This is a genomic window from Paenibacillus sp. PAMC21692, from assembly GCF_014303795.1.
In the GTDB taxonomy this organism is placed as follows: domain Bacteria; phylum Bacillota; class Bacilli; order Paenibacillales; family Paenibacillaceae; genus Pristimantibacillus; species Pristimantibacillus agaridevorans.
In genome coordinates, this window is record NZ_CP060293.1 from 456029 (window position 1) to 513699 (window position 57671).

The following is a 57671-nucleotide window of genomic DNA, read 5'->3' on the forward strand; positions in this document are numbered from 1 at the left end:
CGCTACAAAGCGAATGGCCATATTTCGAAAAATAAACTGATGGAAATACCTATATTCACCCATTTGGGAGATGCGAATCTGTTTCATGGAGAGGATTATTTCGAAGGAACGCTGGGACTAACCGACTTCCAGCTATGCGAGATCCACGCCCAAGAGGAAGAGAGGGATCACGACAGCGGGAACAAGGTCAGATCGACCCTGTTCGAAGGGCTGGTGTTTATCGGGGATTTTCACAAGAGCTTCGAGGGTACGACCGTCATCGTATCGCGTAAGGGCAAGATCAGCCGGTATATGCCTCATGTCGGGGACTCCATGAAAACGATCAGCCACGAATTCGACAAGATGTTCCGCGTCTGGACGACCGACGAGACGACTGCTCGTTATCTGCTGCCTGTGGATATGTTGGAAAGGCTCGCGGCGCTCCGCAAGCGGTATCCCAAAAACGCGATGTCCATCTGCCTGCACGACGGAAAGCTGACGATTGCCATCCACTGTATCGACTACTTTGAGGCCAAGGGAATCAAGAAGCTTGAGGACGACGGCATTCTTCATACCTACAATGAAATTCGATCCATTCTGGACGTTGTGGATCTTCTCAATCTGAACACGCGGATCTGGAACAAGCCGGCCATGACGCAACAACAAAAGTCTGCGGGCTCCGAAAAACGGAAGCATGGTCGTTAATGCCGACTGACGCGCGTCTTCGCCGAACGCTCGCGGCAATAAGCGCCATTGGCTATCGCAGTTCATATGCAACGCTTCTCCGTGCCGCATTTCGGCTTGAATCCATTTTGTATTATACTTGGAGCAAGAACGGTAACAGGAGCTGATTAACGAATGAGCATGAAGCAAGAGCTAATCTCAAGGCTGACTACATACGTGCAAGTAGATACGCAATCCGACGAGAACAGCGAGAGCTGTCCTTCCACGCCGGGACAAATGACGCTGTTGCGCATGCTGGTGGAAGAACTAAAGAGCATCGGCATGGCAGACGTCACGATCGACGATAATGGCTACGTGATGGCGACGCTTCCTGCCAATACCGACAAGGAAGTGCCGACAATCGGCTTTCTCGCGCACGTCGACACGGCTACCGATATGACGGGAGCGAATGTAAATCCGCAGGTCGTCGATGCGTACGACGGCAGCGACATCGTCCTGAATGCGGAGCAAGACATTGTCCTATCATCTCGCGAGTTCCCGGCGCTCTCCGGCCATATTGGCAGCACGCTGATGACAACGGACGGCACTACGCTGCTGGGCGCGGACGATAAAGCGGGACTGGCCGAAATTATGACCGCAATGGCCTATCTGATCGCCCATCCCGAGATCAAGCACGGGAAGATCCGCGTCGCCTTTACGCCGGACGAAGAGATCGGCCGCGGCGCGCACAAGTTCGACGTAGCGGCATTCGGCGCGGAATACGCCTATACGATGGACGGAGGTCCGCTCGGCGAGCTACAGTACGAGAGCTTCAATGCCGCTTCCGCCATTGTGACGATCAACGGCAAGAACGTGCATCCCGGCACTGCCAAGGATAAGATGATCAACGCAACGAAGCTGGCGATGGAGTTCCATGCCATGCTGCCGCCGCAAGAGGTGCCTGAGCATACGGAAGGTTACGAAGGCTTCTATCACCTGAACAATATGGCGGGAGACGTCGAGCAGATGCGCCTGCATTATCTCATCCGTGATCACAACCGCGAAAAATTCGATGCCCGCAAGGCGGAGATGACGCGAGTGGCAGAAGCCATGGCGGCCAAATACGGCGAGCAACGCATTGTGCTGGAGCTCAAGGTTCGTTACTACAACATGGGAGAGAAGATTGAACCCGTATTCCATATCGTCGAGATTGCCCGGGAAGCGATGGAGAGCTTAGGCATTAAGCCGCTCGTCGAACCGATCCGCGGAGGCACCGACGGCTCTCAGCTCTCCTTTATGGGACTGCCGACGCCAAACCTGTTTACCGGCGGCGAGAATTACCACGGCCGTTACGAATACGTCTCCGTCGATACGATGGAGCTCGCCGTAAAGACGATCATTGAGATTGTGAAGCGTTACGAAGCTCGCGCTTAGCGCTCATCTTTCACACATGCAACAGACCTCGGGCGGTTCGCGCCAAGAGGTCTGTTGTTTGTTGCGGGAGAATCATGATGCTTGTTCGACAATCTCCTCAAGGGAAAGTCCTTCCGGAGATAAGTCGCTATAGCTTTGGCGGTAATCATCCTGTTGCCAACTACTAAGTACAGATGGATCGATAATCGTTTTATCCATCAGATTTAAGTACTGGGGATTGTGCTCCTGTATCCATTGCCTCGCTTCCTTGATATCTTTATTTCCAGGAACAACGATGGACTGCGGTATCAGATCAAATAAATTGTTGTAGGATTCGCGTTTTTCATACAATCGAGTAAAAACTGCGGTGCGATCGTCGTACACGTCAAGCGATTCATCCACCAGCCTGTAATAAAAGCTTTGCACTTTGGCATTTTGGTCGACCGGAAACGGTCTCTCGAATCGAAGTAGCTTAAGGCTGCGCCGATCGTTATTGAACCATTTATTTTGCTCGTAAACGACCGCATACGAAATATTGATGGCCGAATCGTCACTTACCTCGTTATATTGTTCCTGCGTGCTGGAGATCATATTTTCACCCGCCGGGCTAATGGAAAGGCTGTATTCGTTCATGTTTATTCCCGATCCGTAAACTCTGTCCACCTTGATTTCCTTAGGTTGTAAAAAAACAATGATACAGGCGCCAACCAAAAGGGTGGCGCAGCCAAGTCCGACAGACAACAACACAGACTTTTTCACCGATCCCCCTCCTCGTATAATCATGTTTGCAAGTCTCTTGTTATTAAACGAATATCAAAGCCATTGGTTGCGTTAAAGTGCGTCGTGCAAGGCAAAACGGTTACGCCTTCCTTTGGAGGCGGGGCGTGTCTCGTTCCGAGAATTATAGGGAAAGTACGGCGAAATCATATACTTTCCTATAATTGAGAAAGGACGCTCCCAAACCCTCGGTTTGGTTACGTCCTTCTCATTTTCTTGTGATACCTATCCGTTATGCGACGCGGCGGAAGCATCCTGCTGCAACATCCGCCTCTGCCCCCCACGTTCGATACTGGAAGCAATAAGCAGCTGCGCCGCGAAATACGTAGCCATGATCAGTACACCCGCGAACGGCAATTCGCCTACGAATTTATTCCAGGCCAACAAGGAATCCGATGCGATAAATAGCAGCGCCCCGCCCGCGGCCAACATGCTTCGGCTCATTATGGCCGACCAGCCCATGGCTCCGATGACGACGATATAAACCACAACGGGGATCCAGAGACCCTTCTGGCTGTCGTCGGTCATCATGCTGTCGTAAAATCGGCTTCCTAACACAAGGGAATAGCCAACAATCAGAATGCCGGACGTAAATCCGATTGCCATGCCATGCCGCTTCCCTTCCTTGTTCTGCAGCTCGCTGCGCCCCCTCCAGCGCGTCATCATCGCCGCTACGTAAAACAGGTGTCCCACCAGGAAAGAGCCCAGACCATACACGAACCACGGATCGTTCGGCAGCAGCAGGAACGTATCTCCGCCGATGCTAAACACCAGACCCGCCAGGACTAGCTTTCGATAGGCCGAACCGTTTCTCCCGTCTCCCGAAGATACCGCCGCAAGCACGATGATAAGCGCCATGGGCAGTAGCTTAAATAACCAATGCAGCCATTGCTGGTCCACCGATAACGTCGCCAGATGGACCATCGCCGTGAGGACGATGAGCGTGATCAAACGTTTTTTATCCATTTCGTTCTATCCCCCTTATGTTGCTAAAGTGTCTTCATCGCTGCAGGATCAGCCCGAATGCTCCCTGCCCTCCCAGTCCCTGACGAACGCGCTTGTCGGAGCCGGCCAGTGTTGGAGCAGCATGACGATCAGCCATGCGGCGGATGCGCCAGGCAGACCGGTTATAAAATAGAATACGCCCACGAATGCGATAACGTTCGGCAAGCATGCCAAAGCGGTAGAAACAGTAGATTCTAGTCATTCGGCCGCGAGTGATGCATGAATTGTAAGCGCTTAAAAAAGGGGATCAACTTAAGCCCCGCTCGCCCGCTATACAGTAATATTGACTATACTACGATTGCAACACAGCGGAACCGGGCTGTCAACGAAAAGATGCGCACCCTTGTCCAAGGACGTTCAAAAGCCAAGAAAAACAGCTTCTTATACAGGGTGGTCACCATTCCTCATGGATAAAGGGAAAAACGCCCTCTAATTGCTCCATTCTCGCCGTTCCCTGGGTTTTAGAGGGATATCCCTCAAATTCCGGACGTATCCCTATATTCATTCAAAACCTATACGATTATTGGGCACTTTTCCCTTTAATTCGTGCAAATAGCTCGATTCATTGCGATTTAAAGGAGCTTTTTCCGTTAATTTCTGGATTAAGCGTACGATCGCCCCCACCAATGCTCGAGGATGTGCCCTGCGTTTAATCGGAAGTTTTTATCGCCAATAGGAGCGGTCAAAAAAGAAGACTCCTTATCCGCCGTAACCGGATAAAAAGTCGTCAAATTGCATTCAGACCTGTCCTCGTGTTGGAAACGGACTCGCCGCTCACCCTTGCGCAACCAAATCCTGTTGGCCCAGCAAACGGCCGAACAAGCTGCGGCGGTCGCTCGCGAGCTCCGCATAACGGCCTCTCTGGACGATCGCTCCTTGGTCAACGACGATAACTTGATCCGCTTTCCGAATGGTCGATAGTCTATGCGCGATAACGATGACAGCTATTCGTTCTCGCAGTCGCTCCAGCGTCTCCTGCACCCTCCGCTCCGTTTCCGTGTCCAGCGCGCTTGTCGCCTCGTCGAGAATCAAAACAGACGGTTCCCGCAGCAGAGCCCGCGCCAGCACCAGACGCTGCTTCTCGCCACCGGAGAGCCGAACGCCTTTATCCCCGATCTCCGTATCCAGCCCCTGCGGCAGCCTGCGAACTACATCGGCGGCGCAAGCAAGCTCCAACACGTTCCAAAGCTTGTCGTCCGAAGCGTCCGGCTCCATCAACAACAAGTTGTCGCGAATACTTGCGCTAAAGAGAAAGGGCTCTTGCGACACATAGCTGACGGAACGCCGCAATGACAGCAAATTATCATCCGTCAGCGGCTTCCCGTCCAGCCGCACCGCTCCCCTCTCCGGACGGTTTAGCCCCATGAGCACGTCGACCATCGTCGTTTTGCCTGCGCCCGAAGGACCCACGATAGCTGTCATGCCCTGCGCCGGAATGACAATGTCCACGTTTCGCAGCGCATACGCTTCCTTGCGAAGGTCGTAACGAAACCAGACTCCGTTCAGCTCTATTGCCTCATTCAGCCTGATGGGACTTACATTGCTAAAGCTCTCGATTTGCAATTCCCGCGAACGCTCGCATTCGTTCTGAAGCTCCACCAGCGCTTCGAATGACGGAATCATGTTCGACAGGTTCTCCAATCGGGATTGCATGCGGACAACAACTGGCCACAACCGCGAAAACAACAACACGACAAGGAGCAGCTGGGCGGGTTGCGACTGGAACAAGTGGACAAGAAGATAAACCGCGCCGGCGAGCAGCACCGAGGACACGACGCTATAAAGCATCTGCGAGTTCGTCTTAAGCCGCGTAAATGCCACTGCGTTATCCTCAGCTTGACGGCATACGTCGCCCATCCAGTCCGCATGCGCCTGCTCCAGCGTATTGCTTTTGATATCTTTGATTCCGTTCAGGTGATCCGTAATGCCGGCGACGTACACCCTCGACAGCTGTAAATTTTGCTCCCCGAACTCCTCCGATCTTCGCGTAAAATAACGCGAGCAGACCAGCAAAGCCAGGCCCGCGGCCAGGATGCCCGCCGTTAGCCACGGAGAAAGCAGAAACGCAAGAACGATTTTAACCGCTGCAAAGATTAGCGAAGACGCGAATTGAAAATAAGCGCTTAAGCCGTTTTTTACCTGGGCGATCTCCGTCGTCATGATTTTGACGATGTCCGACTTCCGGTGCCGAATAAAGAAATCCCAGTTTGCACGAAGCAGCCCCTTGTAAGTATCTTCCCGGAGCTTGCGAACGAAGCCCTGCTGTATTTTTTTGTTCAGTATCGTCTGATGGCGGTTGAATAGACTTTGGCAGACGGTGATAAATACATAAATCGAAAGAATAAGCGTCAAGCTTTGCGTCCTGGGCACATCCTCGAACCATTGGAACAGCCAGCCAACATATGGCATGCTGCCCGAATCGAATTCGATAAGCCCTGTAATGGCGATCAGCGGAAGAATGAGCAGAAGTCCTACCGATTGCAGCAGGCCGATGAGCAGCAGCGCGACCGAATTGAGCCAAAGCACGGGCCCCGCATAACGATAGACTTGCCTTGCAAAACCGAAAATATGGCTCATAGGCGAAGACAATCGATAACGGGGGAGTGTACAACTCGCGTAACATCGCCTCTCATGACGCGTTCTCCCGCTTTATAAGGAGATTTTCGAGCACTAGCTGGACAAGTGCCGGAGCGGAGTATTGATCCCGCTGCCTGCCAAGCAGCATCATGTCCGTCCGGTTTGCCAATCCCGCGATTGTCCGGAAATGCCACTCCAGCAAGCCCATAGGTTCGATCAGAGAGCGATGGAAGGTGTGGAGAGCAAGCGTGCGCAGTCGCTCCGCTCCTTCTATAGGAACAAGCTCAGTGGCGTCTTCCCGCTTCGCGAGCTCGAATATGCCGGCAAGAGGCATCGGGGCATGGCTAAACCTCGCAACCGGAACAGCATATTTCGTACGAATCTCTTCCGCCAATTCGGCCGAATGCGCCTGCCGCTCGTAGACGACACGAAGTCCCTCCCGGCTGACCCCTAATTCGCTCAGGCTCTCCTGCCACAGCTTCTGTTCGGGGAGCGCGGGCCAGACGATCGCCAGCTCGTTATCCGTGTCCGGCAGGACGACGGGAATAATGTCATCACTGACGAAAGAGAACCCCTGATCGAGCAAAGCCTTCGTCAGCGTCGACTTGCCTGCGCCCGAACTGCCGACAATCGCATACGCCAGGCCGTTTTTGGCGATAGCGCTGCCGTGCAACGGGAGAATATTTCGCTGCAGCAGCAGAATCGCCATGCAATAACCGTCGAGAAACAGACGAATACGCTCCAATTGCGCGCCTTCTTCGGGGCTAACGATGACCCGGGTACCCGCTTCCACCGAATAGACGGCCGTCTGACCAATCCGAAACAGTACTTTGTCATCCAGTACGACGAACGCGTCGTCCGGAGTAGATACCTCCTCCCATAAAGCGTTCAAATCTCCCCATTCGACCCAAACGTCGGTGCTATGAGATCGGTCCTCCGCCGGCTTGGCGCCCGGAAACGGGATTTCGGTGGCAATATGTAATCCGAAAGCTTTATAGGTGTACCCCTTCCACTGCTCGATCATGGCAGGCCTCCGATTTTCCTCTGTTATTGTTCATTATTAAGAATTGCAAAATGCATCTATCTGTTCCTGTTCAAAAAGTCCGATTTTCAGTACATGGGCGTATGCTTCCGATGCTGCGTTTTTTCCAAAAACGCTGTAGAAGGTTGGATGAAGATTAGGGACTGAGGAGCGGAGCGTAGTGGAAGCTACGTGAGCACCGGAAGTCCCGTCTGAATGCAAGATTCGATGTCGAGATACTTCCAGAGTTACTTCGTAATCAAAATTGGACTTTTTGAACAACCTCTATCTGTTCGAATAAGCCCAAACCCCTTACAGATAGGGATAAGGACTTATCGAATCATATGGCCTTTACGTCTGTCCTAGCTGCCGAAGCCGATGCTCGACGATCCCGAGCCTGAGCCTGAACCGGAGCCCGATCCTGAGCCGCCTTTACCTTTGCCTTTTCCTTTTCCCGTCGCAGTCATCTTAATGTCGAGTGTTTCCAACTTTGGCGTTACCCACTGTTTTTTCCCCAAACACAACACCTCCACTCGGGTATGAGATGCTAAACCAGGTTGAACCGGCTGCGCCGACCTTTTACGGCGAAGCGCGTTTCGTTACGAGAAATATAGAGAAAGTATGGCAAAATGATATACTTTCCTATATTTCAAGAACACGACGTTAGCCTGTAAAAAGAATTCTATTCTGCGCGGTTGTTCTTAATTAAGAACACCTCTACCTCATCTTACTGCCATCTTTACAAATTGTCAATCATGGATTGAAGGCGCCTCTACTCCACTTTCTTTTTGCAAAACAACGGGCTGCAAGCGAACCGCAATAGCGCCGCTCGGCTAGTACTTCCGCCACCTTGCGGCAAGCGGGGGCTCCCACGCTTTGAACGAATACGCTGCCAAAAAACGCAAAAAAAAGCGAGACAAACGGTCAATACCGCTGCCTCGCCATAGCTATTTCCGTTCGTTACGTAAATAAGATATCATTCAGCATGCGATGAAGGAGCAACGCACACTGCTGTCTAGTCGCTTCTGCTTTAGCGGAGAAAACAAACGGGTCACCTGAACCTTTCAGCATTCCTACTCCTTGAGCACTCGAATAGGAGGGCTCAAACCAGTCCTCCAGTTGCTCCTGAATCGCCGCGTCCAGCGGAGCGGAAGCCGGAAGGGAATGGCCGGCATAGTTCAGAGCTCTGACAAGCATGGTAAGCATCTCTTGATGATTAATGGTATCAGCGGGCCTGAAGCTGCCGTCTTCATAACCCAGAATTAGACCAGCTTCAACCGCTGAGTTCACGTTCCCGGCGAACCAGTCTTGCATCTTGACATCATGGAAGCCGGTCTCAGCTGGGGCCGTCGACGGCAGAAGCCCCAAAGCGCGGTTCAGCATGGCTGCGAATTCAGCGCGCGTAACGGACTGGTCCGGCTTGAACGAGCCGTCAGGGAAGCCGTTTACCACCATTTTGTTGGCCAGAAACTGAATGCTTTTTTTGTACGCTGCAGAATTAGGCAAATCGTTGAAAGAGACGCTGTTCTTTGCAACGGCATAGATAGAGTTTCCTTTTCGGAATAGGCTAGCCTTTAACACACCATCAGCATACTCGAATTTGACTGGTACAGGTACGTAAGACTTGCCATTCTGAGCAAGCATGAGACCCGCCAGCGAGTCATAAGACGGTTTAGCCATTTTAAAAGTAAGCACATGCTCCACATAGGAAGCAAAGTCATTTAACTCTTGTTTTTTACCGCTCACTACAGCATAAGCCTCGAAGGCGACCGGCACTCCGAGGAGTTCGGTTCCTAGCGTTAACGCCTCCTCCAATTCATTCTTGGATTCCACACGCTCCAGCCTAATCTCGAAGCGCTCCGCTTGGCCGGCTCCCTCTACCGCATCCTGCAATTCCTCTGCGCGAATGATGAAGGAGCCCGAGGGCGTCGTGAACTCAAGACGCGTGTCCCGACTTGTCTTTAACAGATTCCGAACGCCGCTGCCCGTAAGCTCGAATACGATAATCGTTTCCTCGCTGCCGGTCTCCAAACGAATCGTGCGATCCTCAGCGAAGGAATTCGTCTCTGTTTGGGACGTCAGTTCATCATTCGCGATCGCAACTCTCCCAATCCGTTCGCCATTAATCTGCTCAATCTCTGCCTCCAGTAAAGTTTGCTCCGCCTCGTCTGTCGGCTCTTTAGGGGACGGCAGGCCCGAACCTCCCGAAGGAGGAAGAATCCCCCCGTTGCCGCCACCGCCACCTCCTGGGTTCGGAATCGGGATCCCCCCGCCGCCACCTCCATTCGACTGGGGAACAATTACAACGGTACCATCGCTTTCATATTTGCCGGGAGATGTTTTAGTTACGATCAATTTTTGTCCGGGATTACCGATATTGTAAATCTTCAAAGCTACCGTATGGCTTCCGCTTGGCACAACCGTCTCTCCAAGTAAATATCCTCCGTCCGTGTATACGCTAATCTTGTCACCGGGATTAACATTAGTGACCCGTACCTCATCATCAGCGCTGGCATTTTTCGTAATCATTATATCTCTAGTTTCAATGTTCGGCGTTGTATAACCGTCGAAGATGATAATCTGATAATAATAAGCGCTGGACCCCTCGCGTTCTTGCGTTAAAGCCAGGCCCATGGCGCCGTCAGGGAGAGCGGTTAACGGGAGTTCGTAGACATACGAAGTTTGGCCGCCTGCCCTTGTGGCCAGACTTTCTCCAATCGTCCCCTCGTTGCCATAGAACCAAAGCTTGTAGGTCGTATTGGCATATTCCGCGCCAGGCTTCCAGCTGACCGTCCCCTTCACGCTTCCACTGCTGGCAGAGCCCGCTGTGAACGAAAATTCGCTGGCGAAATAGGCCGGGACGTCCCAAATCAATGCAGTTGCTGGCGGAATATCCGTCAGAGACTGGTTTTTGGGACTAGAGAAAGCTCCTATATATACAGCATTCCCAGGAATATTCGTGATGTTGAGATTATACACGTAGATGTCATAGTCTGGGTCGTATTCGCTCCATGTCTGGACGGGGGAGATTTTGTTTTTGTCAGCATCCAGGTAGAAGAGGCTGTAGCCGTTAAGATGATTATCATCCTCTGCCGGATGGAGGATCGCGATTCCCGTAACCTGATTCGGCAGTTCTCCAAGATCGACGACCTCGAGCAGGGCCGGAGTCATCATCGACCGAATATATTCGTTCATGCCTTCTACGCCCCGGAACTTGTACAGCTGTTTCTCGTTGGATACGTACAACGTTCCGTCGCCATCTTGAAAGACCTCCCTTATGGCAAACGGCAGTCCTGCCGTCTTGGTGAAAGTTTCCTTATCATAGATAGCAGTCGCGCTGAAGACATTATCTCCAAATACGTGGGTGATCGTTTCCGGGTATGTGCCAGCAATCGAACCTGGATCGGAAAGACTTGCCTTCTTATTGCAATAGTACATGCTGTCGCCACTTATTAGCATGCGGGAGTTGCAATTCAGCCCGGTCACGGTTACCGATGATAACACGGTCAAAGTATAGGGATCTATTTTTTGGATCTCACCGTCCTCCGCGATATAAAGCACATCTGAGACCGATTCGTAATAAGCAGCTCCATCGTAAGCCCTTAGATCGCCTACCGCCACATCTCTGGTGCCGTTAGTTGCGTGAAATTCCCGGAATGTATCCTGTCCCCAATAAAAAATATGTCCCTTGGATGGAATGACCCGATCAGGGTTGGAGTCGATTAAAACTCGCTCCACATTGCTTTGGATATCATTAACGTCGATGATGCCGATATGAGTTTCCCCTCGTAACGCGATATACAGCTTCCCATTCAGCAATGAAATATCCGTTGGCTTGGATCCCACGTAACGCTTGTGCTGGAGCGAAAAGTCCGCTTTCCTCAATACTGCCAGCTCATTTGTGTATGAGGAAACTAGATAAATATTCGGATCCGAATCGCTTGTAGTCCAGCTGTCGATTGCATAATTACTGACCACGGATCCTCCCGGCCCTGCCATAAACTCTAATGTGGGCTTCATTGCAAGCAAATTAAAGTCATAAGCCTCGATTATGTTGGAGGTATGAGTACCCGGTTGCAGAAAGGTGCGGCCGCCTGTGCCCAAAAGCACTTTAAGCGCATCATATGGGAAAGTAACCAATGGCGTGTATTGTTGCTTGTCGATTATGCCCTCACTAGTCGCTACAACAGAGGCGTTCATATCCATCAGCTTGGAATCGAGGTGTAAAAAATCCTTAAACCTAGGATATGCCCCATGAATCTGAGCTAAGCTAGTCCCATTTAGCCGAGATCCTCCGAAGAAGACATCCGTTCCATCGAAACCGACGTATGGCGACGGAAATCCGAAGCCGTAATTCCCATCATAAGTGCTGTTGTCCACTAATTGATTAGTCTCATAGTGGATTGCATAAAGATCCGATCCGGTTGAGCCTTGTTCGCCTACATACACCAGCTTTGCAGCCTCATTGGCTTTTAGTACAGCTCTGCCGATAAAGGTTCTGGAATAAACCAGATTGCTGGCTCTAGTGTTTTGATCCAGACGGTACAACTTGTCATCCGCCGTCGAATACAGTACCAGGTCTTTCGTAACCGTCAGTCGTTTGGGTTGACCTGTTGTCGCTAACAGTTCCTTCTTCTCGCCGGTACTTGCTTGAACGACCTGGATGCCAGTTGCCCCTGATAGGGCGATAAACAATTGATCGCCGTATTGCTCGATGTCGGATGGCATGCTTCCAATAGACACTGTATTCGCAATGGTTAGCGTGTCCGCATGGATGAAGTACAGCTTGTTGGTCTCCGAGGAAATCGCATAGATGGCACTTGCTTGTTCATCATATACCCAGTCCGTCAAGCTACCATCCAACGTTAAGGTATACGTTGGAGTTGCAGCCGGTTGCGGCAGCTCTGTCTGCAGTGTGCCTGCCCCTTGAATCGTCTCTTGGTAAGCATGCGCTATGCCGGCGCTTCCCATATTTCCAATCAATGACAATCCCATGGCCATAATTAAAAATAAGATCCTCATCCTTTGCATTCTCCGAATTAGCACGGGCTGCATTCATCCTCCACAATTTTATAATTTGGAACTATCACCATTTAGTCCCATGGATACTTGATATTCTCTATTACGAACACTTTTCCCTTCTTCACCTTGCTGTTTACGATAAAATAATTCAGCCGCTCCGCTCTTTAGCTTAATACCTTCGGCAAAAGATAGGAAATCATGTTAGATGATTGTGCCGTCGTAGAAAAAAAGAACCCTCCGGCCCGCTGCGGATGGTTCATAATTTTAAAAAATTCCCGCCTTCACAAAATTCCTGCCTGATTAATCATTTGACCTGCATCCCATGAAGCGCATCCAATCCAGCCTGCTCGTCCGGCAAAAAGAACACCTGCTTGCCTTGGTTCGATTCGTAGATGAAGTCCTTCAGGCTGTTGCTGTCGTATCCGCCGTATTCGCCGATAATGGCAAGCTTGACCCCATAATTCACGTATTTCTGGAGGATGTCGCCCGCGAGCTTCGTCTTCAGCTCAAAAAAATGTTCGCTCACGGCCTCCTTGCGGATCAACAGCTTGTTGCAGCCGTCCGTTTCGTAGCTCACTGTAGCCATCAAGTCCAGCGCGTCCTGCACGTCGCTCACGACTACTCCTTCGCTCTCGATAATCGCGACGCGGGAATCACCCCGCACATCTAATCGTATGTTCATTTTGCCCCTCCTTTATTTTCGCCCTCCGGCAGCGGACGCAACTCTTGCACGCCATGGATATGCGCCACGCCCTCCTTGCACAGTCCATATGGCTCCCAGCGGCAGTCCGAACATAATGTCCGAATATCGTCCGGCCCCACGTTGCTCGCCACCCTGGATAACACGCCGCTCCAACTGGAGCGACTGCCGATCGCAAGCCCCACCTGTGCCAAAATATCGCGATCCTTGCGGTACACGGAATCATTGCGGCAATGGGAAGGCTGGTCGCTCGGGAACGCCCGGCATATATCGTCAGGACCGTCGATCACTTCAATCACGGTCTCCGGATGGAGCCGCAGCGTCTCGTAAATCCCGGTCATGTTGGCGCAGAATCCGTCCGAATACCCTTTGCCCCGATAACCCAGCAGGCAAAGCAAATGATGACCCCTTAATGCAATCGCACCCATGCCGGCACCCCCTTCTCCTTCTGCCATACCAGGCTTCGGCCAAAACTAAAAAGTCTGCCGAGCTAGTCACGACCAGCAGTCGATTGATCAAAATATAGCAGAGGGATCCGCATCCCGCAATACAAAAACCGAACTTAGGATGTTTTACTTACTATTGTTGAGAGACATTATATTATATAGTAAACTGATAAGGAAGTACTGTTACTACAACACAACAAGGAGGCTTATCCAATGACTATAGAAAAAAAAATGGAGATCGGCATCAGCACGTTCTTGGAAGCAACAAATGGCCCGGATAGCCATGCCGCACGGCTGCGCAACGCAGTGGAGGAAATCGTGCTTGCCGATCAGGTCGGTCTCGACGTATACGGCATAGGCGAACATCATAGATCGGATTATGCAGCCTCTGCCCCCGCCGTCACGTTGGCGGCAGCTGCCGCTGCGACCAAGCATATCCGCCTGACAAGCGCTGTCACCGTCCTCTCCTCGGACGACCCCGTGCGGGTCTATCAAGACTTCGCCACGCTTGACAGCTTGTCGAACGGCAGAGCCGAAATCATGGCGGGCCGCGGTTCATTTATCGAGTCGTTCCCTCTCTTTGGATACAGCTTGGACGACTACGATTCCCTGTTCGAAGAGAACTTGGAGTTGCTTCTCGCGATTCGCAAGTCCGAAAAGGTAAGCTGGCGCGGAGGCCACCGTCCCGCATTTGACAACCTTGGCATCTATCCGCGAGCCGTCCAGGATCCGCTTCCCGTCTGGATCGCCACCGGCGGCAGCCCGGAATCTGCCGTGCGCGCGGGCATGCTGGGGCTGCCGGTCGTCTTCGCCATTATCGGCGGAATGCCGGAGCGCTTCGCTCCGCTTGTTGATCTGTATAAGCGCGCCGCCATACAGGCCGGACATGATCCGCGCAAGCTGCAGATCGCGTCGCATTCCCACGGCTTTATTGGCGATACGACAGACGGGGCGGCCGACCTTTACTATCCTCCCACACAAGCGCAGATGAATAAACTTGGACGCGAGCGCGGCTGGCCGGCTTATGACCGATCGGCGTTTGATGCCGCTCGTACGCTGCGCGGAGCGCTGTATGTCGGCGATCCTGAATTCGTGGCCGAAAAAATCGTCTTGCTTCGCAAGAACCTAGGTCTCACCCGGTTCTTCCTTCACCTCGACGTGGGAGTGATGCCGCATCGCGAGATTCTTCACTCCATTGAGCTGCTTGGCACCAAGGTAGCACCCATCGTTCATAAGGAGCTGGCTCGCATCGAAGGGTAATTTTTCGTGGAATGCACAATCGAAGGATCGGCCATGTACAGGGCCAACACGCCGTTGGCCGCCCTCGACTACAAGACAAGCCTCCAATTCTGCGGACTTTCGCAGAATCGGAGGCTTTGTTTGCGATTATGGCACTTAACGCCAATCACATCTTATCCAGCTTGACTATCGTCTATTCGTCCACTAGCTCATAGCTGACAAACGCAAAATGGGTACTGTCCGGCGACCAAGAGTTGACGTTGATCGTTCCCTGTCCGCCAAATAGCTCCGCCAGCACGCGATACGGTCCGCCTTCGCTGGACATGGCGCGCAACTCCACGTGTTTGTTCCGTGGGTGGTCGCCGGGATCCACATCTCCCTTGCGGTAAGCGATGTAGACGACCGTATTTCCGTCCGGCGATACATGCGGGAACCAACTGTTGCTCTCGTCGAACGTCATCTGCGTTTGCTCGGAACCGTCGGACTTCATGCGCCAGATTTGCATCAGACCGCTGCGAACGGAGTTAAACCAGATGAGTCGGCCGTCCGGCGAATATTCCGGCCCGTCGTTTAATCCCGGCGAGTCGGTCAATTGCTTCTCCCGGCCGCCCGATACCGGAATGGTGTAGATATCGTACTGCCCATTTCGCTCGGCACAGTAAGCCAGCGTGCTTCCGTCCGGCGACCAGCCATGCAGATAGCTAGGCCCCTCCTCTGTCACCAGGACCGGCTCTCCTCCTGCCAAAGGAAATACGTAGACACGGGACTTTCCGTCCTCCGCCGTATGGTGGCTGACCGCGATCTCCGTATGATCCGGAGAGAGCACGTGATCGTTATTGCACCGGTTGGCGAAGCCGGACGGGATCTCTTCGCTGACGCCCGTTTCCAGATCGAAGGCATAAAGCTTTCCTTCGCTGTTATAGATCAGCTTTCCTTCTCTCGTCCAATTCGGCGCCTCAATGCGCCTATCGAACGCGGCCAGCACGGTACGCTGTCCGGTATGCACATCCAATGTCTCTAAATAACTTCTGACCTTCCTCATTTTCGCCCAGTCCCTTCCCTTGGCCTTGACCTTGCCGATATGCTTGCTACAAAGTTAAACGCTTTTCCCGTGCTTCCGTTGCGGAAAAAGCCGACTTTCCCCCGGGAGCGGCACCCCTTGTCCAGACGATTCCGCCAACGGTCAGCATAACGAAGCCGGCCGCTTAGGAATACGCCTCCCGGACTCCAGTATGCCGCTGCCGCTGCGCCGATAAAGGGAGCGATCAGCATGGAGCTCGTCTGAACGGCTGATGCCAGCGACGACATGGGAGCGATGGTGTCCTCCGTCGTCTCCGTCTGCATGAGATAGCCGAACGGAACGGCGGATTGCGCTCCGCAGTAGCCGATGAGCGCGGCCCCCAGCAGCCAACCCGGGAGATTCGCCGGAAGCCAGCCAAGTCCCGACAGGCCCGCCAACGCGAGCACCAAACCGGATAGCAGGCCAGCCTGCGCCATGCGGACGATGGGCCGATGGCGCCAGCCGTCCCAATAACCGGCGGCGATCGCCCCTGCTACGCTTCCGGCGCCCACGCAGCCGATCAGCAGCGCGAAGCCTTCCTCCCGCAGCCCGGCGTCTTTCGCAAGCACGGCAAACAGATTGTCGTACACGAAGATGAGCGCATACGTCAGCCCCATATAGATCATGCCGGCCCGGAGCAGCGGTCTTCCCTTCATATGCGTTATCGCTTGACGCAGAGCTCCGCCTTTGCCGCGTTCCGCCCTTCCCGCTTCCGTTCCCCACCGCGGCAATCCTGCAAGCGCGGCGGCAGATAAAGCATACAAGGAGGCGCCTATAACGAACGGCGCGGCTTGCCCCAGCCACAGCGCGGATATCCCGCCCAGCATCGGTCCGACGATCTTGGTCAAATTCGCCGAAATGCCGCTAAGCGAAGTCGCCTGCGCCAGCCGTTCGGCTCCTACTAGCCCTTTCACGGCTTGCTGCCGGACGGGATCGAAGACGGAGCTGACGCTCATCTTAAGGAACACGAGCACAAGCAATACGGGCAGCGAATCGGCCCATACCATCGCGAATACGATGACGGCGCGCAGCGCGTCGCATAGGATCAATATCGTTTTGCCGCGGAATCTTCGAAGCCTGACGCTTGCCCATGGGCCGATGACGACCCACGGGAGCCCGACGCATGCCGAGTAGAGCGCCATCTCCGCGGGGCCGTGCCCCCATGCGTACACGATCAGCGTACTGATCGCGACAAAATCCAGCCAATTCGCCAAGTCGGACAAGGTTTGGCCCGTCCATAACCTGCGAAACCCTCGTTCTCTCAACGGCTGCCACATGCGCGCGGCTCCCGGAGCGGAAACTTTCATGACGAAATTCCTCCATCCATAACGTTTCCACTACCTTAACCGGCTATTGTCAGAAGGAGATCAGAGAACCGCCTCTTCGTCAAAATATTCGCCCAGCTGGCGCCTCATCTCGTCTTGGATCTCGTCGAGCCCAATCGAGCGTATGAGCCGCTGCCAATCCCCCTCGAAACGGCGGCGCACTCCGTCCCAGCTTCTCTGCCTGGCGAATTCTAGAATCGTGTGCAGCCCGTGCAGAAGGTGTAGGACGAATTGCGACTGTCCCAGCACGGCTACGCCTTGTTCCATGTTCGCCTGGCCGCCGGCGGGATCGGAAGAATAGACGAACAGTCCTTTGAGCAGAAGAAACTGCCCTTCCTCCCGCCTGTATGGGTACTTGCGCAGCTCCTCCTCGGCCTGTTGAAGAGCAAGCCGCCGATCCTGATCCTCTTCCGCATGCAGGGCGTATGCCAACCTCAGATTGGCGTAATAGGGAAACAATCCTTCCCAGCCGCGCTCTCGCGCCTCCGAGATCCGGTCCTCCAGACGCAACAGCGCCTCCTCGTATTCCTCCCATTCCAACAGCAGATGAATGATCGTCATCGTCTCCAGCTCGTTCTGCCATACCGGCGGCAGCGTTCGATCGCGCAGCGCCGCTTCGATAAAGGGACGATTGCTCCCGGGATCGACGTATTGATGCAGATACAGAAGCAGGAACGCCCGATCCTTCAACGAAGCGGCCTCGGGATCCACCGCGAACCGGACATCGCCCTCCATCGCGCGGATCAGCAAGCCGAAGCCGGGGTCTACGTCGAAGCCGAACATCTCCCTCTTCTTGTATAGGGCAAGCAGCGCGTCCCCGCGACCATATCGCAGGTAAGTACCGGCGACGCCGCGCATGTCTTCGTTGAATGCGGGAAGCCCCAGCAGCGGATTGACCGATGCCTCCCGCTTCTTATAGACGAACTTATAACCCACGCTTCGCACCGTCTCGATGCCGAGCTCCGTCTCCCAGAGCGCGAGCTTCTTCCGTAGCCGGTAAATATGGTCGTCGACCGTTCGGTCCACGGGCGCTTCCATCGTCCACAGCGCATCCAGCAGCTGTTCGCGGCTGAATGACCGGCTTTCGTGGCGGCATAGAAAGTCCAGCAGCGCGAACTCCTTGGGCAGCAGCGCCACGCTTCTTCCGCGGAAGGACGCTTCCAGCTTGTCTCGATCTAGTTGCAACGGTTGCCGCACGGGTCCCATGGAACGCTCCTCCTTCTTACGCAGATAAGTACATCCATTATAGAAAAGGGGCACCCGGGGAGCAACCGCTCCGCTTCTCCTTTCTAACGGACAGGTGAGACGCTAATCCTCGATTATAACGTGACTCTGAAATCTAACAGACACACGCGACGCTATTCCCACCGTCTGAGCAGCTTTCCTCCATATTTAGGACAAATAGAGGCGCTCCTGTCCGTTACAATTTGATTATGGAGATAAACAAGCAAATAGAGTCGCTCTTGTCCGTTAGATTCTCAACCTCTACCTTCGCCAGGTAATGCTCATCTTTCCGTTCGCAATCCCCATCTGACACGTTGCATCATTTCCCAAGCAATAAAAAAGAAGCGCACCGCCCGACACGGATACGCTTCTTCTATATGGGGTTTCCCGTTCACGGGGATGGTTTCGATTACTTGGCCGCGTACATGGCCTTCTTTAATTCCTGATTGCGCTCGGCGAAAACATCGTTATGGGAAGACACCATGCCGTAGGCATTGGCTTCCGGCGTGATGAACTGCTTTGCCTTGTTGACGGCATTGGCCGCATCGTGGAACGCTCCCGCGATCAGGTGAAGCTTGCCGTCGTGCGCCAGGATGTCGCCCGCGGCATATAGACCCGGCACGGACGTTTCGCTGGAAGAAGAACCCGCGATGCCCCACGCCTCGTGCATCTTGATTTTCACTTCGCTCTTCTCCAGCAGGTCGGAGTCGCGCTCGAAGCCGTGGTTGATAATGACCTCGTCGACCGCGAGCTCCATCTCGGAGTCGTCTTCGTGGTTGTTGATCATGACCGAGCCTATGGCTTCCTGACCCGGCACCGCGATCAGCTTGCCGATCGACGAATTGAGCAGAACCTCGGCAGAGCTTCTCTTGAGCTTCGACACTTCCGCCTCATGGCCCTTCAGAACTTCCTTCCGGTACGTCAAATACACCTTCTTGGCGATCGGCTCCAACTCGTTGGCCCAATCAATCGCCGCGTTTCCGCCGCCGGAGATAAGAACAACCTTGTCTCTAAACCGTCCGAGCGACTTGACCGTGTAATGCAGATTGGTGACCTCGAAGCGGTCCGCGCCTTCGATATCCAGCTTGGTCGGCTTAAGGATGCCGCCCCCCACAGCCAGAATGACAGTTCGCGAATAGTGCTCGGCGCCGGAGGAAGTATGCAGAACGAACAGTTCTTCTTCGTTCTTGGAGATGGTCGTTACTTTCTCCCCGGTGACGACTGCCGGCGAGAACGTTAGGCCTTGCTGAACGAGCTGGTCAATCAGCTGCTCGCCGGTAACAGGCGTCAGACCGCCGATGTCCCAGATCATTTTCTCCGGGTAAACATGAACCTTGCCGCCCAGGAACGGCTGGAACTCGATAATTTTCACTTTCATCTCGCGCAGTCCCGCGTAGAACGAGGCATACAAGCCGGCCGGCCCGCCGCCGATCACGGTTACGTCGTATACCGCTTCTGCATCTATTGTCATTGGGCATAACTCCTTAATTAGGATTTCTCTTAAAGGAATCGTACCACAAATATATGAGAATGAAAATCATTACTGAACTTTGGACACAAAAAAGCCGGAAATCATCCGAGACGACTCCGGCTGCTTCGTGCACCATGTATGTTCTCTTGGCTCTCCTAATGATTGGGATCTCCCTTGGCTAACTGATCCTGGGCGAGGCGTATAAGCTCTTTCACCATGGAGCCCCCGATCCGCCCGCCGATATGTCCGGCTTCCTCGGTCGTCAAATTTCCGTTGCCGTTCGGCTTAAGCGGGACGCCTAACTCCTTGGCCACCTCAAACTTCACGTTGTCCGGCCGATTCGGGTCCACCTGGTAGCCTTCCCGCTTCATCACTTCCGCCTTGAATGCCGCCATTCCTTGCTCGGCTCCGGGCACGGCATACTTTCTTCTTCTCGCCATTATATATCGCTCCTTCGCTGGGTACTGTCGATTAGCTATAACATGCCCAGAAAGCGATAAATTAAGCATTGGCTGTACATTCGAAAAATTAGTTAACTTTGATCTCCAGCAGCTCATACCGAATAATGCCCACCGGCGCGTTGACGTTGATGATATCGCCGACCTTCTTGCCCATCAACTCTTGTCCCAGCGGACTTTCGTACGAAATTTTGTTGTCCGCGACATCCGCTTCCGCAGGCCCCACCACTTGGTATTCAATCTTCTCGTTGAATTCGATATCGTTTAACGTAACGATCGAACCTACGCTGACTTTATCCAGCGCGATGCTTCCCGCATCGACTACTCGCGCAACTTTCAGCATTCTCTCGAGCTGCAGGATGCGCGTCTCCATAAACGCCTGATCGTCCTTGGCGGAATGGTACTCGCTGTTCTCCTTCAGATCGCCATAGCTGATGGCTACTTTTAGACGCTGTGACAGCTCCTTGCGTTTGACCGTCTTAAGCTCCTCTAGCTCGTCTTCAATCTTCTTTAAGCCTTCCGCCGTAAGAATCAATTCTTCTTTGGTCATTGCCGCGATCTCCTCTTTCTGCTCTATAATCACGCCCGACTAGCCGGCTGTGTCCTCTCTGTACTACTTTACCACTGCTCTCGGCCATTTCGGTCGACGCACTCCTAGTAGTGTACCACATTTCTACTTAGGTGCGGTTATGCTCCTCGCTTTCTGGTGTGTGCCGCAACCTTTCACAGTTCGATAACAACGTTTTGCCCTCTAGACATCGGCAGCTAATTGTTTTACGATGCTGTGTAGAGACGAAGAACGTCCCGTACCAGCCTTTGACGGCTTACGGGGCGTTTTTTTATTTTCCACGGGAGGCGGTGCGCCTATGAATTTCGACCAAGCACATGCACAATTTGTCAAACAGCACCTGTCTGCTAGGTCCGGCGAAAGACGTGACAGACTAGAAAGGGGGCATCGGCATGCCGAGACCCTGTTTCTGCGTCAAGTTTGGTGGCTGCTTCGCGGCCATTTCGAACATCTGCATCCTGAGTACGAGGTTCCGGATTGGCGAGGACGATCCTATTTTGCCGATTTTGCTTGGCTGCCCGGCTTCATCAAACTAATCATTGAAATTAAGGGATACGCCACCCATGTTCAGGACATGGATCGGCGGAAATTCTGCAACGAACTGAATCGTGAAACGTTCTTAAGAGCCATGGGCTATCAGGTTATCTCGTTCTCATACGACGATGTGGAGCAGCGGCCTGACTTATGCCTGACTTTGCTGCGTTTGCTTATCGGCCAATATGAGACGGGACAAGTCCCGGTCTCCCGAACGCTTCTGGCCGAGAAGGAGGTCCTGCGATTGGCTATGCAGTCGCCGGCACCGATCAGACCTATTGATGTCGCTCGACACTTTGAAATCGATAACAAGTCGGCGCTGCGAATGCTGCGAAGTCTTTCAACCGATGGCTGGCTGATCCCAGCGTATAGCGGAGCTAAGCAGCGAATCGTGCGATATGAGCTTGCGCCTCATGCTGTAAATTATTTTTTGTAAGCGCACGGCTGGTGTATGGGTGCCCCATTTTGGGCTTACTGAGGGACTTGGGGGGTACTTGAGAAGCTATTTGGGATGATGCTTGGTGCTTGGGTTGGTGCTTGGGTTGGTGCTTGGGTTGGTGCTTGGGTTGGTGCTTGGGTTGGTTCTTGGGTTGGTGCATGGGTTGGTGCTTGGACCGGTGCTTGGGAGATGTAATTTACGGTTCCGCTTCGGGCCGCGCTCGTGTAACGGTTAACACGAGAAAATAGGAGGATTTCCTCCCTCTAATTCACTAGATTTCGTAATATTTCATAGTTTAAAAGGATTTCCTCCCATTAATCAACATCATTCAACTCACATTGGGTCTATTCGCCGTATTTATAGGGAGGTTTTCCTATTAATTACTTTAATCAGAATTATGAATCCGTGTTAGAGGGCGTTTTTCCCATTAAACCATAATGATTGGCTGCTTCGGAAAAGAGGTTATATGTTTCTTCAGACGTCAGACCGCTGGCCACGAATAACGGGTTCATCTGAGGGTAATATGGGGACCATCATCATGTAAAAGCAGTGCATACCCAACTGCTCTTTCTATGCCTAGCGCCTAGCCAACTAGTTGTCATCCTTGAAGAAAAATATTGTTACGAGCTCTTACATGGGTCAACGGGTGTGATGCAATATTATGAAATGTTGTGGAATATCACCAAGTAGTGCAATAAACAAATTTCATTGTTTCCCACATAACTTTGTATTACTTCATAATACGAACTATTTTTGTTGATGATTTAAGGACACATGAGGCTTCCTGATGAATTTCGGATGAAAATGTTGAGTATTACAAAGAGCCTCCTAGTATGACCAAGTGTTGTCCAGTAATACTAAATCGTTATGATTATACAAGGTTTTTAGTGTTACTAAGTACTGCAATAGGGTGCGTTGAGGCGCGAAGCAATGTGAAGCAAGGCTGCGCAAGCGAAGCTATGTGAAGCTATCCAAGCTATGCAAGCTATACGAAGCAATGCAAGGCTATGCGAAGCTGCGTAGCTGTGCGAAGCTATGCGATGCAAGGCTATGCGAATGTTTCGAGCTACTGACTTCTGTCTGCTCCATGTTTCTCAGAGTCCGTTTTTCAGCGGGCGGGGCGACCATCTCTCTACCCTGCCCCTCACTCACTTTTCTCTACGTTCCGTTTTTCCAGCACTGGCGAGTCAATTTTCTCCTGTCGTCCCTATCCTAAGGTGGATCGATGCGTTCAATAAGTCCCAAAAATAAAAAGGTTGGACGAGAAAACACAAGGTTTTTCGTCCAACCTTTTTGACCATCTGCTTTTGCAGGAATGCAGCGAGGCGGATGCCCGCCAAGCGCTACCGCTCCTCCCTCAGCTCCAAGCCTCGACATCTTCTTCGTCCACTTCTTCTTCCGCCGCATTAGCCGGCGATTCATCCGCTGCCGACGCGGCACCCAACTGACGCGCTGCGATGAAGGCGGCCTGAATTGCCTCGTCGCTGGCACCCGACATTGCCAGGTACCGCATAATCGCGGCTTCGCCGGAATCAGACTCTATCGGCCAACGTATACGATCTGCCTGTTCGCCGGCGCTTGGCGCAGCACGTTTCCGCGCGTCATCTACCGCGCCTTCATCCATCATTGCACGCGCCGTCGATGTTTCCCGCCATGCCGCATTATGCTGGGTATCATGTGCCGCCCCTGACTCCACGCCTTGCAATCCCTTCCGTTCCACAGGGACGCAGGTCTGCAGATTGCGAACTCCGTTCGCTGCGACCTCCCTCTCTACCAGATAACGCAGCGAGTCCATCAGATTGCTCTGCGCGTTGAGCCAGGCCATGACGAATGCATTTTCGTTTTTGCGCGTCTTCAAGCTAATATTGTCGCCCGGCTGCTTGGTCTTTTTCATTATGCTGCACCTGCCTGTCCCTTATGTTGGCGTCGCCCGCCTTTCCTCCCCGCCTATGCCGGCTGGACCATCTTCTGCTTAAGCGCCTCGTAGATTTTGCCCCGGACAAAAGCGTCGAGACCCATCGCGTTCATCTTGACCGCATAGTCGGATGGCACGTACAGCAGCAGAATTTCCCGTTCGTCGCACAGCTCCTTAAGATACGGATACAGCACGGTCCGCATCAGTATGCTGCCGCCGCCGTAGACGCAGATCAGATCAACTTCGTTGCGCGCCTTGGTCAGCTGGCGTTTTGCCTGCTGCACGATTTGCTTCACCTGGCTCTCCAGCGGCCGCTTCAGCGTGTTCAAGGCTCTTGCATGGTACTTATGCTTCGGATTTTTGAGCACGTCGCTGAAAAATTGTCGCGGACTATCGGGCAGATGGATCTGCCGGTTAAACTCCGGCAGCGCCTCCTCGATGGCATAGCCGGCGCCGTGATGGCTGCCATGCACGAATTGACGAAGGAACTTGTTCCCTTCGGTAATGGGGTATTCCGTGGATCCGTCCCCGATATCAATGTGCAGTATTTTTTTGTCCTTGAAGTAGCTTCCGTTAAACTTGTTTTCCATCCCGTACGATTCCGAGAAGTGGTCAAACAGCTCTCCCTGCCGCCAATTTCCCTCCGCATCCTTCTGCAGCGTAAAGATGACCGGCGTCGCCTCCGGCACCACCTTTACAAACGGGAAACTTAGCTTGACCGATACGCGGTGAGTACCGAGATGCACCGTTACATGATGGACCCCCGACATGAACCGCCGCTCGAATCTCGCCGCAGACTCATCCGTATGCTGCGTCACCGGCAGCGCCGTCGCCATATCGACCTCCACCTCTAGAGGCTCCATAATGGAGCCGCTCTCCTCATAAGCCCTTTGCACGGCAACCGCAGCGATTTGAGCGAGCGTATTGACAATGGGCAGGTCCATGTCGCTTTTCATATCGATGCCGATCTGAATATTGTCGATCACCTCGCCGCTCTCCAGCGCGAACTTGCCGATATAATACATGCCAGGCCTCACGGCCGGCGAATCGATCGTCACCACAAGCTGCTCCTGCAGCCCCTTCACGAAGCTCTCCGGCGCCTGCTCCTCCCGCCATGGAAGCCCGTCCACCCTGCAATTGACGTTCGGCTGCATGATCAAGCGCCCGTCCACGATCAGATCATGCTCGCTGTTCCCATTATCGTTGCCTACGAAGAAATGATAGTTCATGACCGTTATCCTCCTCAGGAATATAAATATCGCGCCCGTTAGGCGCCTCCGCGTACAGTTGTCCATTGGCCTGGCTGCCGCCGTTCGGCAATCCTTAGTCATACTTTGCCATACTGGGCCCTGGCCTTACATCTAGCGGAGGTCATGTAGGTCCATTAATGTTTTTTCATGAAATAATGTCGATACAGAACGTTTGTAGGAAGGATTTCTCCGATCAGCGGTTTCTGCAAGGCCGCATTTGCTTCGCAGGCCCTATCCGTTCGGACGAGCACCTGACCAGGGGCCTAAGACAGTCGAATTCGGCTGTCCTAATGTGGCAGCTCTCTCAGAGCAACTACACCAATTTGACGCCTGCTTCAGTCGTACTCGATCATGTCCAGCATCACTTCCACCCTTTCCTATCATTGAAAAAAAGCCTCCTCCCTCCGAGCAACTCGGAGAGAAGAGGCATCAGGACGCCTATCGCATCCAGTGTCAGTCGTTTATGATATTCGCGTCGGGCGATTTGTCGGCTACTAGATTGAGCTGTATGCCATGCTCGAGATACGCCTTCAATCCCGACAATACGAACGTAAAGCCTTGCGTAGAATCCATCGCCTGCTCCAGCAGCTCGTCCGCCGTCCCTTCGAAGCCGTCGTTGACGATCGTGACAAACGTCTCGCTCTCGCCCCGTGCAACGAACGTCCACTCCACGCGGGTTCCCCAATCGATGACGATGCGGCTGTTCTGCTCAACGGCAAGGACGTCGATATCCGCCCCGACGCCATACATCTCCCAATCCCAGCGCACTTTGGCGCCGCTCTCCAGCTTGCCGCTGCCTTTCGTGAACCAGAACTTGGACGTCACTTCGGGATCGACGAAAGCCCGAAACACCTCTTGCACAGGCCTGCGAATCAACATCTCCGCGCGTACGACGGGCGGCTTACCAAGCGTATTCGACATGCTGCTTCCTCCTTGGACAAGACAAAAATGTAATCATTGCCTAGATGATATCATAACCGTTCCCTGCGCCAAAAGAGTTTTCCTCATCGCATTCACGCCTAAAGCGGGACCAGCTTGTCGGAGCCCTCCGCATAACGATAAGTACGTATTGTTTGAGCCGATTTCTCGCCCCCCGACAACGACAAGCCAAATAATCCCGTTGTCGGGTCGTAAGACACCGCATCCCCTTCACCCGCCCCGAGCAGCTCGCGAATGCCGGCATAATACAGCTCGTTGTTCCGCTCCTTGAGCACATAGATCTGGTTGCCCCTGCCGGACACCGCTATCAGTTCCTCGACGCCGTCCCCGTCCAGATCGCGCTCGTGCATGGCGGGATAGTGGAAGGTGAGGAATGTCTCCAGGCCGTCTTCTTTCTTCCGCAGGTACCACGTCGTTATACCGATGCCGTCGATATGACCTTGCGCCGATATTTTTAGCATATCCTGGCCGAACAACCGCACCGTCTCATGATTGAAGTCGAAGGAATGTCCCATCCCCCAGGAATAGATACGCTCCGGTCCCGTGAACGCGTCGTACGTGAAGCCAAAATATTCCTCATCGGCCGGCAGCTCGGGAAGCCGCAGATCGGCACTATTAATCGTATACCTCAACAAGGTCCCGACCCCATCCCATGACTTGCTGTCCAGCAGCGTAATGTCGTCATAGGTTAACGTCTCGATCGCGTTTCTCCCCGGACTGCCAATGGGGTGCGCACTATTGCCGAGTCCCGGCAGCAGCTCCGGCGAACTCGACATTATGGCATCTCCTCTCTCAAGCCGTTCGCCTTCCAGCAATCCGTACGCGACGGCGATCTCGCCTCCAGACGTCCTAATCTTGCGCTCTCCCAGCAAACCAGCCGAGGCAGTCCGCTGGTCTTTTATGTCGCCAACCCGCCAGCCGCCATCTTGCAGCGTCAAGACCAGAATCAACGCGGCTGCCCCAATCGCTGCGGCGGACATCGCCCTCCGCAGCAGCTGCCTGATGCCGCCGGCTCCCTTTCCCTTGTACGCAAACGCCCCATCCGCGCTCCGAAGCACCGTACGTTTCATCTCCTCCGTAAATCCCTCTCCGGACATCCTTGCCAATCCCTGCCGCCTCGCCGTATCGTACCAATCCGGCTTTCGTTCATTCACCGTTCATCCCTCCTCTTCCGCTTTTGTCACCATCGAGTGCTTGCATCGGCTTCCACGTCGGCATCGTCGGCATCATCGTCATGCCGTCCCCTCCTTCAGCGCCTTCTCTACCGCCTTGCGGGCCCGGCTCAGCCGAGACTTGACGGTGCCTTCCGATACGTCCAGCAGCTTCGCCATCTCCGCCATCGGGAGACCATGCTCCAGATCAAGCACCAGCGCCTCGCGCAGCTTGACGGACAACCCCATAATGATGGTCCAGAGATCCCGCTCCCCCTGTTTGTCCAGGTAAGCCGATTCTGCCGATGCTCCTTCTCCTCCGGGATGCACCCGCTCGAACAGTAGAATACGCCGAAGATAGGCAGACTTCCGTTCGTTGATGGCGAGGTTGCGGGTGATCGACAGCAGCCAGGTTTTTATGGACGATTGTCCTCGAAAGGAATGGAACTTCTGGTAAGCGCGAATGAACACCTCCTGAGAGATGTCGCATGCCAGCTCGCGATTGCGCGTCATCGCGTACGCATACCGCCAAACCTCGTCGCCGTATTCGTCCATGAGCCGACCCAAGTCCAACTTGTCGATTGACTCGATATGGGCCATATACCGGAGATCCATGTTCATGCTCGCCCCCCTCTACTCTATTAGACAAGACAATGCCTATCCTGGTTCCCCTCTCGACAAAATAATCGGCAAGGGATGACTAAAACAATCCCAATTATGGAAAACTCCATATACTTCGACTTCCAGACCCGGCAAAGGAGGCCTACATGCTATCATCCGTCATTTCTTATATCCCCACATGGGAAGTATGGCTCCAGGCCGCCATCGCGTGCCTCGTACCTATCGCGGCCAGTTTCGTTTACAAGAAAACTTACTCTCTTGCAGGCAAAGGACGAAATCCCAACACCGCGGAGAACAAGAAAGATCCCGACCTCCCGACACCCGACAACTCGCCATTTAGCGGCGACTACGCAACCGATCTCGCTACCATTCGCGAGCGTATCGGCGGCAACAGCGATCTATGCTCTCGAGAGTTTCGTATGGCGAAGCTTAACGTCCGCGCAACGCTGTTCTTCGTGACTGGCATGCAGAACGACCGGGTGCTCGACCTTCAGTTGATGGAGTTTCTTATGTTCGAAGCCGGCGCGGACGTGTATGCCGAACCGGAGCGGCTGCAAGATCAACTTCCCTTTAACAATCTCCTCGAAGCTCCCAGCCTCGACAGCTTTAATCGATCGGTGCTTTTCGGATATACCGGGCTGCTGATCGAGGGCCAGCCGAGCGGTTTGCTGATCGAGTGCCCGGACGGAACCAATCGCGCAGTTCAGGAGCCCTTGTCCGAGGCGCTCCTGCGAGGTCCCAGGCTTAGCTTCACCGAGATGCTGAGCGTGAATACGTCGATGCTGCGTCGGCAAGGCCTCAGCGACCAGTTGGAAATCAAGACCTTTCGGGTGGGCACGCGGCTACAGAAGGATCTCGCCCTGGCCTACATCAAGGATATTGTCAATCCGGATCTGCTGGAGGAGGTTAAGGCCCGCATTCAGAAAATGGACTTCGACTTTATCGCGGAGTCGGGTTATATCGAGGAGCTGATCGAGGATAACTATCTAAGTCCCTTCCAACAGCTCCAAAATACCGAAAGGCCTGACCGGGTCATCGCCGCCATGCTGGAGGGACGGATCGCAATACTGTTGGATGGAACGCCGTTCGTCCTCCTCGCGCCCGCTACGTTTAGCATGCTGCTGCAATCTCCAGAGGACTACTACGAGCGCTGGCTGCCCAGCTCTTTGCTGCGAATGCTGCGTTTTGCCGCCGCTTTTATGGCGCTGATGGCCCCGTCGCTCTACATCTCGTTCATCTCGTTCCACCCGGGCCTGATCCCCACGGAGCTGGCATTGTCCATCATTGAGACTCGTCTTGGAGTACCCTTCCCGTCGCTAATCGAAGTGCTTATCCTGGAGGTCTCCATCGAGATTCTTCGGGAAGCCGGCATCCGATTGCCCAAACCCGTCGGCCCGGCGATGGGCATCGTCGGTGGTCTCATTATTGGAGACGCCGCCGTACAAGCAGGCCTCGTCAGCCCGTTCCTGGTCATTGTCGTAGCCGTCACGGCCATCTCATCCTTCTCCATTCCGACCTACAGCGCAGGCATAACGCTGCGGCTGTTACGTTTTGTCGGGATGATATTCGCGGCGTTTCTAGGCATGTTCGGCACAATTCTGTTTTTCCTGCTGCTCTGCAGTCATCTGACGAAATTAAAAAGCTTCGGCGTTCCTTATCTGACTCCGGTATCCCCGTTCCGTCCCCGGGACTGGAAGGATCTCTTCTTCCGCGCGCCGCGCGCCTTGATGAAGCGAAGACCGGCCATGATGAAGACGCAAGACGATAAACGCAAATCGTAACTCTGGGAGGAGGTCTCTACTTGTTCATTCGTACCGACGATCGAATCACCACCTCGCAAGCCATTGTCTTTCTGATAAATACGATATTGGGCGCAGGCATATTGACCATGCCGCGAAGCGTCACGCACGCGACCAAGTCACCGGATGCATGGGTTGCCGTTCTCTTGGGGGGGATCATCGTCATTCCCGCCATTCTGCTTGTGGTCAAGCTGTCTCAACAGTTCCCCGGACAGACGATCTTCCAGTACGCCAGCCGAATCGTAGGCAAGCTGCCGGGCAAGGCGTTCTGCCTGCTTTTCGTCTGCTACTTCCTGATTATTGCCGGCTTCGAAATTCGTTCCCTGGCCGAGGTCACGCTGTTCTTCCTGCTTGAAGGAACGCCTATTTGGGCAATCGTGGTGCCCTTTATCTGGGTAGGCGCCTATCTGGTCAACGGGGGCATCAATGCCATTGCGAGGGTGTATCAGATCATCTTCCCCATCTCTATGTTCGTATTGCTCATCTCCTTTGCGGTCAGTTCCCGCGTGTTCGACATCGATAATCTGCGTCCGGTTTTCGGAGACGGTTTTGCTCCCATCCTTGCAGGCTTGAGGGCATCTATTCCGGTCTTTGTGGGCTACGAAGTTATCCTAACGCTGGTCGCCTTTATGGAGCATCCGCGTCAAGCCGCCAAAGCGATGATCGGGGGGGTTGTCATTCTGCTTGCCGTCTATCTGATAACCGTGATCTTCGTAGTGGGCGGCATATCCATCGATTCTGCCATGACCAGCACCTGGCCGACCCTCGATCTCATTCGCAGCTTCGAGATAAGCGGATTTTTTGTGGAACGGCTGGAATTTCCGTTAATGGTGATCTGGCTTATGCAGTTGTTCTGCAATTTCTGCAGTTTCTTTTTCCAATCTTCCCTGGGTCTATCCCAAATTTTTAATCTGTCCTACCAACCGGTCATCTTTGCCATGGTTCCGATCGTCCTGTTGTCCACCATGGTTCCCAAAAGTCTGCAAGACTTGTTGCTCCTTGGAGATATGATCGGCATAATGAGCATCAGCTTGTTCCTTCTCCTGCTGCTGCTCGCGGTGGTCTGGCTGATCCGCACGAAGGGATTGAAACAACATGTCTAGCCCCCGCAAGCGCGTCCTCCTCACTTTGGTTCTCTCCGCCGTTCTTGTCATGCCGACCGGGTGCTGGAGCAGCAAGGAAATCGAGGATGTGGCCCTGTTTACCGGCATTGCCCTGGACAAAGGACAACCCGCGCCGATCGAGAAGGAATTCGAATCCAAGGGCGCAACCTATTCGAAACGGAATAAATTAATGGCTACCCTACAGTTGGTGCCCTTTAAATCCCAAAAAAATCAGGGCAAAAAACAGGACGGCAAGCAACCTACTTTTCTGAATATATCGGGAAGCGGAGACTCTGTCCTGGAAATTCTTCGTCAATTTTCCATTCGTTTGGACCGGCCCCTTATGGGACATCATCTCAAGGTAATCATCATCTCCGTCGATCTGCTGCGCAAACAGTCGATCGAGCAGTTGACGGATTTCTTGCTGCGCGATAACGAAATTCGTCCCAGCACTCTTGTTTATGTAAGCCAAGGACCAGCCAGGGATACCTTAATGTCCAAAAAGCTAAATGAAGTTCCTTCGTTCCATATTTCCAAAGCAGTGCGAAATCGGGCACGGACCAGCAAAGTACTGAAGCCGGTCACATTGAGCCGATTGGATTCGTTGACACACTCCAAAAAAAGCTTTGTCCTGCAGACGCTCGTAACAGGCGGCGACGAACTGGAGCTGTCTGGCGCTAGCATCATTAACGCCACCGGGCATTGGATCGGTTCCTTAAATCAAGAGAACACGGAATGTCTGGCCTGGCTGTCCGGCGATCGTAATGCGGGAGTGATCAAGACCGATGATTGGAACGGAGAGACGATTACTTACGAAATAAAGTCCTTGCGCAGCAAGATCACGCCCCAAGTAAAAGGAGACCAAATCTCATTTAAGGTCGAAATCCATACGCTAGGGCGTCTCATCGAGACATGGGACGAGCAGTCTCATCCGACAACGAATGATTACGCAAACGCGCTCGACAAGCGGCTCGAGGACAAACTCTCTGCAATGATGGAGGAGCTGATGGTTAAGCTGCAATCGAAATACAAGAGCGACGTTGCCGGCTTCGGTCGAAGATTGGCGATCGAGAATCCCGCCGCGTGGAAGAAGGTCAAAGAGGATTGGGACAACGTGTTCAGCCGTTCGGAGATCACGTTCGCCATTAAGGTAAGGATCAACGATTTCGGTTCATTTACAGAGGATTGACAGGTTGCTGAGCCCTCCGGTCCTCTTGCGTTGCGGTCGATCGGGAGGGAGCTGTTCCAAAAGCGTTCGCATGACACGGGGTTCCGTTCACCCCACTCTCACAAACATTATAACGTTATATTGTAATTTGCGATTTATATGCTATTCTATGGTTAGGGTTGTTAGCTTGGAATAGACTATTGCCTATGCGGGAGCAAAGTGAGCAGAACGCGGGCAACGGAAATGTGGTGAAGACATGCAAGAGCAGGAACGTTACATCTTGCGCGATTTGCGACTCTTGGATGGACAGCCGGTAGATATCGCTATACAGGACGGGCGTATTGCGGGTGTGTGGACGGCAGGGCAAGCTTCCCAGCAATGGGAGGAAGCCGCCTCCATCGACTGCTCCGGGCAATACGTGTCCAGCGGGTGGATAGACATGCACGTTCATGCGTTCCCCGAGCTTGATCCGTACGGCGACGAGATCGACGCCATCGGCGTGGAGCAAGGCGTGGCGACGATCGTTGACGCGGGCAGCTGCGGCGCGGATCGGATCGGCGAGCTGCTGGCGAACGGGCAGAAAGCGCGAACGAATCTGCTCGCTTTTCTCAACATCGCTCATATCGGCTTACATCGCATCGATGAGCTGTCGGACCTCGCATGGATCGACGGGAGCAAGTTGCGTAAAGCGTTAGAGGCCCATCAGAGCTCTATCGTTGGACTCAAAGCGCGCATTAGCAAAAGCGTCGTTAAAGACAGCGGCATTGAACCGCTCCATCTGGCACGCCGATTCTCCGAGGAAACCGGGCTGCCGCTTATGGTGCATATCGGCTCCGGGCCTCCCGCCATCGAGGATGTCGTCCGGTTGCTGGCGGACAGGGACATCATTACGCATTATTTAAATGGCAAGGCGAACAATCTGTTCGATGGCGAAGGCAGGCCGCTGCAAGTGTTGGTAGACGCCTTGGCGCGCGGAGTTCGGTTGGACGTTGGGCATGGCACGGCCAGCTTCTCGTTCCGGGTTGCGGACGCAGCCAAGAGGCATGGCATCCCGCTGCACACGATCAGCTCCGACATTTACCGCGGCAACCGGAAGAACGGACCCGTGTATAGCTTGGCTAACGTGATGACGAAGTTCCTGCATCTGGGATACACGCTGGAAGAAGTCGTCGCGGCAGTCACGTCGAACGCGGCAGAGTGGCTCGGCAAGCCTGAGCTTGGACGAATCGTTGCCGGAGATACCGCCAATCTGACGTTGTTCGAGGTGCGGCAAGAGCGCATGGAGCTGGTCGATTCGGAAGGTGAACGGCGAATTGCGGATCAACTTATACAAGCCAAAGGAGTTGTGGTGGATGGCAAGTTCATTAAATGCGAAGTACGGCCTTAAGAGGGTTATTAACGCCAGCGGACGAATGAGTATTCTGGGCGTGTCCGCTCCGACGGACACCGTCATGGACGCCATGAAGCATGGCGGGCAAAACTACGTCGAGATCGCCGATCTCGTCGACAAGGCCGGCGACTATATCGCCCGCATTTTGGGCTCGGAAGCGGCCGTCGTCGTGAACTCGGCTTCGAGCGGCATCGCTTTGTCCGTCGCGGCCATCGTTACGGGCGGCAACAAGCGAGCCAGCTTGCGCCTGCATATGGAGCCGATCGCGAAAAACGAGGTCATCATGCTCAAAGGCCACAACGTGCAATACGGCGCGCCGGTCGACACGATGGTATACCTGGGCGGCGGCAAAGTCGTCGAGGTCGGCTACGCCAACGAAGGCAAAGCCGAGCATATCGAAGATGCAATCGGCCCGAACACGGCGGCTATCCTTTACGTAAAATCGCATCATACCGTGCAGAAAAATATGATTTCCGTCGAAGAAGCCTGGGAAGTCGCTCAGCGAAATAGCGTGCCTCTTATCGTGGACGCAGCAGCAGAGGAAGACTTGCAGAAGTATGTGATGGTGTCGGATCTCGCCATTTACAGCGGCTCCAAAGCAATTGAAGGCCCGACCTCCGGCATCGTGGGAGGCAAGCGCAAGTACATCGAATCCGTGAAGACGCAGCTGCATGGCATCGGCCGCAGCATGAAAGTCGGCAAAGAAACGACGTTTGGCCTGCTGCAAGCGTTGGACGAGTACAGCGTAAAAGAAGATAGAAGCGAGCAGGAGAAGGAATCGCTGAACCTGCTTATGGGGCTGAACGAGCTAAACGGCGTCAACGTTACGGTCGTGCAGGACGAGGCTGGACGAGCGATCTTCCGCGCTCGCATCGCAATCGACGCGGCAGCGTCGGGCACGACAGCCAAAGCGGTGGTCGATGGCCTGCAAAACGGCGACATCGCCATCTATACCCGCGACTACGGCGTGCGCCAAGGCTACTTCGACATCGATCCTCGCCCGCTAATGGGCGACGACATGGAGGTTATCGCGACGCGGGTTCGCGAGCTGGTGACTGGTTAGGATCCAAATCCTAACAACGCCGCTATCCGATGGAGCGGCGAGGTTGACACGAGGGTACTGAGCCGCATATGTTGCTTGTTGTGTCGACTATAGCCTGGAATGCGCCGTATGAGCTCCAATACTCCTACACATCTGCTTCAAGAGGAGCCACATGCGGTGCGCGTCAACGGTGCTCGATTTCCCTCCCCGTCTGCGCTGGGATGCGGCGACGAACATCGGATGCGGCGATTGTACTCGCTTTTTCATACTCATGCGGCACTCCGAGCACCGGATGCGGCGATTGTACCGACACACGCACGCCAAGCCACAATCATGACAGCCGATTTTTCGGCGAATACTTGAATATCAGGAGGATACCAACATGACAACCACCGCAAAACGCTTCTACAAAGGGCGCGTGGCCCTCAACGTGCTGACAAACAGCATCGACAACGCTAAAGAAATTTTCGACGCGGCCGAAGGCTACGTGCTCGTCGGCGTATTGTCCAAGAACTACCCTACGGTCGCCGAAGGCGTAGCCGCCATGAAAGCCTACGGCGAAGCCATCGAAGACGCCGTCTCCATCGGACTCGGCGCGGGCGATAACCGCCAAGCGGCTGTCGTGGCCGAGATCGCCAGGCACTACGGCGGCACGCACATCAACCAAGTGTTCCCGGCTGTCGGCGCCACCCGCGCGAACCTGGGCGAGAGGGACAGCTGGATCAACAGCCTCGTGTCGCCAACGGGCAAAGTCGGATACGTCAACATATCCACGGGTCCCGTAAGCGCAGCGCAGGACGAGCTTGCCATCGTGCCGGTAAAGACGGCAATCGCGCTGGTTCGCGACATGGGCGGCAACGCGCTCAAGTTTTTCCCGATGAACGGACTCAACGCCGAAGACGAACTCCGCGCCGTTGCGGCGGCTTGCGCCGAAGCCGGATTTGCGCTTGAGCCGACAGGCGGCATCGACAAGGAGAACTTCGAGGCTATCCTTCGCATCTGTCTGGAAGCCGGCGTGCAGCAGGTCATCCCTCACATCTACTCGTCGATCATCGATAAAGCCACTGGCGCGACAATCGTAGAAGACGTGCGCGAACTTCTCGCCATAACCAAACGTCTGGTAGACGAGCATGCCTAAGCGGATTGCGGCATTTGGGGAAGTCATGATGCGCCTGCAGGTGCCGGGCTACGAGCTGCTGTCGCAGTCGAACACCCTGCAATATTCGTTCTCCGGCACCGGCGTTAACGTCTCCGCCGCGCTGACCCGCTTCGGTCACACGGGATATCTCGTCTCCACCCTGCCGGATCACTCCGTCGGCGACGCGGCAATCGCCTACTTGCGGAAGCTGGGCATTACGGCATCGTTTATCAGGCGCGACGGCAAGTACGTAGGCATGTACTTTCTGGAGAACGGCTTCGGCGCAAGAGCGAGCCGGGTAACGTACACAAACCGTCTGGAGAGCAGCTTCAACACTGCGGCGGAGGACGCATACGACTTCGCGTCGATTGCCCGGGAGATCGACGTCGTCCACTTCTGCGGCATTACACTGGCCATGAACGATACCGTACGCAGCCAAATGAAGGCGTTCGCTCAAGCCGTCAAGTCCGCTGGCGGCACGGTCGTCTTCGACTGCAACTATCGTCCGAGCCTGTGGGGCGAAGGAGCTTATGAGAAGGCGCGGCCTTACTACGAGGATATGCTGGGACTGGCGGACATCGTTATGATGAACGAGAAGGATGCGTTGCTGACGCTGGGCATGTCAACCGACAAGCAATCGCGCCGCGAACAGCTCATAGATTTAATCCCCGCAGTTGCGGTAAAATATAACATACGCGCAATCGCGGGTACTCATCGCTCCATTAACGGCGACAATACGCATGCGCTGCAGGGCTTCCTGTACAAGGACGGCCGCTTCACGTTCGCGGAGCCGCTCTCGTTTGCGGTCCATGACCGGATCGGCGCGGGCGACGCTTATACGAGCGGCATCATCCATGGCGAGACCGCCGGCTGGACGCCCGAGGAGACCGTGGCTTTCGCGGCGGCGGCGGGCATGCTCGCCCACACGATCGTGGGCGATACGCCACTGTCTTCCGAGAGCGATATTCGCAAAGCAATGGCGGCGACCGTCAGCGACGTAGAAAGGTAGTGCAACCCACCGTGAACTTGTCCAGGAAATCGAAACCGTTGTATATGCAGATTAAGAGCATCGTGAAAGACCGGATTTTGCACGGGGTATATCCCTTGGGCAGCATCATTCCTTCCGAGCCCCAGCTCGAGAGCGAATTCGGCGTCAGCAAAATCACTGTCCGCAACGCCGTCAGCGAGCTCGTGCAGGAAGGTTATCTGGAGAAGGGCAGCGGCAAAGGCACGAAAGTCATCCGCAATACGTCCACGTCGAAGCTGTCCAAGCAGAAACGGTTTACCGAGGTGCTCGTCGAAGGCGGTCATCGCATTCGCAAGGAGCTGCTCATCGCCGAAGTTGTCGTCAACGAGCCCGGCACCTTGCCGCATGCCCTGTTCGGCGACCAAGCTTACCGCATCGAACGGCTGTACCATCTGAACGACGAGCCTTACATTTACTATATGCATTATCTCACCATGCGGGCGGGGGGCATCGAGCTCTCCGATCTCACCTCGCAGTCGCTGTACGATATGCTCGAGGAGCATGAAGTCGCACCAGAGAAATTCCGCGACGAGTTCGAGGTAACGCTCGCTCCCGCTTACGTCGAGCAGAGACTAGGCGTTGCCGCAGGCACACCACTGCTCAAGCGCTCCCGCTACTCCTACGACGGGGCAGGCCATTTGATCGAATATAGCGAGGGGCTGTACCACACGGCATTGCATAGCTATGTGGTGAATTATGATGTTTGAGGGTTGAAAATTCCAGCTTTCAGGCGGTTGCCGTCCATCTGATAAACCGTTGATATCTATTTTGCTCATTCCTGCCATTCTAAGCATACGATATCGGGGCTGTCCAATAAGTCTCCAAAATAAAAAAGGTTGGGTGAGAATACTATGGTTTAGCTCCTTGGTTTTTGGCATCCACTGCTGCTTTCTTGAGCAGAGTGTCGGCAAAGGAACACTCAGAGAGGCCGGTCGGTTTGTGCGATTTTTCGTACAACAGGAGGTCTTGGGGAAGCCATTTCGGGAATTATGTACATAAAAACGTATAATTGTTCGCAATTCGAGCCCAAGGCTCTGTTTGTATACGATATTTCCTTCAAATTACACCCATTACTCTGAATTTCAAGTTGATCTGAGTGAAAAATCGTACAAAATCCCCCTTTTGGTTTATCTATATAAAGAGAGGTTGTCCCCAAAGTAAGTCATCTGCGATGACTTACTTTGGGGACAACCTCTCTTAGCTTTATGTTCGCCTTAATATCCAAGTGCGCAGCTGGATTTCCCGTTCTTCCTGGTCCTGGCAATAACTCGAAGTAATTGTTCGAGAACACATACTCCCCAAATCATAGTGCCATTCTGTCCCGGCCTGGCGATTGTCCGGTCTTGCTCTTAAACGTCTTTGAGTACGTACGCTAGCCCCCTATGAAGTTCGTCTTCCTCAGACCGAAGATTTGCCGCCGGCTTCCTTCAGATTCCACCTCACTATGGACACCCATACCTTAAGCAATGGCTACTACTGCCTTCGCCATTCGGGACTTGAACCCTAGAGATAACACCCATGCTGGGCACACACAAAAGAAGCCCCCGATCTCGTAAGAGAAATCAGGGACTTCACATTATTTTTTCCCGACTTATAGCTTGCCCTGTAACATTGCTAGTTTACGAGACATAGTAGATTATGGTATTGTTAACGCTAAATGATGTACTATAAGGGGTACAAAAGTCATTGTGAGTGCGTGTACTGTTTCACCGATTCCTAGATCGGATGGAGCAGCTGAGGGATGGGGATCCCGAGCCGCCGAAACGATGGCTTTATTCATTAGAAATCTAGGCTCTCTCTTTTCTAAGCGTTACCGTTAGTATTAAGTTTAAATAGACCGTTTGCTGTCCCAATTCTACTTCCAAACTCTCCAGAGTCAGTAAATATCACTGACTATAATGATGGTTATACAGCGTAACTGACAGCTCCCGATCCTAGGGGCTTTTTTTCATTTGAGATTAGGGAAACGGTGCTGCTCAATCATGCTATTCGGAATTTGCTAAGGGAAATGATGAGAGGATGGATCCGTGAGGAGAGGGTTATAATTCCCCCAAAAAAAGAGGAGGCTAACTGCTGATTAATGATTCAACAGGTAACCTCCTACGTTTTCCTCTTCACCGAATAATTTCTAGTCCAACCTAGCCGGTTTGATCGTATGTCCAGGCATAGGTGCCATTGTGACGAACTCTATGACGATTAATGAGGGTTGTATTGCTAACATCAATACCTGCTACAGTTATAGCAAATGCGGCAGTTCCTGCCCATTCATGTGTTCTTCCGGAATCTAGAATTCCTGGTCCATTGCTGGTAGTGTACTTGTGACTCCATCCAAAGCCGTTTAAGACAGAAGCCCAAGAATAACTGCTGATAACTGTATTCTGATCAAATGTCCAATTCGTATTATAGTCAAGTTGATAAAGTGTATTTCCAAAGAGAGCTTTCGCTCCTTGACTAGATGTCATTACATAGGTTTGAGTAGCCTGGGGCCCGTATTCTACAATACCTTGTTTCGCATTAATTGTAGGTTGCTTTGTGACAGTCACAGAATTAAACAGTATAATTCCCTCATCCTCAAGCACAACCTCTTTGTAGCGCTCGGATTCCGAGAGTTGCAAATCTTCAGCATGTTGCTTAAACAGTTCGTGGATCTCTTGTTCGGACTTCTCTTGAGACCTTTGATTTCCTTCTGTAGCATACGCACTTGAGGCTACGGTAAGAAAAAGGACTGAGCACAATATAATCGTAGACATTTTCTTGAAAGTATTTTTCATTTTTGCTATTAAACCTCCCATAAAAAGTTTATAATGGATAATGAGGTGAAGAGGAAATGTTAAAAAAACTTTTAAGCGGCGTTATTATATTTCTTTTTGTCCTAATTATCGCAGGCATTATTCAATATATTTCAGGTCAAAAGTAACATTGCCCTTTCTTTACTTAATAGTATACTTTTTCCATCTTTATTTCCAACATTATTCCAAAGATGGTAAATTAGTTCCAGTTTCCTTTGAGAGATCCATGACTCCGGTCTCAATCTTGGGACTTCGTCTGCTGCCTCATGCGACGCATGCGTTAATCCTGCTGCATGTGACCGCGCTGTCGTCCGATCTCCTGAAATACCCGATCAAGAGCCTTTAAACTCTCCGTGTAGGACGGATATCTCTTTTGGGATTCTCGGCACCTCTACCCCATCCGGCGTGTTTTTATGCTCATGAATGATTGGGTTTTCGACGCGTCCAATATCACGATGCAGTGCATGGATTTCGTTTTCGTTTACTTTCCGGATCCGCTGCAAAAAGCCCTTGGGCTCGAGCTCCTTGATCTGTTCTTTCAACCGCTCTTGCTCCTGGCGCTGCTTCACATAGGACTGCATTTCATAAACGATCGCATTATGCGCTTTGGCAGCGCGGTTGATATCTCCGCGATCCGTCTGTTTTCCCTTCTTCTCTATATCGCGGACGGTCGCTCCTTCGTGAATGGTCGGTACCCGGTCGGTAGCGCCGACAGCATATTATCTCGTGACAGCACTTCCTCGATCATCCTTCGATACACTCCCTTGCGTGAACGATTCTTTCTCTTTGTGCCGTTGATGAACTCCGCCCTTCAGGGTACCCTCGCGTATTCATCGCTACTTTTCCCAGATAAATCCTTTCGGATTGTCTGCTTTCATCATTCATCCTCGAACGTCAAGATTTCTCATTCCTATTCCATGTTCAGTCCTTCCGCAGACTGTTGCAACAGTCTGCGTACTATGGCGTCTGCTGACTTCTGTACGTTCAGTTGCCCTCACGGGCAAAGTTACGGAGTTTGCTCCACCTTCCATACAGATCTCCCCAGGTAAGAACGCTATCTTCCTCTCCATCTATCTTCTCCATTTATTCTCGTACGCCTTCGGCAGTATGGCTTTGACTTGTTGTGCAGTCTCATCCAACGTACGCTAGCCTCCTATGAAGTTCGTCTTCCTCAGACCGGAGTTTTGCCGCCGGCTTCCTTCAGATTCCACCTCACGGTGGACACCCTTGCCTTAAGCTATGGCTAATACTGCCTTCGCCATTCGGGACTTGAACCCTATAGATAGCGCCCATGCTGGGCACACAACCAAAATACGGTCTCCAAACTTCCTTTGGGACCGTATTTATGATGTCTTTATTATGCTCATCGAACCTTATCACCGTTAACAATTAATGGACAATCAATAAGCTTCCTTGAAGCGCTAGTGCCTAATCCTCTTCCGGCGGCAGCAGTTCTCGCAGCAAGCTCTCAAAGTCAGCGATCGGCACGGCCAAACCGGCCCGTATCGTTTGGTCTTGATGCGAGATATCGGTAGTGGCGTAAACGACGGCGATGGCTTTGCCATGCTCGTTGATGACGGGAGAGCCGCTATTGCCGCCATAAATCGGCGCATCAAGGGCCAGGGCCGGCTGTTGACGGCCTTGAATCGGAACCAAGCCTATTACAGAGCCTTCTATGGCGATTTGTGTAAAAAAAAGCGGATTGCCAATCACGTTGATAGGATCGCCAGGCTCCCATTGCTTTTGGTTCCGCTCCATTTCAATAAATGGCAGCCGTTGATTCCCGATGTCCACCTTCAGTATGGCGATATCCAGATCGGGGTCGCTCCCCGACAGTTCCGCTTTATAACTCTGGCTATGCTCCGGAAATTTCACTATGATATAGCCGTTGTCTTCGATTACGTGATAGTTTGTCACGATGTAGCCGCCGTCAATGTGAAATCCTGTGCCTTTGCCGTTGTCCGTGCTGACTAAAACAACCGCTTCTTTATAGCTTTGGATTTCAGCCTGGCTGGATAATTCCTTCGACTTGAACAAGAGGGGCAGCGTCTTCATGTTGTAGATTTGCGGCCAGAATGCCAATATATTTCCGACCAGAGCGGCAACGAGCAGAAAAATGACCGTATTTCTGATCCACTTGCGCCGCGCGGCAGATGAACCTCCGTCATCCTCCTCCTCTTCTGCCTCAAAGTCCCATTCCTCACCCTCATAAGGGGTATGATTCTCATCGTTGTCATTCTCTTTGTTGTCTTTCTCTTTGTTTCGATTCGGATGATTTTCATTTTCCATGCGTATCCCCCCTACTCGCCGTTGTCTTGTCCCGTTATTGTAACATCAATCCCGCAGCGATTTGGTTAAAAAAATAAAAGGCGGTACAATTGGGAAAAAGACGCTTCCTTTAGGAGGATGAACGATATTTCTGGATCGCAAGCAACAGCTTTACTTTCATTCCTGCAATCCGAATCCTTTATTCTGAAGGAGGGGGAACGGGTAGACATGGACTGCGGACGTACTTCGGCGTTCGGTTTCGTGCTGCGGGAGAGCGTGCATTGCCTTGCCGAAAATGAAGCGGCATTATTCGAGGCAACGGTAGATGAATGGTTCTATGTCCCGCATCTTTCCGGGTTCTCGGTGCGCAACCGGGAGGTAGGCACGGCCGAAGTGCTGATTGTCCGATTCGAGGAGTCCGGAGCGCTCGCGCTGGGGGAGCAGAGACCCTACTCTTGCCGTCTGCCGCACTCCCGCATGTGGGCTGAGGCGTTCGCGGCGGCGGTCGACACTCCCTTTGAGTCGCTGCCGGACGTAACGCGGCTCACGCTGCAGTCGCATCTCTATGCTCTGACAGCCGCATGGCTGTTGCGGTCGAAGGAGGACGAAGCAGACGGCGCCAAAGCGTTGCTCCGGCTGATGGAGAGGACGTACCGCCTGATCGCCAATCGTTTCAACGAGCCGCTGAACCTGGAAGAGATGGCTCGCGAATCAGGAGTCGGTACAGGTCGATTTTATCAAGCTTTCAAGGAGCATACAGGGTTCACTCCTCATAAGTGGATCACAGCTATGCGCCTTAACGCGTCATTATCGCTGCTGTCGAATTCGCCTGCCTCGATTATGGATGTAGCGCATTCCGTAGGTTACGCCGATGAGCTGTACTTCAGCAGGGTGTTCAAGAAGCATATGGGCCTCTCCCCAACGGAATATGTGGCCCGCGCCAACCGACGTATCGCCAATTTATGTACGGTGTTCGAAGGGGATTTCAAGGCGCTTGGCATTACGCCCGCCTTCTCGCCGCCAAGGGGGTGGACCGAGCGTTGGCAGGAGCTGATGCCGAGACTTCGGGCTGCTCAGCCGGACATCATCTTTACACAGCCGGTGCCGGAGGAAATTCTCCTGGAGCTGCAGCGCATTGCACCGGTCGAGATGATCAGCTGGAAAAATTCGGATCTCTCCTGGAGGGATCGGCTTCACCGCATCGGCCAATTGCTTGAGCTCTCCGGCGTCGCGGACCGCTGGCTTGCTCAATTCAAGCTAAAAGCAGCTAACGCCAAACGACTTGTCCGGCTCATGCTCGGCCATACCCCTTTCCTCATTGTATCCGCACATTCGGGCGGTTATCGCGTATACGGCCGGCGGGCGAAAAAAATGAGCGATCTATTCTACGATGCGCTGGGCCTGACATCTCCTGCCGCAGTGCAGCAGATCCGCCTTATCGAAACCGAACGGCTGGAGGATATCTCTGCGCTTTGCGACAATGCGCTGCTGCTCGTCCCCGACACCTTCTCCGAGTGGCAAGAGAGCAAACTGATAGCAGACTGGAATATCCTGCATCCGAACCGGACAGAATGTCTGATCATCCGCCATCCGGCACCATCCTTATATAATGCATCGTTCTATGGCGGACTTGTGGACGAGACGGTGAGCCGGCTGATGGGAAGCAATATATAATCGCGCAAAAAGAAAAGTCCATCCCGTCGAAAGGGAAAATCCATTCCTCGGCGTAGAAAAAGATGTAGAATAGGAAATGATGATAATGATTATCACTAACGAGAAGTCGCGTTTTGGACATAAAGGTAAGGAGAATGCAAACAAAATGGAATTGACAGAGGTTATGAAACAACGACGTTCTGTGCATAAATTTCAGGATCGGCCGGTGCCGGTGGAGCTTGTCGCAGAGCTGCTCGAAACCTCGGTATGGGCTCCGAATCATAAATTGACACAGCCATGGAGATTCGTCATTGTCCAAGGCGAAGGACGCAAGAAGCTGGCTGAGGTCAGCCGTACGGTCCATGAGCGGCGGGAGAAGGATCCGGTCAAGTCCAAGACGCTCGGCGAGTTTGGCTACAACAAACTGATGGCCGTACCGCTCTTTCTGGCGGTAGTGATGAGAGAGGATACTCAGCTTGCAGTCCGCGAGGAGGACTATGCCGCAACTTGCTGCGTTATTCATAACTTTGGCCTGCTCGCTTGGGAACAGGGAATTGGCGTGGTGTGGGAAACCTACGGGCTTATCCATCAGCCGGACTTCCGAGCCGCGCTCGGCGTTCAGCCGGGCGAAAAAATCGTAGGCAGCCTTCATGTAGGTTATCCGGCAGCCATTCCGCCCGCTCAGGCAAGAATCCCGGCAGCGCAGCTGCTGACAGTAATCGAGAGCTGAAGAACCGCTCATGAGACTATGGATTGTCATTGTCGCCGCGGTCTTGCTGTCTTTCGTATCCTTATTCCTAGGTGCTATCGATATTAAGATTAGCGATCTGTTTAATGGAGATACGGACAAGATCGATATTTTCTTAGTTAGCCGAGTGCCTCGTTTGATGGCCATCATTTTGGCTGGAGCCGGCATGAGCATAGCGGGCTTGATTATGCAGTCATTGAGCCGCAATAAGTTCGTATCTCCTACGACTGCAGGCACATTAGATGCAGCCAAGCTAGGCATTTTAATATCCATGCTGTTTTTTACGAATGTCACCTACACGCAGCAGATCCTATTCTCATTTGCATTTGCTTTGGCGGGAACCTTCGTCTTTATGCAGATCCTGGATCGAATTAAATTCAAGGATGTCATCTTCGTTCCGCTCATTGGCATTATGTACGGGAATATATTATCGTCCATCACGACGTTTTTCGCTTACGAGGCCGATCTTCTCCAAAATATTTCGGCATGGCTGATGGGCAGCTTTACCCTTGTTATTTCCGGCCGATATGAGCTGTTATATATAAGTGTTCCAGCTCTTGTTCTAGCTTATCTATATGCGAATAAGTTTACGGTTGCTGGCATGGGCGAGGATTTCGCAAAAAACTTGGGCTTAAGCTACAAGGCCGTCATGAACATCGGTCTAGTATTAGTGGCCATCATCTCCACAACGGTGGTGCTGACAGTCGGAGTTATTCCGTTCCTTGGTTTGATCGTTCCGAACATTGTTTCGCTCTATCTAGGCGATAATTTGCGCAAAACGATCCCCCACACTGCGGCGATGGGCGTAGTTTTTCTGCTCATTTGCGATATTATCGGGCGGATTGTGATTCATCCTTACGAAATTCCGGTTAATGTAACGGTAGCGGTGATTGGCAGTGCGATCTTCTTAGTGATGTTGATTAGGGGGAGAGCGTATGCCAAAAAATAGTATGAAGCTTGTTATTCTCGCGATATTATCTATCGTCTGCATCTTGTTATACGCGTTTTATGATATCAAGGGCGGCTTTGATTACGCTTTTCCCAGACGGATGCTTCGAATTGCGGCTATGGTCGTAACGGCAATCGCGATTGCCTACTCTACCGTCGTATTCCAAACCATCACGCGAAACCGGATATTGACGCCATCGGTGATGGGCCTTGATTCCATGTACGAAGTGGTGCAAACGTTCATTTATTTTTTTGCGGGCTCCATATCCGTTTGGGTCCTCAACAAGTATTTGAATTTTGGCGCCGCGATAGCCGCCATGGTATTGTTTGCGCTGATTTTGTACCGATTTTTATTCCGGGCCGATAAACATCCGATTTATTTGCTGCTGTTGATCGGGATGATTTTAGGCACGCTGCTGGGCAGTTTCGTCACTTTCCTGCAGGTGCTGATCGATCCGGTCGATTATTTGAGCCTGCAAAATCGATTATTCGGCAATTTCATGAATGTGAAGAAGGATCTGTTGTACATTTCCGTTGGCATCTTGTTTATCGCGTTTATTTACGGATACAGGATCATGGATAAGCTGGATGTCATGTCGCTCGGTCGTGAAAATGCAATGAATTTGGGCATTCCCTATGACCGGATGGTGATGAATATTTTAATCCTCTCCTCCGTGTTGATTGCAACCTCGACCGCGCTCGTGGGACCGATCACCTTCTTTGGACTCATTGTAGCGAATTTGGCTTATCAATATTTAGTGACTTACAGGCATTCTATTCTCATCCTGGGAGCCAGCTTGATTGGTATTGTCGCGTTGGTGGGAGGGCAGTTCCTTGTCGAGCATATTTTCGAATTGAAGACGACGCTCAGCGTCATCATCAACTTTATCGGCGGGATTTACTTCATCTACTTATTACTTAAAGAAAGCAGGGCAGCGGGATGATCGAGATCAAGGGTTTAACCAAGTTATTCGGCAAAAAGCCGGTTGTAGAGGATGTTTCCATTACGATTGAACCGGGTACGATTACTTCGTTCATAGGCCCGAACGGCGCCGGTAAATCCACGCTGCTCTCTATGGTGAGCCGGTTATTAGATGCGGATACGGGAGAAGTATTGCTGGATCGCAACAATGTCAAGAAGTGGAATTCCAGCGAATTCGCCAAACGGGTTTCCATACTGAAGCAGGCCAATCATATCAATGTCCGATTAACGGTACGAGAGCTTGTCGCATTCGGTCGATATCCGTATTCCAAAGGGCGGCTGACCTCGGCAGACGAACAATTCGTGGATCAAGCGATCGCTTATATGAATCTGGGCGAAATGCAGGATAAATTTCTGGATGAATTGTCGGGCGGCCAGAAACAGCGGGCTTTTATCGCCATGGTCATTGCGCAGGATACGGAATACATTCTACTCGATGAGCCGCTTAACAATCTGGACATGAAACATTCCGTGCAAATCATGAAGATTCTTCGCAATCTTGTAGATGAGCTGGGGAAAACCGTCATTATCGTGCTGCACGATATTAATTTCGCCTCCGTCTATTCCGACCGTATTGTGGCGCTCAAAAATGGCCGTCTGGTCAAGGACGGTCCGACGCACGAGATTATTAAGACGGATTCTCTGCGCGATATCTTCGATATGGATATTCCGATTCAAGATCAAAACGGATGCCGGATTTGCGTCTACTTTAATTCCTAGACAATCCTTCTATTCTTGCACGCCTTTTTTTGGATGATATTGATAATTGATATCAATTATTTTAAATAAAATGAAAAACAAGGAGAGATTCGTAATGATGAAGAAATGGAAATTGGTAAGTGCAATCACGGCCATGTCGCTAATGCTGGCAGCCTGTGGCGGGGGCAACAATAATGAGGCCGGTCAGAACGCCTCCGGCGGTTCTGCCGCAAGCAATCCGCCTGCTGCAGGGCAGCCGACTGCCGACAACGGCTCAGCAGATGCTTCGGCTCCCGCATATCCCATGACAATTAGCTCAACCATTGCTTCTACTGAGAACGAAGAAAAAGGAACCATCGCATTCCCGGACGTAACGTTCGAGAAGATGCCCGAGAAAATCGTCGTATTCGATTACGGGTTCCTGGATACATTGGATGCGCTCGGCGTAGAAGGCGTCGTAGGACTTGCCAAGGATTCCAGCTTGCCGGCTCATCTCGAACATTTTTCGGGAGATGAGTATACGAATATCGGCACGCTAAAAACGCCTTTGTTCGAGGACATCGCCGAACTGGACCCGGACGTTATCTTTATCTCCGGCCGTCAATCCACTTTTTATGAAGAGCTGAAAGAAATTGCGGATGTCGTATTCGTCGGAACACAGCAAAACGACTACTGGAACACCTTCCTGGCTTCCGTAGACATCGCGGCTAAGATGTTCGGCAAGGAAGCAGAGGCTGACGAGTATCTTGCCAAATTCGACGAAGCCCTGAAAAACATTAATACGTTAGCCGGCAATTATGAAACATCTTTGGTCACCATGTATAACGAAGGAAATCTATCCGGCTTCGCCTCCAACTCCCGCTTCGGCTACATGTATGAAGTATACGGCTTTAAGCCGGTAACGGACGATATCGAAGCTTCTTCCCATGGCTCCAACTTCGGCTTTGAAGCCGTGCTCGAGTTCAACCCGGAAGTGCTTCTCGTCATTGACCGCACCGCGGCAACGGCGGGCAATACATCGAATATCGAGGCCGACATGGAGAACGCGATTATTAAGAAAACTAAAGCGTATCAAAACAACCGCATCGTTTACCTGGACGGTCCGCTCTGGTACCTGGGCGGCGGCGGCTTGCAATCCGAGCTTGCCAAAATCGAAGAAGTATTGGCTGAACTGAAATAATAGCAACGCAAACAAAGCTGCTCCGAAGTTATGTATCGACTTCTGGAGCAGCTTTTTAATTTGCTTGCCACAAACTTATTGGCGATTGTCCTGCAAAGCCTCGATTCGGTGACTAATGGTGGTTCAACTCGGGGGGATCAATCCCGGACCGTCATTACTCCGTTCTTCTCTTCTCCAGCTTCTCCATAAATGACTCTTCGTTGTCGAACAAGTCGACGCCCATGAGATACGAGAGGATGCGCGGCAGGTCGATATTGTCGATCAGACCAACGAATTCCCCGGAGCCTGCGCCGTATGCGTACACCGGCAGCTCTTCGCCCGTGTGGTTGCGGGAGCCCCAGCTGATGAGCGCATGCGCGGATACGACCGTACCGATCTCATTCGCCAGCGTCGTGTTGTTGTTCCAGTTGACGCTCGTCAGATATGCTACGTCTTCGTCAGTAAGCTCGAAGCCGACGATCGGCTCAACAACTTGCTTTACGTCGACAAGATAAGCAGTTGTCTCTTCCGGCTTATCCGCCGTTGTGCCGATTGCAGCTTGCAGCCCGATCAAACCGGCGATGGAATCAAGAGCGATATACGAGGTTCCCTTCTCGATGAACAGATCGGCATCCAGCGCCTGGGAGCCTGCCACGATCTTTTTGCCGCCGAGGTCGATACGGAAGGAAGCGCCGCCGATAGAAACTTCTGCTGCAAAGGCCTGCGCATGGTAGGTCAGCTCGCCGTCCAGCTCCGCTACGATGTCGCGCACCGGAACGTAGTAGCTGCCGTCCACAACCTTGGCGTTTTCGATGCCGACGGTCCGGGCCTCTTCTTTGAGGGCGCCCAGTACCGCATTGGAGCTGCCTTTGGCATTTTTAAGAATGTCGATATTCTCCTTGTAGCCGCCTGGCGTATTGCCGATGTTCATACCGCCAGTCTCGTGATCGCCGACAACGACAACCAGCGTATTTTTGTCCTTCTTCGCGAACTCAAGGGCTACGTCCACCGCTTCCTCGAATGCAAGCATATCCGTCACCAAAGCAGTCGGGTCGTTGGCATGACCGGCCCAGTCGATTTGGCTGCCCTCTACCATGAGGAAGAAGCCGTCTTGATCCTGGCTAAGCGTCTCTACCGCCAGCTCCGTCATTTCCGACAAGCTTGGGACGTTGACCTTATCGCGGTCGATATCGTATTTCATGTCGCTCATGGCGAACAGCCCCAGAACTTTATCCGACGTTACGTCATCGAGTTCGCTTCGGTTGGTGATATAATCGTAGCCTGCCGCTTCCGCCTCGGCAACAAGATTACGCTCCGGCTGCTGGCCGCCTTCTGCCTGCGGCAAGAACATATCGCGTCCGCCGCCCAGGATGACGTCGACATTATTGATGTATTCCGTCGCAAGGGCGACTTCGTTGCCTCGGCTCGGATCATGGGCCGTGAATACGGCCGGCGTGGCGTGAGTGATACGAGACGTAGCAACGAGGCCAGTCGACTTGCCTTTCTCTCTTGCCGCGTCCAGAATGGACTCCGGCCGTTTGCCGTCCGGAGTTACCGCGATAACGCCGTTGTTTGTTTTGTAACCGGTCGCCATTGCCGTGCCGGCCGCCGCGGAATCCGTAATGTTCGTGTCGTTGGAATATGTTTTCATAAGACCCTTCGCGTACCGCTCGAAGGACAGCTCTTCCCCTTTGTAAATACGCGTTGCTGTCAGATAGCTGATCCCCATGCCGTCGGGAATCATAAGAATGACGTTTTTCGTGCTCCCTTTGTCCGCCGCGTGCGCAACCCCAGCCAGACTGCCGAACAGAAGAGAAGCTGCGATCATTACTTTGCCTGCTGTTTTGCCGTTGACATTACGTAACATGGTTATTAATTCCTCCCTTTGTACAGATAGGTACAATATAGAGGAACAATATTAACGGATTATTATCGAATTAATAAGCATTTGTAAAATAAAGGAATAGAGCAAAATCATGACGCAGTCTTTCTCGACAAGCTCCGGCTTGCTAAAGATAAAGATCCATCGTTCCGCTTCCTATCCTATCTTGCTCCCGATAAAAACCGATTTTTTAGCGAGCCCCGGGTATGAATCAGCATCATAGGTATTAATGCTTCCGTTTTTCGGGCGACGCGCCTTTGGCCTTCCGGATGCATGGCTGTTAACAGCAATCGAAGATAGGCTGTTGTCATCTGCCGAAACACCCCGTATTTCAACGCCTGCTGCTCGAAACCCAAGCCATGTGTCAGCCCCCTATGGAGCAAAGTTATGCCGACCAAAGCTTTTACCTCTCGAAATTCGGGCTGATCCTCAAACGCTTCGCTGATTTGCATCATCGATCTTCGGGCAAGCCTTGCTGTTTTAAGCGCCGCACGGTCCGGGCCCTCGGCTTTAATCAATGCCAATATCGTATCGTTATTAAGATGAAGCTCCCCGATCATATCTCCGTCATGAATGAGTGTCGAATCCTGACATAGAATGCTGCTTCCCCGATGTCGTTTTATCATAACTGTACATATGCCAAAATGCGTAGTATGCAAGCTGCGAAAGCGTAAAACCCATCCAAAACCTCGTTCCCAGACCATCCAAACGGACTGCATCGCGGATTTGCCAAAGCCGACCATCATAAAAAACATCTCCTGTTCTAGATTGAACGAATCATTCTGTCTTGCGCAATCCGATGATTTCATTATAGCTGTACAAAGAAACAACCCGAACGGACTGAGGTATAGATTTGGACTACGACTTTAGGCGGAGCAGGCATTGGGCTGCCACGTTCATCCCCCCCTCCTAACGGCTCCATTACGCCCCAAACGTCAGGTAAGAAATGAACGGAGCAACTGTAACGGAACTGAAAGGCGTTATTTCAGCAAAAACGCGGCAATTCCCAAATCTAAAGGAACTGATAGCCCTTATGAAGGGCAAAAGTCCGCGGTTTGCCTGGATTTCTCAAGAATAACGTCGCAGAGTTCCGTTGGATTTTAAAATCATGCCAAACGATCCATATAAGGGCCCTCATTTCCGTTAGGAGGATGGCGATGATTAATTGCAGCTTCATTTCCAGTTTTGCACACAATGAATCGACGGCCTCACAGATGACGCTATTCTTCAATCGTCGCTGGTGTCTGTAACAAAAAAACTCGCCTTATCTCACGTAAACCGCAAGATAAAGCGAGCTTTGCTCCCGTCAGCGATAACTGCAATCGACAGACTTGACGGCCTCCTCCGCTACTTCGGCGCCGGTCTATTGAAGGGGACAAGTAATGACGACCTGAGTGCCGATCCCCGGACGGCTGAACAGAGTGACGCCGTATTCGGGACCGTAAGCCAACTGGATGCGCTCATGCACGTTGCCAATGCCGTAGCCGGCTTCCTTGTCTCTGCGCATAATGTCCGCGGCGCGTTCGGGCGACATGCCCGCGCCGTCGTCCACCACCTCGAAGACGATCGCGTCGCCGAGCCGGTACAGCCGAATGACGATGTTCAGCGGCTCGTCGTCGCTCCAGACGGCGTGCTGAATGGCGTTCTCCACGAAAGGCTGCAGGATAAGCTTGACCGTCTGATGCCGGAACAGCTCCTCGTCAAGCTGCCAGTGGACGCGGAACAGGTTGTCGAACCGGACGGACTGGATTTCCACGTAATGCCGCGTAATCTCGATCTCCTTCTGGATCAGAATGACCGGCTTGCCTTTGCTCAGCGAGGTCTTGTAGAAGTTGGACAGATGGCGGACGATCTTGCTCACTTGCCGATCCTGATTCTGGACGGCCAACGAGGAGATGACGGCCAGCGTGTTGTACAGGAAATGCGGATTGATCTGGCTCTGCAACAGCGCCAGCTCCGTCTCCTTCCGCATAATCTCCTTCTTGTACACCTCGTTGATCAGCTTGTCGAGCTGGCGTTTCATCGTATTAAACGATTCCGCCAGCAGGCCGATCTCGTCCTTGCTGTCCTGCTTCAGCTCGAATTGGAACTGCTCGTCTCCTACCTTCCGCACGAACCGCGTCAACGTCTGGAAGCGGTTGGAGAAATAACGGGCCGTCATGGCGATCAGACCGACCGACAGCAGGATGCTGATCGCGGCGATGAGCAGAATGCGGCTCGACGCCTTGTTCGCTTCGCTCAGCACGTCGCTCAGCGGAATAATCGACACCGTCTTCCAGCCGATCGGCAGCGTGTCGTAGACGACAAGCGATTCCATACCCTTAACCGGCCGCTCGAACGTACCGCTTCCTCCAGCGCTCCAGCCGCCTTCTTCCAGCACCTGACGAAACGGCTGAAGAATCATCGACTTGTCCCGGGTCGACAGGATGGCGCCCTCCCCATTGACCAGATAGATATCGCTCGCCTGCGCCTCTTCGCCGAACAGGGAGTAGAGAGCGCTCTCCTTCACATGGATGGCAAGGACGCCGTACGGCCTCTGCATATCGTTGTTGTTGAGCAGCCTCGCGAGGGTAATGACGGGCTGCTTGCCGCCGTTCTCCATAACGACGCTGTAGACGGCGTTGCCGTATGATTGCTCCAGCTCCTTGTACCACTTCGCCTCTCTCATCCCCTCGTCCACGCGCTGGATGAACATGCCGTCGCTTGGGATCGATTCGTTGAACGGATAGATCGTAATGGAATCGATATCGGTATTGGTGAGCTGAATGCCGAACAGCAGGCTGTTGATGTAATCGTAGGCGTGCACAAAGTCGATCCCCCGCCGGTATTCCCGGGTCAGCCAATCCCGCAGCTCCGAATCCATGTACAGCAGGCTGGATATTTGCTCGTAATTTTTGAGCTTGTTGTCGATATTGCTGCTGAGCTGGCTGTTCATCGTGCGCATCCGGTCATGCGTCTGCGAGACGAGCTGGTTCTGGAACACCTGATAGAAATATAACGAGATGGCCAGCAGCGGAATGACGGAAGCCAGCAGGAAGAACACGAGCAGCTTGTTGCGCAGCGCCAGATTGTTGATGAACCGCTTCACGGCCTTCATGGCGCCGAATGCCCCGGCTGGCGGTTGCGGTATTGGTTCGGCGTCAGCCCGCGCCTTTTGTGAAAGACGGCGCCGAAGTGGGATGCGCTTTCGTAGCCGACGAAGGTCGCGATTTCATGAATTTTCATATCGGTATCGCGCAGCAGCTCCGCCGCGCGGTCCATCCTTACTTTAGTCATATATTCGAGAACCGTATATCCGGTATATTCCTTGAACAGCATGCGCAGATGATTGGGCGACAAATAGGCGTATTCGGCCAAATAATCGATCGTCAGCGCGCTGCCGAATTCGAGATCGATCAGCGACTTTACCTGATGGACCATGGCGGCGTGACGGTCGGCTCCCCCCGATGGCGCGGGCGTAGCCTCGATATATTGGCCGCTGCCGTGCTTCGCTATATGGCGGCCTCGGAATTGCTGCAGGTGCAGACACGTCTCGTACACCTGGCTGAGCGGAACGGGATGCGGATACAGACAAGTCGTGATCCAAGGGCAGACGTCCGCGAGCTTCGCGTGCCATTGCTCCGCCAGATGGACTTCTCCAGGCGCGGCCAATACGACCAGCCGATCCTCCTGCCATTCGAACGGCAGCGCTTGGGCATCGGCCATCAGACGCTGCATGCCTTGCAGCACCTTGGCTTTGGCCTGGGCAGGCTCGGACGAATCGCTTGCCGGCTTGTACGCGGCGTCGATCGTCACGAGCATCGCAGAATAGACGCCCGTCGCGCCGGGAAACAGCTCGTCCAGCAACTCTTTAAGCTCGTTCTCGACCGCGGCGGGCGGCTCCTCCTGCAGCAACTGCTTCGCGTATTGCGAGGCCAGCGCTCGGGAGGACAGCCTGCTTCGTTCCTCTTCGGCGCATTTCTGCCGCACCTTCAACATCCGTTCCTGCAGCTCGTCTATATCCAGCGGTTTCAGCAAGTATCCCGATGCCTCGAGCATCAGCGCAGACTTTACATAGGCAAAGTCGTCGTAGCCGCTCATGAAAATAATAATGAGCCGCGGCCAGCGTTTTTTTGCCGCCTTGGCGAATTGGATGCCGTCCATGATCGGCATTCTGACATCGGTAATAACGATGTCGGGAGACAGCTCCTCCATGCGGCTGAGCGCCTCGCGGCCGTTTTTGGCCGTGCCCGCCACTTCGAACCCCATTTCCTCCCAGGGAACGAACCGCTTTAGCGTTTCGATCTCGATATGTTCGTCGTCGACCAGCATTATTTTGTACATGTCCGCAAGCTCCCCCCTTGCCTCATCCTGCTGATGATATCAGTATCCCACCCTGCCTTCTTACCGTCAATCGACCCCGGAGCAGGTTCGTTCGAATTCGACAGGAAACGTAAAAACGCGATATGGATTATCGGCAATAACGGGAGTCATAATGGAGATAGCCGGCAAATCCAATACAGAAACGAGGGGAAAACATTGCGCCCAGACCGACATTCTTCGACTGCATCACTGGGCAGGAGGCTGTATCGGCATCGCTATTTGTACGTGATGCTCATACCCGCTTTCATCTGGGCTCTTCTATTTGCATACGCGCCTATGGCGGGATTGTACATGGCCTTCGTCGACTTTCAGCCGACACTCGGCAACTTCTGGTCGTCTTTTTTCGGCAGCGAATTCGTTGGATTCGAGTGGTTCTCCTATTTCTTCAACGGCAGCGATTTCAAGATGATCATGCGCAATACGCTGGTGTCCAGCGTGCTCACGCTCCTTCTCGGATTTATCGTGCCGATCCTGCTTGCGCTGGCGCTAAACGAGGTGCGCAGCCAGGCATTCAAGCGGATTGTCCAGACGGCTTCCTATATGCCCTATTTTATTTCGTGGGTCATCGCTGCCAATATATTCGTCGCTCTGTTAGCATCCGAAGGCGCTGTTAACGAACTGCTTCAGCTCGTCGGACTGACAAAAGAAAGCATCCCGTTCCTGCAAGAAGGCAAGTACTTCTGGGGAATCGTATCGGGAGCCAACACGTGGAAGGAGATGGGATACAATTCGATCATTTATTTGGCGGCCATCTCTTCCATCAATCCCGATCTGTACGAAGCTGCCAAGGTAGACGGAGCCGGCCGAATCAGGCAGATGACTTCCGTAACGCTGCCCCTGCTGCGGCCGACCATCGTCATTTTGCTCATCTTGTCGGTGGGCAATCTGATGAATACCGGCTTCGACCAATATTATTTGCTTGGCAATTCGCTTAACAGGGAGTATTCCGACGTGCTCGACACCTATTCGTTCCGGTACGGTCTGCAGAACAGCATGTTCTCTTATGCCGCAGCCGTTGGCCTGTTCAAGTCGGCCGTCGCGTTCCTGATGGTGCTTGCGGTCAATTCGATCGCCAGGCGCATGAACAGCAACTCATTATTCTAAAGCAAAGGAGTGCAGGCAGGATGACACGAGACCGGATACTGAATCTGACGGGCAATACGCTGCTTTACGGCTTATTGGGCCTCGTTTTTCTCGTCACATTTTTCCCGTTCTGGCAAATTTTCATTCTGTCCATCAACGACGGCACGGATTCCTTGCGCGGAGGGTTCATGCTCTGGCCGAGAGAATTCAGCCTTGATAGCTACGCTACCGTCTTTTCCAACCCGGAGATACTGACGGCGATCCGGACGACCGTGCTCCGGACCGTTCTCGGCGTTCCGTTGACCGTCGCATGCATCGCGATGCTAGCCTACGTGCTCAGCAAACGAACTTTGGCGGGCAGCCGATTTTTGAATCTGTTTTTCATCTTTACGATGTACTTCAGCGGCGGACTCATTCCGACCTATATGGTTATCAAGTCGCTTCATCTGATCGACAACTTTCTTGTTTTCCTTCTTCCGGGATTGATCAATATTTTCTGGATGATCCTGGTGCGCACCTTCATGGAGCAGTTGCCGAAGGAGATCGAGGAATCGGCGGAGATCGACGGCGCGAACGACATTCGCATTTTCGTCCAGGTGATCCTGCCCGTCTGCGTGCCCGTGCTGGCCACGATTACGCTGTTCGCGGCGATCTTCCATTGGAATGCCTGGTACGACTCTTACATCTATACGTACAAGCCGGATCTTAAGACGCTGCAAGCCGTGCTGGTCAAAATACTCAACCAATACCAGACAGGCGACATGCTGTCGCAAGCACAGCAGCTTGCCAACGAGAACAAGCGCATTCCCGTTACGGGCGAAAGCATTCGAATGACCGTCACGATGGTCGCGACGCTGCCTATCATTCTGGTTTATCCGTTTCTTCAGAAATTTTTCCTTAAAGGCATGCTGCTAGGCGCTGTTAAAAGCTAAATTTTACATCAAGGGGAGTTATGACAATGGCTAAAATTACATTTATCGGGGCGGGAAGCTCCATCTTCGCAAAAAATATATTGGGAGACTGCATGCGGACGCCGTCGCTGGCCGACGCGCATATGGCGCTGTTCGACATCAACATGGAGCGGCTGGAGCAGTCCGAGAAAATGCTGCAAAACCTGAATCAGAATCTCGGCGGCAAAGCGACGATCAAGTCCTACACGGATCGCAAGGAAGCGCTTCGCGGCGCGGATTACGTCATTAACGCCATCGCCGTCGGCGAGCTGATCCCGACGATCATGTCGGACTTCCAGATTCCCGAGAAATACGGCTTGCAACAGACCGTCGCCGACACGCTTGGCATGGGCGGCTTGTTCCGCGGGCTCCGCACGATCCCGGTCATGGTCGATATCGCCCGCGATATGGAGGAAGTATGTCCGGATGCCTGGTTCCTCAACTACACCAATCCGATGGCAATCGTGACCGGGGCCATGCTGCAAGCGACAGGGGTTAAGACCGTCGGACTGTGCCACAGCGTCCAAACCTGTGCCAAGGAGCTGCTTGAGGGGCTTGGCATGCCGCATGACAATGTCCGCTACAAGATCGCCGGCATCAACCATCAAGCTTGGCTGCTGGAAGTAACGAGGAACGGCATTGATCTGTATCCGGAGATTCGCCAGCGGGCAGGAGCGCGTACGGATCGTCATACCGATATGGTACGATACGATTACATGAAGCTGTTCGGCTATTATGTTACCGAGTCCAGCTCGCACGGCTCCGAATACGTGCCGTATTATCACAAACGCCAATATCCGCACTTGAAGGAACAATATACGCTGCCGACGGACGGCTACAAAAACTGGGGCAGAGGCAAAGCCGAATACTGGCATGAAGTAAACGCGATGATCGAAAACGCCAATTTGACCCATGAGCGTTCGCACGAATACGCCTCCTACATCATGGACGCGATGGAAACGAACGTACCGTTCGAGATCGCGGGCAACGTGCTCAACACGGGCGGCCTGATCAGCAATCTGCCCCACAACGCCTGCGTTGAAGTGCCGTGCATGGTGAACGGCAACGGCATTTTGCCAACGCGGTTCGGAGCGCTGCCGCCGCAATGCGCCGCATTGAACCAGACCAACATCAACATGCAGCTGCTGACGATCGAAGCGGCGTTGACGGGCAAGCGCGAGCATGTGTATCACGCGGCCATGCTGGATCCGCATACGTCTTCCGAGCTGTCGCTCGACGACATCGTAGCCATGTGCGATGAGATGTTGGAAGCAAATCGCGATTTCATCACGATTAAATAATCATTCCGGGGAGGGTCTACACATGAAAAAGAGAACAAAAGCCGTCGCGCTAACGATGGTATCCGCCATGCTTTTGCTTACGGTATCGGCATGCTCCGGCGGCAAAAACGAACCGTCGAACGGAAACGGCAATACGCCGGCCGACAGCGGGCCGATTACGTTGACTTTTTTCGATAAAAATACGGGAGATCTGTTCACGAATCCGGTGGCCGAGGAAATTACGAAGCGCACGGGCGTCAAGATCGAGATCCAACAGCCGACGGGCGATCCAAGCGAGAAGCTGAATCTAATGCTGACCAGCAACACGCTGCCGGACATCGTGCTCATGGACCGGCGCAGCGATATCGTGAACCGCTACATTGCGGCCAAGGCGATTATCCCGC

Annotated in this window: 49 protein-coding genes (2 of these 49 running past the window's edge); 22 read left to right on the forward strand and 27 right to left on the reverse strand. The window is 53.0% G+C overall.

The genetic code is table 11. From position 1 onward, the window contains the following. A protein-coding gene (locus H7F31_RS01865) for a DUF3137 domain-containing protein (protein WP_187102759.1) crosses the window boundary here: on the forward strand, window positions 1-684 show its 3' portion. 396 nt of this gene lie to the left of the window's left edge; only the last 684 of its 1080 coding nucleotides appear in the window; its start codon lies off the left edge, out of view; it ends in the stop codon at window positions 682-684. A gap of 159 nt (window positions 685-843) precedes the next feature. Beyond that, entirely contained in the window at window positions 844-2076 is a 1233-nt protein-coding gene (gene pepT, locus H7F31_RS01870; RefSeq protein ID WP_187105173.1) for a peptidase T, read from the forward strand. A 72-nt stretch (window positions 2077-2148) separates the two neighbouring features. Here pepT and H7F31_RS01875 read toward each other — a convergent pair whose 3' ends face one another. The 9 genes from H7F31_RS01875 to H7F31_RS01910 form a co-directional block, all read right to left on the reverse strand. Continuing rightward, a complete protein-coding gene (locus H7F31_RS01875) occupies window positions 2149-2814 on the reverse strand; it encodes a hypothetical protein (RefSeq protein ID WP_187102760.1) in 666 nt (221 codons plus the stop codon). Window positions 2815-3057: 243 nt separating this feature from the next. Beyond that, entirely contained in the window at window positions 3058-3798 is a 741-nt protein-coding gene (locus H7F31_RS01880) for a lysoplasmalogenase (protein ID WP_187102761.1), read from the reverse strand. A gap of 48 nt (window positions 3799-3846) precedes the next feature. Beyond that, window positions 3847-3981, reverse strand: coding sequence for a hypothetical protein (locus H7F31_RS34105; protein ID WP_261800272.1), 135 nt, complete (start codon window positions 3979-3981; stop codon window positions 3847-3849). A gap of 630 nt (window positions 3982-4611) precedes the next feature. Then, a complete protein-coding gene (locus H7F31_RS01885; protein WP_187102762.1) occupies window positions 4612-6414 on the reverse strand; it encodes an ABC transporter ATP-binding protein in 1803 nt (600 codons plus the stop codon). A gap of 52 nt (window positions 6415-6466) precedes the next feature. After that, window positions 6467-7438 (reverse strand): phosphoenolpyruvate carboxykinase (ATP), encoded by a 972-nt coding sequence (locus tag H7F31_RS01890; protein ID WP_187102763.1) that lies wholly within the window; start codon window positions 7436-7438, stop codon window positions 6467-6469. A 359-nt stretch (window positions 7439-7797) separates the two neighbouring features. Continuing rightward, window positions 7798-7953 (reverse strand): paeninodin family lasso peptide, encoded by a 156-nt coding sequence (locus tag H7F31_RS01895; RefSeq protein ID WP_179215553.1) that lies wholly within the window; start codon window positions 7951-7953, stop codon window positions 7798-7800. Window positions 7954-8395: 442 nt separating this feature from the next. Continuing rightward, window positions 8396-12457, reverse strand: coding sequence for an S-layer homology domain-containing protein (locus H7F31_RS01900; protein WP_187102764.1), 4062 nt, complete (start codon window positions 12455-12457; stop codon window positions 8396-8398). A gap of 304 nt (window positions 12458-12761) precedes the next feature. Next, on the reverse strand, window positions 12762-13139 hold the full coding sequence (locus tag H7F31_RS01905) for a DUF4180 domain-containing protein (protein ID WP_187102765.1): 378 nt from the start codon (window positions 13137-13139) through the stop codon (window positions 12762-12764). Further along, window positions 13136-13585, reverse strand: coding sequence for a DUF1284 domain-containing protein (locus tag H7F31_RS01910; protein ID WP_187102766.1), 450 nt, complete (start codon window positions 13583-13585; stop codon window positions 13136-13138). Before H7F31_RS01910 ends, H7F31_RS01905 begins: the two co-directional genes overlap by 4 nt. A 231-nt stretch (window positions 13586-13816) precedes the next feature. On the opposite strand from H7F31_RS01910, the gene H7F31_RS01915 reads away from it, so the two are divergent. Next, on the forward strand, window positions 13817-14863 hold the full coding sequence (locus H7F31_RS01915) for an LLM class flavin-dependent oxidoreductase (protein ID WP_187102767.1): 1047 nt from the start codon (window positions 13817-13819) through the stop codon (window positions 14861-14863). Window positions 14864-15035: 172 nt separating this feature from the next. Here the strand turns inward: H7F31_RS01915 and H7F31_RS01920 are convergent, their stop codons facing one another. From H7F31_RS01920 to greA, 6 genes are all read right to left on the reverse strand, one after another. Beyond that, the gene (locus H7F31_RS01920; protein ID WP_187102768.1) at window positions 15036-15884 is read right to left on the reverse strand and encodes a TolB family protein; all 849 of its coding nucleotides are present in this window, start codon (window positions 15882-15884) and stop codon (window positions 15036-15038) included. Further along, complete coding sequence (locus H7F31_RS01925; protein WP_187102769.1) at window positions 15881-17209, reverse strand: MFS transporter; 1329 nt, start codon at window positions 17207-17209, stop codon at window positions 15881-15883. The genes H7F31_RS01920 and H7F31_RS01925 overlap by 4 nt, the downstream gene beginning before the upstream one ends. A 60-nt stretch (window positions 17210-17269) precedes the next feature. Next, on the reverse strand, window positions 17270-18433 hold the full coding sequence (locus tag H7F31_RS01930) for a winged helix-turn-helix domain-containing protein (RefSeq protein ID WP_187102770.1): 1164 nt from the start codon (window positions 18431-18433) through the stop codon (window positions 17270-17272). A 427-nt stretch (window positions 18434-18860) separates the two neighbouring features. After that, window positions 18861-19916, reverse strand: a complete 1056-nt coding sequence (locus H7F31_RS01935) for an NAD(P)/FAD-dependent oxidoreductase (RefSeq protein ID WP_187105174.1) — start codon at window positions 19914-19916, stop codon at window positions 18861-18863. A 161-nt stretch (window positions 19917-20077) separates the two neighbouring features. After that, a complete protein-coding gene (locus H7F31_RS01940; RefSeq protein ID WP_187102771.1) occupies window positions 20078-20362 on the reverse strand; it encodes an alpha/beta-type small acid-soluble spore protein in 285 nt (94 codons plus the stop codon). A gap of 88 nt (window positions 20363-20450) precedes the next feature. After that, window positions 20451-20930: a transcription elongation factor GreA gene (greA, locus tag H7F31_RS01945; RefSeq protein WP_187102772.1), complete on the reverse strand. Its 480-nt coding sequence runs from the start codon at window positions 20928-20930 to the stop codon at window positions 20451-20453. Window positions 20931-21246: 316 nt separating this feature from the next. Here greA and H7F31_RS01950 point away from each other — a divergent pair, with 316 nt between their 5' ends. Further along, window positions 21247-21918: a DUF559 domain-containing protein gene (locus H7F31_RS01950; RefSeq protein WP_187102773.1), complete on the forward strand. Its 672-nt coding sequence runs from the start codon at window positions 21247-21249 to the stop codon at window positions 21916-21918. A 1360-nt stretch (window positions 21919-23278) separates the two neighbouring features. Here H7F31_RS01950 and H7F31_RS01955 read toward each other — a convergent pair. The 5 genes from H7F31_RS01955 to H7F31_RS01975 all read right to left on the reverse strand — a co-directional run bounded on the left by H7F31_RS01955 (window position 23279) and on the right by H7F31_RS01975 (window position 27797). Next, on the reverse strand, window positions 23279-23815 hold the full coding sequence (locus H7F31_RS01955) for a hypothetical protein (RefSeq protein ID WP_187102774.1): 537 nt from the start codon (window positions 23813-23815) through the stop codon (window positions 23279-23281). Window positions 23816-23868: 53 nt separating this feature from the next. Continuing rightward, on the reverse strand, window positions 23869-25065 hold the full coding sequence (locus tag H7F31_RS01960; RefSeq protein ID WP_187102775.1) for a ParM/StbA family protein: 1197 nt from the start codon (window positions 25063-25065) through the stop codon (window positions 23869-23871). Window positions 25066-25539: 474 nt separating this feature from the next. After that, window positions 25540-26007, reverse strand: a complete 468-nt coding sequence (locus H7F31_RS01965; RefSeq protein WP_187102776.1) for an SRPBCC family protein — start codon at window positions 26005-26007, stop codon at window positions 25540-25542. A 98-nt stretch (window positions 26008-26105) separates the two neighbouring features. Then, window positions 26106-27179: a hypothetical protein gene (locus H7F31_RS01970; protein WP_187102777.1), complete on the reverse strand. Its 1074-nt coding sequence runs from the start codon at window positions 27177-27179 to the stop codon at window positions 26106-26108. A gap of 78 nt (window positions 27180-27257) precedes the next feature. Next, on the reverse strand, window positions 27258-27797 hold the full coding sequence (locus H7F31_RS01975; protein ID WP_261800273.1) for an RNA polymerase sigma factor: 540 nt from the start codon (window positions 27795-27797) through the stop codon (window positions 27258-27260). 146 nt (window positions 27798-27943) lie between these two features. Here H7F31_RS01975 and H7F31_RS01980 point away from each other — a divergent pair, with 146 nt between their 5' ends. The 8 genes from H7F31_RS01980 (at window position 27944) to H7F31_RS02015 (ending at window position 37171) form a co-directional block, all read left to right on the forward strand. Then, window positions 27944-29578 (forward strand): spore germination protein, encoded by a 1635-nt coding sequence (locus tag H7F31_RS01980; protein ID WP_187102778.1) that lies wholly within the window; start codon window positions 27944-27946, stop codon window positions 29576-29578. 20 nt (window positions 29579-29598) lie between these two features. Beyond that, complete coding sequence (locus tag H7F31_RS01985) at window positions 29599-30699, forward strand: GerAB/ArcD/ProY family transporter (RefSeq protein ID WP_187102779.1); 1101 nt, start codon at window positions 29599-29601, stop codon at window positions 30697-30699. Beyond that, on the forward strand, window positions 30692-31888 hold the full coding sequence (locus tag H7F31_RS01990; RefSeq protein ID WP_187102780.1) for a Ger(x)C family spore germination protein: 1197 nt from the start codon (window positions 30692-30694) through the stop codon (window positions 31886-31888). The genes H7F31_RS01985 and H7F31_RS01990 overlap by 8 nt, the downstream gene beginning before the upstream one ends. A 235-nt stretch (window positions 31889-32123) precedes the next feature. Next, window positions 32124-33254, forward strand: coding sequence for an amidohydrolase/deacetylase family metallohydrolase (locus H7F31_RS01995; RefSeq protein WP_187102781.1), 1131 nt, complete (start codon window positions 32124-32126; stop codon window positions 33252-33254). Then, window positions 33220-34320: a DgaE family pyridoxal phosphate-dependent ammonia lyase gene (locus H7F31_RS02000; RefSeq protein ID WP_187102782.1), complete on the forward strand. Its 1101-nt coding sequence runs from the start codon at window positions 33220-33222 to the stop codon at window positions 34318-34320. The genes H7F31_RS01995 and H7F31_RS02000 overlap by 35 nt, the downstream gene beginning before the upstream one ends. A gap of 361 nt (window positions 34321-34681) precedes the next feature. Further along, window positions 34682-35437 carry a 2-dehydro-3-deoxy-phosphogluconate aldolase gene (locus H7F31_RS02005; RefSeq protein WP_187102783.1) on the forward strand — a complete coding sequence of 252 codons (756 nt, stop codon included), beginning with the start codon at window positions 34682-34684 and terminating at the stop codon, window positions 35435-35437. Continuing rightward, window positions 35430-36446 carry a sugar kinase gene (locus H7F31_RS02010; protein WP_187102784.1) on the forward strand — a complete coding sequence of 339 codons (1017 nt, stop codon included), beginning with the start codon at window positions 35430-35432 and terminating at the stop codon, window positions 36444-36446. Before H7F31_RS02005 ends, H7F31_RS02010 begins: the two co-directional genes overlap by 8 nt. Continuing rightward, window positions 36446-37171, forward strand: coding sequence for a GntR family transcriptional regulator (locus H7F31_RS02015; protein ID WP_187102785.1), 726 nt, complete (start codon window positions 36446-36448; stop codon window positions 37169-37171). The genes H7F31_RS02010 and H7F31_RS02015 overlap by 1 nt, the downstream gene beginning before the upstream one ends. A gap of 1431 nt (window positions 37172-38602) precedes the next feature. On the opposite strand, the gene H7F31_RS02020 is transcribed toward H7F31_RS02015, so the two are convergent. The 3 genes from H7F31_RS02020 to H7F31_RS02030 form a co-directional block, all read right to left on the reverse strand. Beyond that, a complete protein-coding gene (locus tag H7F31_RS02020; protein WP_187102786.1) occupies window positions 38603-39235 on the reverse strand; it encodes a hypothetical protein in 633 nt (210 codons plus the stop codon). Between the two features lie 350 nt (window positions 39236-39585). Continuing rightward, window positions 39586-39795 carry a hypothetical protein gene (locus H7F31_RS02025; protein ID WP_187102787.1) on the reverse strand — a complete coding sequence of 70 codons (210 nt, stop codon included), beginning with the start codon at window positions 39793-39795 and terminating at the stop codon, window positions 39586-39588. An 886-nt stretch (window positions 39796-40681) separates the two neighbouring features. Next, complete coding sequence (locus H7F31_RS02030; protein WP_187102788.1) at window positions 40682-41542, reverse strand: S1C family serine protease; 861 nt, start codon at window positions 41540-41542, stop codon at window positions 40682-40684. Between the two features lie 117 nt (window positions 41543-41659). Between H7F31_RS02030 and H7F31_RS02035 the strand changes: the two genes are divergently transcribed. From H7F31_RS02035 to H7F31_RS02060, 6 genes are all read left to right on the forward strand, one after another. Further along, complete coding sequence (locus H7F31_RS02035) at window positions 41660-43195, forward strand: AraC family transcriptional regulator (protein ID WP_187102789.1); 1536 nt, start codon at window positions 41660-41662, stop codon at window positions 43193-43195. 145 nt (window positions 43196-43340) lie between these two features. Beyond that, window positions 43341-43904 (forward strand): nitroreductase family protein, encoded by a 564-nt coding sequence (locus tag H7F31_RS02040; RefSeq protein WP_187102790.1) that lies wholly within the window; start codon window positions 43341-43343, stop codon window positions 43902-43904. A 10-nt stretch (window positions 43905-43914) separates the two neighbouring features. Next, the gene (locus H7F31_RS02045) at window positions 43915-44871 is read left to right on the forward strand and encodes an ABC transporter permease (protein ID WP_187102791.1); all 957 of its coding nucleotides are present in this window, start codon (window positions 43915-43917) and stop codon (window positions 44869-44871) included. Next, entirely contained in the window at window positions 44858-45814 is a 957-nt protein-coding gene (locus tag H7F31_RS02050; protein WP_187102792.1) for an iron chelate uptake ABC transporter family permease subunit, read from the forward strand. Before H7F31_RS02045 ends, H7F31_RS02050 begins: the two co-directional genes overlap by 14 nt. Then, window positions 45811-46572: an iron ABC transporter ATP-binding protein gene (locus tag H7F31_RS02055; protein ID WP_108991253.1), complete on the forward strand. Its 762-nt coding sequence runs from the start codon at window positions 45811-45813 to the stop codon at window positions 46570-46572. The genes H7F31_RS02050 and H7F31_RS02055 overlap by 4 nt, the downstream gene beginning before the upstream one ends. Before the next feature lie 97 nt (window positions 46573-46669). Further along, window positions 46670-47731 carry a siderophore ABC transporter substrate-binding protein gene (locus H7F31_RS02060; protein ID WP_187105176.1) on the forward strand — a complete coding sequence of 354 codons (1062 nt, stop codon included), beginning with the start codon at window positions 46670-46672 and terminating at the stop codon, window positions 47729-47731. Between the two features lie 154 nt (window positions 47732-47885). On the opposite strand, the gene H7F31_RS02065 is transcribed toward H7F31_RS02060, so the two are convergent. The 4 genes from H7F31_RS02065 to H7F31_RS02080 form a co-directional block, all read right to left on the reverse strand. Continuing rightward, window positions 47886-49577, reverse strand: a complete 1692-nt coding sequence (locus H7F31_RS02065) for an alkaline phosphatase (RefSeq protein ID WP_261800274.1) — start codon at window positions 49575-49577, stop codon at window positions 47886-47888. Window positions 49578-49753: 176 nt separating this feature from the next. Further along, window positions 49754-50335 (reverse strand): YkoP family protein, encoded by a 582-nt coding sequence (locus tag H7F31_RS02070; RefSeq protein ID WP_397374636.1) that lies wholly within the window; start codon window positions 50333-50335, stop codon window positions 49754-49756. 620 nt (window positions 50336-50955) lie between these two features. Beyond that, window positions 50956-52689 (reverse strand): cache domain-containing sensor histidine kinase, encoded by a 1734-nt coding sequence (locus H7F31_RS02075; protein WP_187102794.1) that lies wholly within the window; start codon window positions 52687-52689, stop codon window positions 50956-50958. Next, a complete protein-coding gene (locus tag H7F31_RS02080) occupies window positions 52686-53915 on the reverse strand; it encodes a response regulator (RefSeq protein ID WP_187102795.1) in 1230 nt (409 codons plus the stop codon). Before H7F31_RS02080 ends, H7F31_RS02075 begins: the two co-directional genes overlap by 4 nt. A 195-nt stretch (window positions 53916-54110) precedes the next feature. Here H7F31_RS02080 and H7F31_RS02085 point away from each other — a divergent pair, with 195 nt between their 5' ends. The 4 genes in view from H7F31_RS02085 to H7F31_RS02100 are tightly spaced (at most 26 nt apart) and all read left to right on the forward strand, a layout consistent with a single transcriptional unit that may run on beyond the window. Beyond that, on the forward strand, window positions 54111-55058 hold the full coding sequence (locus H7F31_RS02085) for an ABC transporter permease (protein WP_261800275.1): 948 nt from the start codon (window positions 54111-54113) through the stop codon (window positions 55056-55058). A gap of 20 nt (window positions 55059-55078) precedes the next feature. Then, window positions 55079-55969, forward strand: coding sequence for a carbohydrate ABC transporter permease (locus tag H7F31_RS02090; RefSeq protein WP_087568158.1), 891 nt, complete (start codon window positions 55079-55081; stop codon window positions 55967-55969). 26 nt (window positions 55970-55995) lie between these two features. Then, on the forward strand, window positions 55996-57288 hold the full coding sequence (locus tag H7F31_RS02095) for an alpha-glucosidase/alpha-galactosidase (protein WP_187102796.1): 1293 nt from the start codon (window positions 55996-55998) through the stop codon (window positions 57286-57288). A 22-nt stretch (window positions 57289-57310) separates the two neighbouring features. Beyond that, window positions 57311-57671 carry the beginning of an extracellular solute-binding protein gene (locus H7F31_RS02100; RefSeq protein ID WP_187102797.1) on the forward strand. Its footprint extends 1244 nt past the window's final position, so only the first 361 of its 1605 coding nucleotides appear in the window; the start codon lies at window positions 57311-57313; its stop codon lies off the right edge, out of view.

Excerpts from the sequence above, each read along its gene's own strand:
- H7F31_RS02040 (WP_187102790.1), top strand. The coding sequence starts at position 43,341 with ATGGAATTGACAGAGGTTATGAAACAACGACGTTCTGTGCATAAATTT.
- H7F31_RS02060 (WP_187105176.1), top strand. The coding sequence starts at position 46,670 with ATGAAGAAATGGAAATTGGTAAGTGCAATCACGGCCATGTCGCTAATG.
- H7F31_RS02020 (WP_187102786.1), bottom strand. The coding sequence starts at position 39,235 with ATGAAAAATACTTTCAAGAAAATGTCTACGATTATATTGTGCTCAGTC.
- H7F31_RS01920 (WP_187102768.1), bottom strand. The coding sequence starts at position 15,884 with ATGAGGAAGGTCAGAAGTTATTTAGAGACATTGGATGTGCATACCGGA.
- H7F31_RS01910 (WP_187102766.1), bottom strand. The coding sequence starts at position 13,585 with ATGGGTGCGATTGCATTAAGGGGTCATCATTTGCTTTGCCTGCTGGGT.
- H7F31_RS01880 (WP_187102761.1), bottom strand. The coding sequence starts at position 3,798 with ATGGATAAAAAACGTTTGATCACGCTCATCGTCCTCACGGCGATGGTC.
- H7F31_RS01925 (WP_187102769.1), bottom strand. The coding sequence starts at position 17,209 with ATGAAAGTTTCCGCTCCGGGAGCCGCGCGCATGTGGCAGCCGTTGAGA.
- H7F31_RS01975 (WP_261800273.1), bottom strand. The coding sequence starts at position 27,797 with ATGAACATGGATCTCCGGTATATGGCCCATATCGAGTCAATCGACAAG.
- H7F31_RS01980 (WP_187102778.1), top strand. The coding sequence starts at position 27,944 with ATGCTATCATCCGTCATTTCTTATATCCCCACATGGGAAGTATGGCTC.
- H7F31_RS02005 (WP_187102783.1), top strand. The coding sequence starts at position 34,682 with ATGACAACCACCGCAAAACGCTTCTACAAAGGGCGCGTGGCCCTCAAC.
- H7F31_RS02095 (WP_187102796.1), top strand. The coding sequence starts at position 55,996 with ATGGCTAAAATTACATTTATCGGGGCGGGAAGCTCCATCTTCGCAAAA.
- pepT (WP_187105173.1), top strand. The coding sequence starts at position 844 with ATGAAGCAAGAGCTAATCTCAAGGCTGACTACATACGTGCAAGTAGAT.
- H7F31_RS01965 (WP_187102776.1), bottom strand. The coding sequence starts at position 26,007 with ATGTCGAATACGCTTGGTAAGCCGCCCGTCGTACGCGCGGAGATGTTG.
- H7F31_RS01915 (WP_187102767.1), top strand. The coding sequence starts at position 13,817 with ATGACTATAGAAAAAAAAATGGAGATCGGCATCAGCACGTTCTTGGAA.
- H7F31_RS02055 (WP_108991253.1), top strand. The coding sequence starts at position 45,811 with ATGATCGAGATCAAGGGTTTAACCAAGTTATTCGGCAAAAAGCCGGTT.
- H7F31_RS02075 (WP_187102794.1), bottom strand. The coding sequence starts at position 52,689 with ATGAAGGCCGTGAAGCGGTTCATCAACAATCTGGCGCTGCGCAACAAG.
- greA (WP_187102772.1), bottom strand. The coding sequence starts at position 20,930 with ATGACCAAAGAAGAATTGATTCTTACGGCGGAAGGCTTAAAGAAGATT.
- H7F31_RS01890 (WP_187102763.1), bottom strand. The coding sequence starts at position 7,438 with ATGATCGAGCAGTGGAAGGGGTACACCTATAAAGCTTTCGGATTACAT.
- H7F31_RS01940 (WP_187102771.1), bottom strand. The coding sequence starts at position 20,362 with ATGGCGAGAAGAAGAAAGTATGCCGTGCCCGGAGCCGAGCAAGGAATG.
- H7F31_RS01990 (WP_187102780.1), top strand. The coding sequence starts at position 30,692 with ATGTCTAGCCCCCGCAAGCGCGTCCTCCTCACTTTGGTTCTCTCCGCC.
- H7F31_RS01900 (WP_187102764.1), bottom strand. The coding sequence starts at position 12,457 with ATGAGGATCTTATTTTTAATTATGGCCATGGGATTGTCATTGATTGGA.
- H7F31_RS02000 (WP_187102782.1), top strand. The coding sequence starts at position 33,220 with ATGGCAAGTTCATTAAATGCGAAGTACGGCCTTAAGAGGGTTATTAAC.
- H7F31_RS02080 (WP_187102795.1), bottom strand. The coding sequence starts at position 53,915 with ATGTACAAAATAATGCTGGTCGACGACGAACATATCGAGATCGAAACG.
- H7F31_RS02010 (WP_187102784.1), top strand. The coding sequence starts at position 35,430 with ATGCCTAAGCGGATTGCGGCATTTGGGGAAGTCATGATGCGCCTGCAG.
- H7F31_RS01905 (WP_187102765.1), bottom strand. The coding sequence starts at position 13,139 with ATGAACATACGATTAGATGTGCGGGGTGATTCCCGCGTCGCGATTATC.
- H7F31_RS01960 (WP_187102775.1), bottom strand. The coding sequence starts at position 25,065 with ATGAACTATCATTTCTTCGTAGGCAACGATAATGGGAACAGCGAGCAT.
- H7F31_RS01950 (WP_187102773.1), top strand. The coding sequence starts at position 21,247 with ATGAATTTCGACCAAGCACATGCACAATTTGTCAAACAGCACCTGTCT.
- H7F31_RS01955 (WP_187102774.1), bottom strand. The coding sequence starts at position 23,815 with ATGAAAAAGACCAAGCAGCCGGGCGACAATATTAGCTTGAAGACGCGC.
- H7F31_RS02070 (WP_397374636.1), bottom strand. The coding sequence starts at position 50,335 with ATGGTCGGCTTTGGCAAATCCGCGATGCAGTCCGTTTGGATGGTCTGG.
- H7F31_RS01930 (WP_187102770.1), bottom strand. The coding sequence starts at position 18,433 with ATGGGACCCGTGCGGCAACCGTTGCAACTAGATCGAGACAAGCTGGAA.
- H7F31_RS02050 (WP_187102792.1), top strand. The coding sequence starts at position 44,858 with ATGCCAAAAAATAGTATGAAGCTTGTTATTCTCGCGATATTATCTATC.
- H7F31_RS02045 (WP_187102791.1), top strand. The coding sequence starts at position 43,915 with ATGAGACTATGGATTGTCATTGTCGCCGCGGTCTTGCTGTCTTTCGTA.
- H7F31_RS02030 (WP_187102788.1), bottom strand. The coding sequence starts at position 41,542 with ATGGAAAATGAAAATCATCCGAATCGAAACAAAGAGAAAGACAACAAA.
- H7F31_RS02065 (WP_261800274.1), bottom strand. The coding sequence starts at position 49,577 with ATGTTACGTAATGTCAACGGCAAAACAGCAGGCAAAGTAATGATCGCA.
- H7F31_RS02090 (WP_087568158.1), top strand. The coding sequence starts at position 55,079 with ATGACACGAGACCGGATACTGAATCTGACGGGCAATACGCTGCTTTAC.
- H7F31_RS01995 (WP_187102781.1), top strand. The coding sequence starts at position 32,124 with ATGCAAGAGCAGGAACGTTACATCTTGCGCGATTTGCGACTCTTGGAT.
- H7F31_RS02035 (WP_187102789.1), top strand. The coding sequence starts at position 41,660 with ATGAACGATATTTCTGGATCGCAAGCAACAGCTTTACTTTCATTCCTG.
- H7F31_RS01885 (WP_187102762.1), bottom strand. The coding sequence starts at position 6,414 with ATGAGCCATATTTTCGGTTTTGCAAGGCAAGTCTATCGTTATGCGGGG.